The sequence below is a fragment of the Brevibacterium sediminis genome, from assembly GCF_013623905.1.
GTDB classification, from domain to species: domain Bacteria; phylum Actinomycetota; class Actinomycetes; order Actinomycetales; family Brevibacteriaceae; genus Brevibacterium; species Brevibacterium sediminis.
Genome location: NZ_JABKDD010000001.1, coordinates 401,481 through 459,151, shown reverse-complemented (window position 1 = coordinate 459,151; position 57,671 = coordinate 401,481). Strand labels below are relative to the sequence as shown.

Genomic DNA, 57,671 nt, shown 5'->3' with positions numbered 1-57,671 from the left:
ATCAAGCCGAGCCGTGTCGCTCCCTTCGTGCAGCGTCCGTAGCTCCTCAGCGCGGGCCCACACCGTCGATCAAGGCGGACAGCGTCTATCGCCCCGTCTACGGAACGACTTGCGCTGTCCGCCTTGATCGAGCGTCAGGATCACGCTTCGCGACGGCTGTCGTCCATGACTAGTCGTCGTCGCACTGACTCTCCGATCCGCAGGAAGAGGTCGGCGGAGAAGAGATCGCTCCACCGGACACGGAAGACCAACCAGCCCTCGTTGCGCAGCGCATACTCGCGGCGCCGTTCACGTTCGAAAGTCACTTGCGGATCCGCTCCGTCGAGGTGGTACTTTCCTGCACCATCGAACTCTGCGATGACCTTCGCCCGTCTATTGGCGAAATCGGTACGGCCCAAGTGTTTGCCGGCTCCATCGCGAATGTCGACCTGCGGCTCGAACCCCGGAATCGAATGCTCGACTAACCGCACCGCGCAGATCGACTCAGCGACGCTCTCGCGGCGTGCATCGACATTCTCCAATACCTTGACGATCTTCCGTGTGCCTGTGCGAACAGGATGCGCTTCACTGAAGGAACGCATCTGTTCGACGGTCACGACCGAGCTGCGCACCGCTGCATCGAGCGCCGCGACAGAGAATGCGAGCGGACAGTCCCGAGCAATGTCGAGCAGCGTCTGCAGGACCGTCGTCACCGGGATCCCATCGACGAACTCGTACCCTGCACGATCTGAGACGCGTCGCCGCACAAGCATCTTCGCCAGACGAACTCCGCTGCGCGGACTCACCGATTCGGCGAAGACATCGTCCCGCTCGACGTATGGAATCGGAAGGCCGTGAACGATGAGTGCACTGCGGTGAGAGAATACTGCGTCCGGAGGCAGGCGATCGACGTACGACCGGACGAGGATTCTCAGATCCTCCACGCGTTTGCGCAGGCCCGTCGACTCTATCGGCAGTGTGGTTGTGGGAGCCGCGGCTATCGCACTGACGAAACTGTGCGCCGGATCAGAACATTCTGCGGTGACAACATATCGCCCTCGTTCCAATCGTCGCAGACAGCATCGCTCGGCAGCTCTGATCCGATGACAGTCCCACCCGGCCTCGAGCAGTGCGGCAGTCGACAGACATCTATACATGCCTTCAAGCATGCGTGACGAGACGCGGGAGAACCAGGATGAGAAGTCGGGCTGTGGACAACCCTCGACTCTTCCACACAGACCGCATCGTCACGAGGAACGGCCGACGTGCAGGACCGCGGAACCACCGCGCAGGCCCTCGAACGGCGGTCGGCCGCAGTCGCCGTTCAAGGCGAAGCGCGAATTCCGCGCCGTTTACCTATCGACAGACGAGGGCGACCTTGAACGAGAGAGCGAACCTCGGACAGACGGGGGCCGGCTTAAACGAGCGCGACGACTACCGAAAACCGACGACCGACTTGCACGAACGAGGCAAATCCTGACTGCCAGGGTCCGCGGGGTTCGTCGAGTGAGAGAACTAGTCGAAGCTGAGGACGTCGCGCTTCTCGACGCGTTCGATGTCGACACCGAGGGCGCGAAGATTGTCGACGAAATTCTCGTAGCCGCGTTCGATGTGATCGATTCCCGATACCTCGGTGACACCCCCGGCCCGGAGGGCGGCCATGACCAAGCCCGCTCCCGCGCGAATGTCGGAGGCTTCGACTTCGGCACCGGAAAGACTCTCGCTGCCGGTCACGAGCGCATGGTTGCCATCGATGCGGACCTTCGCACCGAGGCGGGCGATCTCCTGCACGAAGCGCCAGCGCGCTTCGAACAGATTCTCAGACAGCAGACCGATACCGTCGGACACCGAGTTCAACGCGATGACGAACGGCTGCAGATCCGTCGGGAAGCCCGGGAACGGCATGGTGGCCACCCGGATGGCATGAGGACGCGAGGCGCCGAGGACGCGGAATCCCTTGCCCTGCGCTCCGTCACCGAGGATGATCTCGCCGAGGTCTTCGACCGTGGCGCCCGAATCCCGAAGCTTCATTCCGATATTGGGCATGATGTCGAGCCCGACTCCGCGTACGGTCACATCGCCCGCGCTCAATGCGGCGCCGAAGGCGAAGGTTCCGGCGACGATGCGGTCGCCGACGGTGCGGTGGGTGACCGGCTGCAGCGATTCGACACCGGTGATGGTGAGGTCAGAGGTGCCGATCCCCTCGATCTGCGCCCCCATCTCGACGAGCATCGTACAGATGTCGACGATCTCGGGTTCGCGCGCGGCGTTGGCGATGGTCGTGGTGCCGTGGGCGAGAGTCGCTGCCATAACGAGGTTTTCGGTGGCTCCCACGGAGGGGAACTCGAGGACGATCTCGGTACCGCGCAGACCCGTCGGAGCCTCTGCGACGAAATAGCCGTGGTCGAGGTGGACGACAGCGCCCAGGGCTTCGAGACCGGCCTGATGCATGTCGAGTCCCCGAGATCCGATGGCGTCACCGCCGGGAAGAGCCACATGTGCGGCTCGCATCCGTGCGGTCAGCGGGCCGAGGACGGAGATCGAAGCCCGCATTGCGCGGACGAGTTCGTAGTCGGCTTGGATGCCGACTTCGGCGGGGACGTCGATGCTCACGACGCCGTCTTCAGCGACATAGTCGACCTCGCAGCCGAGGCGGACGAGCAGCTCGACCATGATCCGCACGTCGAGGATGGCCGGGACGTTGGTGATGGTTGTGCGTCCCACGGCGAGGAGGCTCGCGGCCATCAGTTTGAGGACGCTGTTCTTGGCGCCTCTGACATCGATGGTTCCCGCCAACTGTGCGGGCCCGGTCAAGCGGAAGACATCCATTAAGTGAAACGTCCCATCGTCGGATTGAAGCCAGGAGGTGATGATTCGAGCCACGAAGCCATCGTGGACAGGGATTCGGTGTCCATTGCCAGAGACACGGAACGTGGACGACCGTCCGCCTTGCCATATGAGCAGTCGACGACGACCGCTTCGGGCAGAACCGAATACTGCTCACCGGAGGTGGGCTTGCGCCGGACGAGGATGTCGAGATCCGCGCGCGGCAATCGGAACGCGGCTCGCCGCGTCAGTGCAAAGACCGGATACCAGTCCAGTGAAGTGACCGAGAACACGGCCACGCCCAAACGCCAACGTGGGCGAGAAGAATACTCCTCGCCCACGTTGATGGAACAGTCAAAGGCACCCGAGAGCTTCGAGATCGACCTGCGTCGGATCGTGACGACCACGATCAGAGCAAGCGCGAGTCCTACCAACGAGAGCAGAACGATCAGCAGGACAGAAGGGTTCACGGTTGCCAGTGTAACCTGCGGATCAGAGAAGTTCGGCCTGATCAGCGGCAATGATCACACGGTTGTTCTCCACCGAGAGGAATCCGCCATCGGCTTTGACCCTGATGGTGTCCTCTCCCGGGGTGAGAATCCGTGCTTCGCCGTCGGCGACGACACCCAGCACGGGCTCGTGGCCCGGCAGGATGCCGATCTCGCCGTCGAGGGTACGGGCGATGACGCGTTTGGCCTCACCGACCCATACCTCGCGATCAGCGGCCACGACATTCACTTCGAGCGTCGCCATGGCTTACTTCTGCATCTCTTCGTAGTTGCGCATAACGTCGTCGAGGCCGCCGACGTTGAAGAATGCCTGCTCCGGGATGTGGTCGACTTCGCCGGAGCAGATCTTCGAGAAGCCTTCGATCGTGTCGGCCAGCGGCACAGTCGAACCGGGAACCTGAGTGAACTTCTCCGCGGTGTAGGTGTTCTGCGAGAGGAACTGTTCAATGCGACGTGCACGGTGAACGACGAGCTTGTCCTCTTCACCCAGTTCGTCGACACCGAGGATGGCGATGATGTCCTGCAGCTCCTTGTTCTTCTGCAGAATCGCCTTGACCTCGTTGGCCACGCGGTAGTGCTCGTCACCGACGATCAGCGGATCGAGGATGCGCGAGGACGATGCGAGCGGGTCGATCGCCGGGTACAGACCGCGCGAAGCGATGTCACGGCTGAGCTCCGTGGTCGCGTCGAGGTGGGCGAATGTCGTCGCAGGCGCCGGGTCGGTGTAGTCATCGGCGGGAACGTAGATCGCCTGCATCGACGTGATCGAGTGACCACGCGTCGAGGTGATGCGCTCCTGCAGCAGACCCATCTCGTCAGCCAGGTTGGGCTGGTAGCCCACGGCCGAGGGCATGCGACCCAGCAGGGTCGAGACCTCGGAACCGGCCTGGGTGAAACGGAAGATGTTGTCGATGAACAGCAGCACGTCCTGGTTCTGCACATCGCGGAAGTACTCCGCCATGGTCAGCGCCGACAGCGCCACGCGCAGACGGGTGCCTGGCGGCTCGTCCATCTGGCCGAACACCAGCGCGGTGTCCTTGAAGACTCCGGCCTCATCCATTTCCATGATGAGGTCGTTGCCCTCACGGGTACGCTCGCCCACACCCGCGAACACCGAGGTGCCCGAGTGGTTGTGCGCGATACGGAAGATCATCTCCTGGATGAGGACGGTCTTGCCGACGCCGGCGCCGCCGAACAGACCGATCTTTCCACCCTGGACATAGGGGGTCAGGAGGTCGATGCTCTTGATGCCGACTTCGAGGATCTCGGTCTTGGACTCGAGTTCGTCGAAAGCCGGAGCCTGACGGTGGATGGGCCACCGCTCGGAGATCTCCAGCTCCTCGCCGTCGGCGAGGTTGAGGCAGTCACCGGTGGTGTTCCACACGTGGTGTTTGGTCACGTCTCCGACGGGAACGGAGATCGGTGCGCCGGTGTCGACGACTTCCTGGCCGCGGACGAGTCCGTCGGTCGGCTGCAGCGACACTGCGCGGACCAGTCCGTTGCCCAGGTGAAGTGCGACCTCGAAGGTCAGCTTCCTGGTTCCCTCTGACAGGTCCACTGACGTGGTCAGTGCGTTGTAGATCTGGGGCACGGAGTCGAGCGGGAACTCGATGTCGACAACCGGGCCGATGACTCGGGAAATCCGGCCGAGGGCAGTGCCCTGTGCCGGAGAGGTTTCCGTTGCTGTGGCAGTCATGGTCTCTTTCTCTCTGCTCTCGCCGGTCAGTCGCCGGCTGCCGATGCCGCGAGGGCATCCGCCCCACCGACGATCTCGGTGAGTTCCTGGGTGATTTCCGCCTGGCGAGCCGTATTGGCCAACCGGGTGTAGGTCTTGATGAGATCATCCGCATTGTCCGTGGCCGTCTTCATCGCTGCCTGACGTGATGCCTGTTCCGAGGCCGAAGCGCTCAGGAGGGCCGACAGAATGCGCGAATCGATGTACCGCGGTAGCAGTGCGTCCAGGACGGCCTCTGCACTCGGTTCGAACTCATAGAGAGGGAACGCGGGCGCATCGGTCGGACCTGCGGACTGTCCGCCCGTCGTCGCCTCATCGGCGTCGACAACCTCCAGCGGCAGCAGTCTCCGATATTCCGGATCATGCGTGACGCTGGAGACGAACTTCGTGAACACGATGTAGATCTCATCGACACCCGAGTCCTCGGACTCCGGATCAAAGTTCTCCAACAGAGCTTCGCCGATCTCCCGGGCGACCTCAGCCGTCGGATTCTCGGAGATTCCTGTCCAGGACTTCTCGATCTTGCGATCACGGAAGGTGTAGTAGTTCTTGGCCTTGCTGCCGATCGTGAACAGGTCGACGCTCTTGCCCTCGTTGCGCAGCAGCCGAATGAGCTCCTCGGCTTCGCGCAGCAGGTTCGCCGAATAGGCACCGGCGAATCCGCGGTCGGGTCCGATCACGAGGACGGCCGCGTGCTTGACGTTGTCCGACTCCGTGGTGAGAACGTGGTCCACGTTCGACTCGCTGGCCACTGCCGACACGGCCCGGGTCAGGGCGTTCGCGTACGGGCCTGCGGCCTGCGAGCGGGCAATGGCCTTCTGAATCCGCGAAGCAGCGATGAGTTCCATCGCCTTGAAGATCTTCCTCAAGGACTGAGTCGAGCGGATCTTCTGTTTGAAGACCCTCTGCTGGGCTCCCATCAGTTCTTCCTTTCGCCGTTACGGAACAGGTTCAACGCTTCTGCCGAACGATCTGCTCCTGCTCGACCTCGTCGGAGGACGCGGCTGCGGTGTCTTCGCTGCCGGCCTTCGAACCGCTCTGGTCCGAGCTGGCGAAGTTCTGGGTGAACTCGGCCAGGACGCTCTTCAGCTCTTCGGTCGTGTCGTCGTCGAGCTTCAGCGTCTCACGGATGGTCGTGAAGATACCGGTCTTGCGCTCGATGTGATCGTGCAGTTCGGACTCGAAGCGGAGCACGTCGTCGACAGGGATCTCGTCGAGGTAGCCGTTGGTTCCGGCGAAGATCGACACGGTCTGCTTCTCGAACGGCATCGGGGCGTACTGACCCTGCTTGAGCAGTTCGGTCAGACGCGCGCCACGGGCCAGATCGCGCTTGGTCGCGTCGTCGAGATCGGATGCGAACATCGCGAAGGCTTCGAGCGAACGGTACTGGGCCAGCGAGATCTTCAGCGTGCCCGAAACTCCCTTGAGAGCCTTCGTCTGAGCGGCACCACCGACTCGAGACACGGACACACCGACGTCGACAGCGGGACGCTGACCGGCGTTGAACAGATCGGACTGCAGGAAGATCTGGCCGTCGGTGATCGAGATGACGTTGGTCGGAATGAACGCACCGACGTCATTGGCCTTCGTCTCGATGATCGGCAGACCGGTCATCGAACCGCCGCCGAGCTCATCAGAGAGCTTCGCACAGCGTTCCAGCAGACGCGAGTGCAGGTAGAAGACGTCGCCGGGGTAGGCTTCACGGCCCGGCGGACGACGCAGAAGCAGGGACACGGCGCGGTAGGCCTCAGCCTGCTTCGACAGGTCGTCGAACACGATGAGGACGTGCTTGCCGTCGTACATCCAGTGCTGGCCGATAGCGGATCCGGAGTAAGGAGCCAGGTACTTGAAGCCTGCAGGGTCCGAGGCAGGCGAAGACACGATGGTCGTGTACTCGAGCGCTCCGGCCTCTTCCAGCGAACGGCGAACGCCGGCGATGGTCGAGCCCTTCTGACCGACGGCCACGTAGATGCAGCGGACCTGCTTCTTCGGGTCTCCGGTCTCCCAGTTGGCCTTCTGGTTGATGATCGTGTCGATCGCCAGAGCGGTCTTACCGGTCTTGCGGTCACCGATGACCAGCTGACGCTGGCCACGGCCAACGGGGATCATCGCGTCGATGCTCTTGTAACCGGTCTGGAGAGGCTCACGCACTTCCTGGCGGTCCATGACGCCGGCGGCCTGGAGCTCGAGCTCACGGCGGCCGACGGTCTCGATATCGCCGAGTCCGTCGACGGGACGACCCAACGGATCGACGACACGGCCGAGGTAGCCGTCGCCGACCGGAATCGAGAGGACCTCGCCGGTGCGGTACACGTTCTGCTCTTCGGCGATTCCGGAGAACTCACCGAGGATGACGACGCCGATCTCGCGTTCGTCAAGGTTCTGTGCCAGGCCCAGCGTGCCGTCTTCGAACCGCAGGAGTTCGTTGGCCATGGTGCCGGGCAGGCCCGAAACGTGAGCGATACCGTCACCAGCGGTGACGACCTTGCCGACCTCGGTCTTTTCCGAGCTCTCCGGGTTGTACGAATCAACGAACTTCCCGAGAGCGTCCCGGATCTCTTCCGGGCGAATTGTCAGTTCCGCCATCTGGTTTCCCTGCTTCCTTTACTCAAATCTTGCGTCCGACGACCGGTGGGCCGCCGATGCCGGAGAAGCCGGCCACTAGTGTCAACCTGCGAGCTTGCGCTGCACATCGGCCAGTCGATCGGCCACGGTCGAGTTCATCATCTCGTCGCCGACCTGCACCCGGACTCCCCCGAGAACATCGGGGTCGACCTGGACATTGAGGACGAGTTCGCGACCATAGCTGGCCGACAATGCCGCCTGCAGCCTATCGGTCTGCGACTCGCTCAGAGGTCTGGCGACGGTGACGTCCGCAACCGACCGCTGCTGGCGGGCGGCGAGGATATCGCTGTACTGGTCGAGCGCCTTCGCCACGCGGAGTCCGCGCGGGTGCAGAGCTGCCTGTTCGACCAGCTTGATGGTGTCTGGCTGTGCCTTGCCGGTAAGCAGGTCGGAGACGAGAGCACGCTTGCTCTCATCGGTGGCCTGCGAGTCAAGCGCGCGGGACAGCTCGTGGTTGGATTCAAGCAGACGCGCGAAGCGGAAGATCTCCTCTTCGACCTGTCCCAGCTTCCCGTCGGCCTGTGCGGCAGCAGCGATCGCTGTCACACCGGCGACTTCGAGGCTGGTGACGAGGTCCTGGGTCCGCGCCCAACGATGACCGACGGCCTTGTCGCTGATACGCAGAACCGCATCCGTGATCCGAGTCGAGAACAGAGTCCGCAGCAGCTGCTGCTTCCTCTCGGCCGACTCGGAGGAGTCTGCCAGAGCCTTGCGCAGTCCGACATTCTCGGCGAGGACGCCGACGAGTGCCAGAGTCTCCTCACCGATCTGTCGGGGGTCTCCCCCGGAGATCTCGGAATTCGCGGTCTCGAGGACGGCCTGCAGGGACAATCTGCTCGACTGGAGCATCACGCCCCCTTGACCGGCTGCGCGGACGAGTTGGACTCGAGATCGGAGATGAAGCGATCAACCACATTGGCCGAACGCTGGTCATCGAGGAGTGATTCACCGACGATGCGCGATGCCAGGTCCGTGGCAAGAGTGCCGACCTCGGAACGCAGCTGCACCATGGCGGACTGACGTTCGGCGTCGATCTGGGTCTGTGCCTGAGCGATGATGCGATCAGCCTCGGAGTGAGCCTGGGCCTTCATGTCGGCGATGATCTGGGCGCCTTCTTCCTGAGCCTCGGCGCGCAGTCGTGCAGCTTCGGCACGACCGTCGGCGAGCTGCTTCTGATACTCGGCCAGAGCCTGATCGGCTTCGGCCTGCACCTTCTCGGCCTTCTCAATTCCACCCTGGATGCGCTCAGCGCGCTCGTCGAGGGTCTTGTTGAAGGCGGGAAGGACGTACTTCCAGACAACCAGGAAGACGATCAGCAGACAGACGGCACTCCAGACGATGTCGTACAGCGCCGGGAGAAGCGGGTTCTCCGCGGAGGCGACGATGTTTACCGGAGTCATCTTTCAGTCCTCTTCGAGATCAGGGCAGGAAGAACGGGGTGGCGATACCGATGAGGGCCAGGGCCTCGATCAGAGCGATACCGAGGAACATGTTTCCGCGCAGGGCGCCGGCCATTTCGGGCTGACGGGCGGTTCCCTCGATGGTCTTGCCGATGACGATGCCGACACCGACACCGGGGCCGATTGCGGCGAGGCCGTAGCCGATGGTGCTGAGGCTACCGGTGATCTCAACTGCAGCGAGCGTATCCATAGGATGCTTTTCCTTTCATATGGCAGCCGGGTGGTTGGCCCGGCTTTGTAACACTAGGGGGTTACAGACTGGGTGCGATCTCAGTGTTCGTCCGAGATCGCGGCATTGATGTACACACAGGACAGAAGAGCGAAGATGTAGGCCTGCAGCACGACGATGAGCATCTCGAGAATGAAGACGAACATGCCGCCGGCGAAGGTGACGATGCCGAAGAACTGGAATCCGTTGGCGGCGTCGAAGAGGAAGAAGCTCGTAGCGGAGAAGCAGAGGACGAGCAGGAGGTGGCCGACCATCATGTTCGCGAAGAGTCGGATCGCCAGAGTGAACGGCTGGGTGACGAACTTGGTGATGAACTCGATCGGGATGAGCAGGATGTGCATCACCGGCGGGACGCCGGGCAGGATGAGCGAATCCTTCAGGTAGCGGCCGAGGCCCTTCTCCGCGATGCCGGCCCAGTGGTAGGTCACATAGACCACGAGGGTCAGCACGATCGGCATACCGATGACGCCGGTTCCCGGCATATTGAGGAACGGAATGAGCTTCGTGACGTTCCAGAAGAGGATACCGAAGAAGATCGCCACAATGAGCGGCATGAACTTCTTGGCTTTCTCCTTGCCCATCGTGTCTTCGGCGATGCCGACGGTCACGAATTCCATGGCGAGCTCCATGCTCGACTGGAAGCGGGACGGGATGAGCTTCATGCGCTTGGCCCAGACGGCCAGCAGCACAACGACGGCGACGGTGGCGATGATGCGGATGAGCATCACGCGGTTCATTTCGAACGGTGTGCCCTCAAAGAGGAACGAGGCTGGAAAGAATTCAGCCATCGACGGTGCGTGGAAGCCGCCTTCTGCAGCACTGACTGTTGTGTTCGCGGCGTTGAGTGTTCCCACGTTTTTACTACTCTCCCATGGTCAAGGGCCCTGATGGCCTGGCCTTGGCCCCGCACTGAAGGCGAGGCTTGAGGTTCAGGAGCGACAAAGGGCGAAGATCCGCCCAAGCACCGGGTCTACTCTACCAACTGTAGAGAGTGACCGACAAATTCATCAGGCTTCTCTGTGCAATTTCTGTCAACGATTTTATACGACACGTCATTCGTCTTGCGCCTCGCCCTACGACGCGTCTCAAATGGGAGCGAGGATTGGTCTCCCCGACTAATTCGCCTCCGGATCGACATAGGGAACCCGTCCCTTGACCACGGTGATCGCCTCGACGAGCGAGGAGCCGATCACTGCGACGACGATCGTGAAGAAGGCGACCGTTCCGTCGAGCCAGGTGGCGTCCTTGATGCGCCAGATGACGATCATGAAGATGAAGGCCTTGAAGAGGAAACCGATGCCGAGGAACCCGGCGATCGCGGTCAGCCCCATGTTCCGTCCGACGTACATGACGACGAGGGTGATGATGATGAAGACCGCGGCCAGTCCCCCGCCGACGGCCCCGCCGACGAATCCCGTCATCCCCGAGACCAGCCAGCCGATGCCCATGCCGAGGGCCGCGACGACAAGGACGAGGATGATGCCCCGGATGAGCAGCGTCCTCCAGACGCGGGTCCAAGCTGCTTCGACTTCGGTCTCTCGGCGCGGTATCGGATCGGTCACGAGATTTCCTCTCTGGCTTTCTGACGCATGCGAAGGGGATAGAAGGTGAAGATCAGGGTGATGGCAGCGAGGCCGCCGATGACGCAGGCCGAGAACAGCCAGCCCTTGAACAGGAGCAGCACCGATCCGAAGGCGATGAGCGCCGTCCAGGTATAGAGGATGAGCACCGCACGCGCGTGTGAATGTCCCAGACGCAGCATCCGGTGGTGGAGGTGTTTGGCATCGGCGGAGAACGGAGACTGTCCGGCACGCAGCCTGCGCACCACGGCCAGTCCGAGGTCGAGCAGCGGCAGGAACATCACGGCCACAGGCAGGATGATCGGCATGAATGTGGCGAACGCTCGCTCTTGGCCGATCAGCGCCGGGTCGACCTGGCCGGTGACCCTGATCGTCGAGGCGGCGAGCAGCAGGCCGATGAGCATCGACCCGGAGTCGCCCATGAAGATCCTCGCCGGATTGAAATTGTGCGGGAGGAAACCGAGGCAGGCGCCGACGAGGATCGCGATGATGAGCGAGGCGAGGTTCGCATACGACTCCGGTGAAGCGTCACGAGCGAGCCAGTAGGAGTAGATGAAGAAGGCGCTGCCGCCGATGGCGACGACGCCCGCGGCGAGACCGTCGAGTCCGTCGACGAAGTTCACCGCGTTGATCGTCACGAGGACGACGAGGACCGTGACGATGATCGACATCCGCGGGGAGCCGATGATGACTCCGCCGAAGGGAATCGACAGCAGCGCCACTCCCTTGATCGCCATGAAGCCTGCGGCGAGAGCCTGACCGGCGAGCTTCGCCATCCAGTGGAGGTCCCAGATGTCGTCGATGACTCCGAGCAGACACAGCAGGCCGGCGGCTCCGGCGATTCCGATGATCGGGCCCAATTCGACGAAGATCCGATTGAGGAAGGGCATCTGAGAGGCGAAGATGAGGCCTGCCAGAAGCCCGCCGAACATCGCGACTCCGCCCAGCCTCGGCGTCGGAACGGAATGGACGTCGCGGTCACGCAGCGGTGAGAAGATCTTTCCTCGTTCGGCCACCCGCTTGACCATTGGAGTCAGCAGGTACGCCACGAGGGCGGAGACGACGAGGATGAAGAGGTAGGCGCGCACTCAGCCGTCCAGGTCGATGAGTTCGGGGACGATTTCGCGCAGGTCCTCGGCGGTGATCGGACCGCGGCGCAGGATGCGGGGCACGTCGCCGCTGAGGTCGATGATCGTCGAGGACAGCCCCGACTCCCGCACTCCCCCGTCGACGTAGATGTCGACATCGTCGCCGAGCATCTCCTGCGCTTCGTCGGCGGTCCTGGCGGCGGGCTGTCCGGAGATGTTCGCACTCGACACGGCCAGAGGCCCGGTGCGGCCGAGCAGGGCCAGCGCCGACTCGTCGTCGGGCATGCGCACGGCCACGGTTCCGTGGGTATCGCCGAGGTCCCAGTCGAGGGAGGGCTGAGCGTTCGCGATGATCGTCAGCGGTCCGGGCCAGAATTTCGCGGTCAGTGCCAGCACGGTCTCATCGACCCCGTCGACGAGCCCGAAGATGGTCTCCGCGCGTGGGACGAGAACCGGAGGCGGCATGTCCCGTCCCCGGCCCTTGGCCGCCAGCAGAGCCGCAACGGCCGATGCGCTGAAGGCATCGGCGGCGATCCCGTAGACCGTATCGGTGGGGATGACGAGCAGGTTGCCTGTGTCGACGACTCGCGCGCACTCGTCGAAGACGAGTTCACGGATCTCTTCTTGGCTGACGTCGAATCGTCTCGACACGAGTTCTCCGTTTCGAATGTTCGGGTTGTGGTTTCGGTACTGGGCAGTACGCGGCGGGAATTCGTCTCCGAGATCCCCTACGCCTCACGGCGCGCCACTGTATAGCGGTCGCGTCCAGTGTAGTCATGGAATGTGGCGGCATGTCTCAGACTGGCCGTGGCCTCCAGGAGTTCCCGTGCCCCTTCGCCCTGTTCCTCGCTGTGTTCCATGAGGAAGAGTCCGCCTGATCTCAGCAGCTGCTCGGCTTGACTGATGATGAGTCCCGGAATCTCCAAACCCGAATCCCCGCCGTAGAGCGCGGCCGCGGGATCGTGTTCGGCGACCTCCGGGTCCCGCGGCACGGCGGAATCGGGAACATAGGGCGGGTTCGTCACCACGATGTCGGCACGCCCGCACAGATCCGGCCGAGCCTTCGTGATCGTCGTCGCATCACCGGAGATGAACTCGACCGTCGACTCGCCGAGGCGGCACTGCTCGAGGTTCTTCAGTGACCATTCCAGGGCCGCGGATTCGCGTTCGACGCCGAGGACGTCGACGCAGTCGAATTCGGTGGCAACGGAGAGGGAGATCGCTCCCGAACCGGAGCACAGGTCGATGACGAAGGGACGCCGAGCCTTGTCGTTCTCCGTCGTCGAGTCAGTTTCGGCGAGTTCGGACAGTTCGCTCAGAACGGCTCCGGCGAGCAGCTCCGTCTCCGGTCGGGGCACGAAGACTCCGGGGCCCACCTGCAGCTGCAGATGCCGGAAGTGGGCGATGCCGGTGAGATGCTGCAGCGGCGTCCGCCGCCTCCGCTGGTCACAGAGTTCGGCGAATCGAGTGCTCACCGACTCCGGCACGGGTTCGTCGAAGAGACGGCGGCGGCTCAGCGATGCCCTGTCGATCGACCATGCGTGGGCGAGCAGTTCGAGCGCATCGGCTTCGGGACTCGCTATGCCTGCTTCGGTGAGGAGCGTGGTCGCCCCGCGAAGGAGGTCGGAGACGAGAGTCGGCCTGACAGTGTCCAGGTCAGTCCCCCAGTGCGTCGAGGCGTGCGGCCTTGTCGGCGTCTCGGCAGGATCCGATGACCGGGTCGAGATCGCCGGCGAGCACCTGATCGAGATTGTAGGCCTTGTATCCGGTGCGGTGATCGGTGATCCGGTTCTCCGGAAAATTGTAGGTGCGGATGCGTTCCGAGCGATCAACGGTGCGCACCTGCGAACGACGGATGTCGGCAGCTTCCGCTGCCGCCTCTTCGGCCTGCTTGGCCAAGATCCGAGCACGGAGCATGCGCATCGCTGCGTCTTTGTTCTGCAGCTGGGACTTCTCGTTCTGGCAGCTCGCTGTGATTCCGGTCGGCAGGTGCGTGATGCGCACAGCGGAGTCCGTGGTGTTCACGGACTGGCCGCCGGGTCCGGACGAGCGGTAGACGTCGATGCGCAGATCGTGTTCGTCCAACTGGATCTCTTCGGGTTCATCGACCTCGGGGAAGACGAGCACACCGGCCGCGGAGGTGTGGATGCGTCCCTGCGATTCGGTGACCGGCACCCTTTGGACACGGTGCACTCCGCCTTCGAACTTCACCCAGCCGTAGGCGCCGTCGTTCTTCGCCTTGACGGCCATGGTGACGTCCTTGTATCCGCCGAGATCCGAGTGGGTGGCGTCGAGGATCTGGCTCGACCAGCCGCGCGAGTCGATCCACCGCTGGTACATCCGCAGCAGGTCACCGGCGAACAGTGCGGATTCGTCCCCGCCTTCGCCGGCTTTGATCTCGATGATGGCGTCTCGGGAGTCATCCGGGTCGCTGGGTACCAGGAGATCTTTGAGCTCACCCTCGGCCGTCTCCATCTCTGCGGACAGACGCTTGGCCTCCGCAGCGAAGTCGGCGTCGTCCTCGGCCAGCTCCACGGCGGCTGCGTGGTCGGCTTCGAGTTGGGCGAAGTGCCGGGCGGCCGCGGCGACCTTGTCGAGTTCCGCGTACCGCCTGGTCAGCTTCTTGGCCCGGCCGGCGTCAACGTGGACCGCGGGGTCGGAGAGTTCCTCCTGCACCCGGGCGTGCTCATCGAGCAGTGCGCTGACGCTGGCCGTGAGGGTGTCGTCGACCATCTCAGCTGTTGTCGGTCGACGACTTCGGCAGCGGGGTCGTCTTCTGCACCTGCATGAGGAACTCGACGTTCGAGCCGGTCTCCTTGAGCTTCGACATGAGCAGCTCGACAGCCTGCTGCTGCTCGAGGCCCGAGAGCAGTCGGCGCAGCTGCCACATGACCTTCGTCTCTTCCTTGGTCATGAGCATCTCTTCGCGGCGGGTGCTCGAGGAGTTGACGTCGATGGCCGGGAAGATGCGCTTGTCGGCAAGCTGACGGCTCAGACGCAGCTCCATGTTGCCGGTGCCCTTGAACTCTTCGAAGATGACTTCGTCCATCTTGGAGCCGGTCTCGACGAGAGCCGTGGCGAGGATGGTCAGCGAGCCGCCGCCTTCGATGTTGCGTGCAGCACCGAAGAACTTCTTCGGCGGGTAGAGCGCATTGGCGTCGACACCGCCGGAGAGGATCCGACCGGATGCAGGCTGAGCGATGTTGTAGGCACGTCCCAGGCGCGTGATGTTGTCGAGCAGCACGACGACATCGGAACCCATCTCGACGAGACGCTTGGCGCGTTCGATGGCGAGTTCGGCGATCGTGGTGTGGTCGTCGGCCGGACGGTCGAAGGTCGAGGCGATGACTTCGCCCTTGACCGCACGCTGCATGTCCGTGACTTCCTCGGGACGTTCGTCGACGAGGACGACCATGAGGTGCGCTTCGGGGTTGTTCTCCGTGATCGCGTTGGCGATCTGCTGCATGATCGTCGTCTTGCCGGCCTTCGGAGGCGCAACGATGAGTCCGCGCTGGCCCTTGCCGATGGGGGTGATGAGATCGATGAGACGAGTCGAGTGCAGCTTCGAGGTGGTCTCGAGGCGCAGTCGATCCTGGGGGTAGAGCGGAGTCAGCTTCGAGAACTCGACACGGCTGCGGGCATCGTCGACGGTGAGCCCGTTGACGGAATCGAGGCGGACGAGAGCATCGAACTTCTCGCGCTTGTTGTTCCGCTGTTCGTTCTCACGCGGCTGACGGATCGCACCGGCGACAGCGTCGCCCTTGCGCAGACCGTTCTTGCGCACCATGGACGCCGAAAGGTACACGTCGTTCGGTCCCGGCAGGTAGCCGGAGGTGCGGAGGAAGGCGTAGTTGTCGTGGACGTCGAGGATGCCGCCGACAGGGATGAGCACATCGTCGTTGCGGATGTCCGGCTCGTCGTTGCCGCGGCCGCGGCGCTTCCGGTCACGACCCCGTCCGCGGCGGTTGTTGCCGCGATCGTCATCGTCGTTGCTGCGGTTGCGACGATCGTTGCGATCGTTGTTGCCGCCCCGGTCGTTGCGGTGGCCGCGATCGTTGCCGCCGTCCCGGTCGTTGTTGCCCCGGCCGTTGCCGCCGCCCCGGTCATTGCCGCCTCGGTTGTCGTCGGAACGGTCGTTGTTCCGGCTGCGACGGTCGTTGTCGCGCCCGCCGCGGTGGTCACGGTCGGAGCGGTCCTGGTCGCCGGAGCGATCCTGGCCGCCGTGGTCGGCCGCTTCCTCACCGCTGCTGTCGCGGCCCTCGGTCTGGGACTCGGAGCCCCGGGAGCGAGAACGGCTGCGGCGGGAACGCTGACGATCCTGGTCGCCGCTGTTCTCCTCGGAGGGTGCTCCTCCCGATTGATCCGCACCGGACTCGTTCGCCGTCGAAGACGACGAGGACTCGGAGTTCGGCTCGATGATGAGCGCCGGAGCGTCCTCGGACGCGGAAGCGACAGAGCGACGCGAGGAGCGACGATTCGTCGACTCCTGCTTCTTCTCGTCCTGCTTCTCCGCGGGCTTCTCGGTCTTGGCGGCCGGTTCTGCGGCGGGCTTCTTCTCGGTGGGGGCGGATTTCTTCTCAGCGGATCCGCCCGAGTGGCTGTTGATGGCGTCGATCAGTTCGCTCTTGCGAAGGCGACGGTAACCCTTGATTCCCAGCCCGGCAGCCATTTCCTGGAGCTGAGGCAGCCGCAGCGCTGTGAGGCTGCCTGTGCGCGGGGTGGAATCCTGAGTGGTGGTTTCAGACACGAAGGTCCTTCTCCCTCTTTCGGCCGTGCGGCATGTGCCGTTTGCTCACGGCGACGGAAACACCATTGACGGTGCGTTGTGAAAGAAAACCTGCTAAAGAATGAGCAGGAGATGTTCCAGAATGTATGACATCGGCGACGGACCTGTGAAGAACAGCGGGAAGCCGTGCCCTGTCGGAACACCCACAGTCTACTTGTTCGGAGACGATCTGGCGAATCGTTTCCTCAGATTTCTCGGCTCACCCGGTAACCACCCAGGTCAATCGCGGTGCGCTGAGCGACGAAGCCTTCCGGCACGAGGGCGTCGGGAACCGCCTCGGCGAGGACGAGCACCGTCGGTCCGGCGCCGGAGACGACGGCCGGGAGACCCTCGGCGCGCAGTGCGTCGACCAGCGCCATCGACTCCGGATAGGCGCCGCGACGGAATTCCTGATGGAGCTGGTCGCGGGTGGCTTCGAAGAGCACCTGGGAGTCATTGCTCATCCCGTGGACGAGCAGGCCCGCCCGAGCCGAATTATCGGCCGCGATCGCGTGATCGATGCCGGCGGGAATGAGTCCACGGGCGACCTCGGTGTCAAGGCGGAACGAGGGCACGAGCACGGTGACCGCCTCGACGGTGCGCACCGGCACCTGCCACGACTTCACTGGCTCCGACAGAGAGACGGTGAGTCCGCCGAAGATCGCGGGGGCGGCGTTGTCCGGATGCCCCTCGACGGCGGTGGCGATCTCGAGGATCCGGTCCCGGCTCAGCTCGACTCCGGTCGACCAGGCTCCGAGCTCCGCTGCGAGGGCGATGCCGGCCACGACGGCCGCGGCCGAGGAGCCCAATCCACGCGAATGAGGGATCCGGTTGTCGCACTCCAGCGACAGACGCTGCCTCAACTCCGCCGCGACGGCGGGAAACTCCGAGTCGAGCACCTCACCGATGATGCGCATGATCAGGTGCGAGCCGTCCCGGGGCAGCACCTCGGCGCCCTCCCCCGTGACCTCGACGCATCGGTGAGGATCGACCGCTGCGTCGTGGACGGTGACGATGAGGGTGTCGACGATGTCGAGGGCCAGCCCGTACGAGTCGTAGCCGGGCCCCAGATTCGCCGAGGTGGCCGGGACCTCGAGTCGGACGCGCACCCTCAGCTGTCCTCGAGTCCCAGGGCGCGTGCGGCGCTGACGGCGTCGACGGAGACCCGCTTGGTCTCGATATCGGACCCGTCGGCGGTGTGCAGGGCCCAGCTGGGGTCCTTGAGTCCGTGACCGGTCACGGTGACCGCGATCGTCGCATCGGCAGGGACCCGACCGGCGTCGGCCATCTTCAGCAGACCCGCCACCGAGGCGGCCGAACCGGGTTCGACGAAGATGCCCTCTTCGCTGGACAGGATCTTATGGGCGGCGAGGATCTCGTCGTCGGTGACCGAATCGATGAGACCGCCCGAGTCGTCACGCGCCGCTTCGGCCTGCGTCCAGCTGGCGGGGTTGCCGATGCGGATGGCGGTCGCCACCGTGTCCGGTTCGTCGACGGGGTGGCCGAGCACCAGCGGTGCGGCACCGGCGGCCTGGAAGCCCCACATCTGCGGCAGCTGCTTGGAGATCCCGTGTTCGCGGTATTCGTTGTAGCCCTTCCAGTACGCCGTGATGTTGCCGGCGTTGCCGACGGGCAGAACATGGATGTCGGGAGCGTCGCCGAGGACGTCGACGACTTCGAAAGCCGCGGTCTTCTGACCTTCGATGCGATCGGGATTGACCGAGTTGACGAGGTGGACCGGGTAGGACTCCGAGAGCTTACGGCACAACGTCAGGCAGTCGTCGAAGTTTCCGTCGACTTCGAGCAGGGTCGCTCCGTGGGCGATGGCCTGGCTCATCTTCCCCGGCGCGATCTTGCCGGTGGGCACGAGCACAGCGCAGGTCAGTCCGGCCTTCGTGGCATAGGCGGCGGCAGAGGCCGAGGTGTTGCCCGTCGAGGCGCAGATGACGGCCTTGGCACCGTGGGCCACAGCCTTGGTGATCGCCATTGTCATACCGCGGTCTTTGAACGACGCAGTCGGATTGAGGCCCTCGTACTTCACCCACACCTGGGCACCGGTGCGTGCGCTGAGCTTCTCCGCCCTGATCAGCGGGGTCCCGCCCTCACCGAGTGTGACGGCAGGAGTGTCAGCGGAGATGTCGAGGAGGCTGCGGTATTCCTCGACGACGCCCTGCCACTGGTGTCTGGGGTAGTTCATAGTCACTGTCCTTCTACGCGGATCACGGATTTGACGGTGTGGACGACAGGCAGATCGACGAGTCGATCGACCGTCTTCTGCAGAGTCGAGTCGGTGTTCGAGTGGGTGGCCAGCACGAGCTTCGCGTGCTGGACGCCGTTGTCGTCGATGTCCCCGATCGTCTGTCGCATCAGTTCGATGGATGCCCCTTCATCGGCAAAGACCTCGGAGACCGCGGCGAGCACACCGGGACGGTCGACCACGTCGAGGGTGATGTGGTACCTGGTCGTGATCGCCGAGATCGGCAGGATCGGGTAGTCCTCGTGGAAGGGGCGTTCGTACTGTCCGCGTCCGCCGAGCACCTTGCGCCTGGCCACGGACACGAGGTCGCCGAGCACGGCGGATGCGGTCGGTGCTCCCCCGGCCCCCTGTCCGTAGAACATCAGCTCGCCGGCGGCTTCGGCCTCGATGAACACGGCGTTGAAGGCACCGCGAACGGATGCCAGTGCGTGTCCTTGGTCGAGAAGCGCCGGATAGACGCGCGCCGAGAGTCCGGCGCCCGCCGGTGATGAGGCCACACGTTCGCACACGGCGAGGAGTTTGATGACGAAGCCCTGGTCCCGGGCGGTCTCGACCATCTCGGCGGTGACGTCTTCGATGCCTTCGACGTGGACGTCGTCGATCGACACGGGTGCGTGGAATGCCAGAGATGACAGGATCGCAGCCTTCGCCGCCGCATCGTGTCCGCCGATGTCAGCGGTCGGATCGGCCTCTGCGTATCCGAGCCCTTGGGCGGCGGTGAGCGCCTGGTCGAAATCCCAGCCCTCGGAGTCCATCTGGTCGAGGATGTAGTTCGTCGTGCCGTTGACGATGCCCATGATGCGTTCGATCCGGTCGCCGGCCAGCGAATCGCCGACGGGTCGGATGATCGGGATGGCCCCTGCCACCGCTGCTTCGTGCTCGAGGCGCACACCAGCGGCGTCGGCAGCGGACATGAGCTCGCCGTAGCTGGCGGCCAGCAGAGCCTTGTTCGCGGTCACGACCGATGAACCCTGGCGCAGCGCTGCGGTGATGAGCGAGCGGGCGGGTTCGATTCCGCCCATCAGCTCGACGACGATATCGGCTCCGGCGATGGCCGCCTCGGCGTCGGTCGTCAGCAGCTTCTCGTCAATTCCCGGGCGGGCCTTCGAGGCATCGCGGACGACGATGGCGCTCAGCTCCAACGGAGCGCCGATGCGCTCGGCCAGGCCCTCCGCCCGATTCTGGATTCGGGCGGCGACCTCCGTGCCGACGACTCCGCATCCGAGCATGGCAACCTTCAGTGCCTGCATTTCCTCACCTTTTCCGCTCTTGTCTCTCACACTCATCAGTTCGACGCCTCTCCCCCGGCCATTCCCGGGTCGGTGGCGAACATCTGCGTGTGGTCTTCGGGGGTCACGATCCACTCAACTCTATCGGCCTCGACGGCCAGCACGCCCGGCCGGGGCAGATGGTTGTAGTTGTTGGCCAGCGAGCGACAGTACGCCCCGGTGGTCGGGACCGCGACGAGATCGCCTGCGGTGACGTCTGCACCCATGTATTCGTCGCGGACGATGATGTCACCGGATTCGCAGTGCTTGCCGACGACCCGCACGATCGCAGGCTCGGCGTTCGAGTTCCGGTTGGCCAGGGTGCACGAATAGTCCGCGTCGTAGAGTGCCGTGCGGATGTTGTCGCTCATTCCCCCGTTGACGGCGACATATGTGCGAGTGCCGCTGTCCGTGCTCACCTGTTTGACGGTGCCGACCTCGTAGAGAGTGAACACCGCCGGGGAGACGATGGCGCGACCGGGTTCGATGGAGATCCTGGGGACGCTCGTGCCCAGGCCCCGGCATTCCTTGGCCACGACGGCAGCGAGCTCTGCGGCCATCTCCGCGACTGGGATCGGCGTGTCCTGGGAGGTGTAGCGGATGCCGAAGCCGCCGCCGAGGTCGACATCGGGCAGGTCGATGCCGTGTTCGCCCATGATCTCGGCTCGGAAGGCGAGTACGCGGGAGGCGGCGACCTGGAATCCGGAGATGTCGAAGATCTGCGAACCGATGTGGGAGTGGAGACCGTCGAGACGCAGATGTTCGGATTCGGCGACCAGACGAGCGGCCCGGGCGGCGATACCGTCGGCGAGGGAGAGCCCGAACTTCTGGTCTTCGTGAGCCGTGGCGATGAAGTCGTGGGTGTGCGCTTCGACGCCGACCGTGACTCGCAGCATGACCGGGGCGACCGTTCCTCTGGCCGCAGCGATGGATTCCAGACGTGCGACCTCATCGAGGCTGTCGACGAAGATCCTGGCCACGCCGTAGTCGAGGGCGTATTCGAGCTCCGCCGCCGATTTGTTGTTTCCGTGCAGCCCGACGCGGTCGCCGGGGACACCGGCGGCGCGGGCGATCATCATCTCGCCCAGGGAGCAGGTGTCGAGGCCGAGCCCGGCCTCATGCACCCAGCGGGCTACAGCTGTGCACAAGAATGCCTTCCCGGCGTAGAACACATCGGCGCCGGCCAGTCCCTTCTCCACGGAGAAGGCGTTGGAGAATGTGCTCAGGTAGGCCTCGGCACGGCTGCGGAAGTCAGCGACGTCCATGACGAGAGTAGGGGTCCCGTATCGTTCGGCCAGGTCCGTCACGGAATGACCGGCGATCGTGAGCACCCCGTCGTCGGTCTTCGTGACGTTGTCCGACCACAGACTCGGCAACAGGGCATTGACGTCATCGGGATAGGGCAGCCACACCGGGGCCGGTGTCGCGTGCAGAGTCCCTGCGATATGTGCGGGCATCAGATCCTCTCCGGGGCCGAAGCGCCCAATTGTCGTAGTCCTGCGGCGAGGACGATGATGACGGCTCTCAGAGCGAAGAGCCGGGAGGCATGGGTGACGGTGATGTCCTCATCGACCGTCGGAGTGACCGGACAGCGGCGGATCCAGTCCTCGACGGCATCGCCGAGGTCGATAAGAGCGTTGACGAACAGATCGTTCTCGCCGAGGCGGCGCGAGCGTTCCAGCGCTGACGGCAGTCCCGCCACGGCATTGAGCATTCGCGTCTCGCTCGGATCCTCGAGTCCCGCCGCGTCGACGGCCTCGGACGGGATTCCCGCCCGGTGCGCCCGCCGCTGCTCCCGGCAGGCGGCGGCATGGCCGCGCTGCAGGCTGTTCACCGCGACCGGGTCGACGTCACGGTCGTGGTCGCCGGTGACAGGCGCCTGTGCCGATTCCCGGTCCGCAGCGACGAGCAGCGTGCGCAGCGGCGACCCGTCCTGTTCCGCTCCCTCGATCGAATCGGTCTCCCCCGCTGCAGTGATGATGTCGCTGAGCACATGTGCTCGGCCAGCGGGAGTGAGGGTCACGTTGACGAAGCCGGGCCCGGCGATGACGGCATCCGCCACCCCGGTCAGGACACGCAGTTCGGTGCACAGATGTGCGGCGAGCTCGGTCCGCTGCTCGGGTGCAGCGGCGGCGCGCAGCGCCACGGGCGTCGTCCAGTCACCGAGTTCGGAACGGTTCGGAGCCAGGACGTCGATCTGCATGGCGAACCCCGGTGCGACGAGGCCTGCCTCGGCCGTCGCCAAGGCGCGCGCGAGTGCAGTCTGCAAGTCTTCCGGGGTCACTCGAACAGAGTACTCGGGCCCGGACGGCGAGGACGAATCCGATGTCGTCTTCGCTCTCATGACGAGACGGAAGCCCGCCAGGCCTCAGATGGCGCCGGGTCGGCAGGCGGCGTGGCTGACGAAGAATTTGACGGCCACCGAGGCGAGCACCACGACGAATGCCGGCCACATGCTGTCGAAGCTCTGGAGGAGAAAGGCGAAGATCAACGGGCCGGTGGCCGCGAGGAGATACCCGCCGCCCTGGACGAAGCCGGACAGGGAAGCCGCCGCCTCGGCGTTTCGCGCCCGGAGGGTGATGAGTGTCAGAGCGAGTGGGAACGTGGAGATGCCGATGCCCAGCAGCACTGTCCACAGCACGGGAGCCGCTGTCGGCAGCAGCCACAGACCCAGGTACCCCACGGCCAGGCTGAGGCAGAAGCCGACGACGATGGGATAGGCCGAGGTCATCTTCTGAGCCAGGGTCGGCAGGACGAATCCGAGGACGAGAGGGATGGCGGTGACCAGCGCGAGCATCGCCCCGCCGAAGGCAGCATCGAACCCGGAGCGGGTGAGCAGACCCGGCAGCCAGGTGAAGAGGATGAAGTTGTTGAACGACGTCAGACCCGTCATCGTCATCAGCGCCCAGGCCCGAGGGCTGCGCAGAAGGCGAGAGAGCTCACTGCCGCCGACGACGGCGACGGCCACCTCGGCGGCGGGTGCGGGCATGACGATGCGGATGGCGATCCACACGACCGCACCCAGAGCCGCGAAACCGGCCCAGACGAGCAGTGAGCCTCTCCAACCGACACCGGAGGCGAGGGGAACCGCCACGAGCGGCGGAATGAACGTCCCGAACTGGAGGAGCCCGACGTGCACGGTCGACATGAGGGCCACCCTGTCGGGGAAATACGATTTCACCAGGGGCGGGAGGATGACGTTGCCGATGCCCATTCCCAGCAGGGCCAGCACGCTCAGCGCCAGGAACAGCGATGGCGAATCGATGACCGCGCGGACACCCAGTCCGATCATGACCATCACCATGGCGGCCAAGGTCAGGCCGAGTCCGGAGAAGCGGGCATAGAGCCGCGGGGTGATGAAGCCGCTGATGCCGTAGAGCAGCGGCGGCAGCATGCCGATGACGGCCAGGAACACCGCGCTCAGTTCGATCTCTTCGCCCATGGTGTCGAGCAGAGGCGAGAGCCCGGTGACTCCGGGGCGCAGATTGAAGGCAGCGAAGACGATTCCGAGGACGATCAGAATGCGGATGCGCGCGGAGTTCATGAGCTCTTTCCTATCAGACACCGACGTCCGGTTCGGTGGCCGGGGCCCATCAGAAGTCGAGTTTGAGACCTTCGACCGGTGAGAGTCGGGACGCTCGCCTGGCCGGTGCCAGAGCGGAGAGGATGCCGGCGACGACCGCCACGCCGAGGATGCCGAGGAAGGACGGGGCAGAGAAGTCGACGATGAGGTCGGTGGAGTAGTCGTGGGTGACCAACCGTGTGCCGACGATGCCCAGGGCACCGCCGAGCACGAGTCCCAGCAGTGCGGCCACCGATGAGATGAGCACCGCCTCGAGCGCCAGCAGAGTCCGCAGCTGCGCAAGGCTCAGCCCCAGCGCCCGCATCAGCGCGTTCTCCCGGCGGCGCTCGATGACGGAGAGGCTGACCGTGTTCGAGACGCCGATGAGCGCGATGACCACGGAGACGAAGAGCAGAGCCACGGCCCCGGCGAGCATGACATCAATGAGTTCGGAATAGGCGCCCCGGGCGACGGCCGAGCCGCCGACCTCGTCGCTGGAGACGTCGAGCGTCTCGGCCACGGACTGTCGGATGCGGGTGATCTCGTCGACGTCGACATCCTCGTCGAGGCGGACGAGCACGGCCGTCGTCGTCGCCGAGATGCCGAGATCGTTGCCGACGTCGGGGGTGGTGAAGAAGGCGAGACTGGAGAGGCCGTCCCTGTGCACGGGCACGCTCATCTCGTTGAGCCCTTTCACCCGCACTGTCGGTGAAGGATAGTCTTCGGGGACTGTGACCCGTCCGGACACGATGTTCGCGGCCGCGTCTCCGAGTACGGTCTCGGCGCTGTCCGGGTCGATGACGAAGATCTCGGGACGGGAGCCTTTGAAGTCTTCGACCGCCTCGGCGCGGTGGGCGATGACCGCGGTGGACACGCCGGGGATCTCGCGCACATCGTCGAGTTGGTCATCATCGACGAGGCCCGACAGCGGCACGGAGATGTCAACGGGATAACGCTGGTCGAGGCCGTGGCTGAGCGTCGCTTTCGTCGACATGCCGCCCACGAGGATCGTCGCCACCAAGGTCACGCCGATGATGAGCGCCGTGGCTGTGGCCGCGGTGCGACGCGGATTGCGCAATGTGTTCAGGGTCGCCAGCTGACCGGGAACGCCCCAAGGGCTGAACAGCACCTCCCCCGTCCATGCGACGACGGGCGGGATGATCTTCGCCGCGCTGATGACCAGCCCCGTGACCACGAGTCCCCCACCCAGCGCTCCGCCGAGGATCCAGAGCTGCGAAGCCGACACCGCATAGACCGAGACGATGACGAGAACCACACCCAGCCCGATGCAGCCGAAACCCACGAGGTGGCGCGGACGAGCGCGGGTGCTCGGCGAGATGGATGCGTCGAAGGGCTGGAGTGCTTCGAGCGGTGTCACAGCGATGGCACTGCGAGCCGGTCGGATGGTGGCCACAATCGTCAGCAGGGCACCGACGACGACACCGCTGACCAGGGCGGAGACGGGAACGGTGAGAGTGTCGTAGGGGAACTCCTGCGGCCAGTAGCGCACCGCTACAGCCATCAGTCCGCGACTGCCGACGACCCCGGTGAGCACACCGAAGATCGACCCGAGCAATCCGACGAAGAGCCCTTCGGCCACGACCGAGCCGTACATCTGCAGGCGGGTGGCGCCGAGGCAGCGCAGCAGAGCGAATTCCCGACGGCGTCCGGCGACGATGACGGAGAAGGTGTTGGAGACGACGAGGATGGCGACGATGACGGAGATTCCGGCGAAGACGAGCAGGAGACCGGTCACGACAGCGTTGCCGCCGGAGAGGCGGTCGGTCTTCGCTTTCACGGCATCGTCCACGGAGAGCGCTTCGAGGCTGCCGCTCAGTTCCGAACCGTCGATGACCCTCTGCAGCTGTGTACGCACAGCCTCTGGGTCCGCGCCGCTCTCGAGGGCGATCTGAATGGCGATGACATCGCCCTGCTGGGCGAAATACTCCTGATAGCCCGATGCTGTCGTCAGCGCTCGAGTGGCGCCGGGCAGGGCCGGATCCTGCCCCATTTCGGCGATGCCCACGACGGAGAAGGTGACGCTGCTCTGACTCGGACCCCGGTAGATCGGCATGTCATCGTTTCCGCTCTCCACTGGCACAGCATCGACGGTGAAGCGAATCTCATCGCCGACTCCGACGTTGAGATCGCTGGCCGTGCGAGTGTCGAGCACGAGGTCCGTCGTCGCTTCCGGTCGCTGACCGGAGACCATATCGAACGTGTCGAGCCGTTCATCGGCGGGCACCGGAGACAGCGCAAAAGAGCATTCGGAGAATGCGGCACCTCGGCCCGTGGTCACTGTGCGGGCCGACAACGACGCGGTAGCCACCCCGTCGACTTCGGCCAAGGGGCGCAGCAGCGGAGAGGCCTCGTCTCCCCCGACGAAGACGTCTCTGTCCGGGACGACGGTGAGGTCGGCTTTCTCGAAAGAACGGCCGACGGCGTGTTCGAGGCTGTCCTGCAGCGAGGAATTGATGATCAGGGTGGTTGCGACGAATCCGGAAGCCAATGCGATGCCGAGGCCGATTGCGAGGAATCGGGCCCAGTGGATCCGAATCTGCGCGAGGGCGACTGCGATCACAGAGAGCTCAGTTCACTCAGCGCCGTGACCACGCTCTCGCGCGTCGGCTGACGAACTTCACCCGTGGCTCGTCCGTCCTTGAGCAGAACGACCCGGCCGGCGTGCGATGCCGCGACGGGGTCGTGGGTGACCATGATGATCGTCTGCCCGTACAGGGTCGTGGCCCGACCGAGCAGGGACAGGACCTCCGCTCCGGCATGGGAGTCGAGGTTTCCCGTGGGCTCATCGGCGAAGATGACATCCGGTCGCGTCAGCAGAGCCCGGGCCACGGCGACTCTCTGCTGCTGACCGCCGGAGAGCTCGTGCGGACGATGCTGCAGCCGATCGCCGAGTTCGAGGCGTTCGACCACTTCGGCCTTCCACTCGCGATCGATCTTCTTCCGGGCCAGCGAGACCGGCAGTTCGATGTTCTGTTCAGCGCTCAGCGTCGGGACGAGGTTGAAGGCCTGGAAGATGAAGCCGACGCGGTCACGCCGCAGCTGAGTCAGCTGCCGGTCGTTGAGACGGGTGATGTCCTGGCCGCGCATGATGATCGAACCCGAATCGACACGGTCGAGCCCGGCAAGCACATGCATGAACGTCGATTTTCCGGACCCGGAGGGTCCCATGATGGCGGTGAAGCGTCCCGATTCGAAGTCGACGCTGATGTCGTCGAGAGCGTCGACTGCCGTATCACCGCGGCCGAAGCTCTTGCGCAGACCCTGCGCTCGGAGGACGATCTCATCGTCCCCCGCGCCGGTCTGGACGGGCTCTTCAGCAGATTCCGACATCGTATGCCTCACATCGCGGTCCGGGTCTCGTCTCCGACTACCTTAGATCCTGTCTGCACCATCGACCACTCGGACCGCGAATGCAGAACCGCCCACCTCAGAAGTTGAGATGGGCGGTGTCGTGGTGCCCGCGACAGGATTCGAACCTACGACCTTCTGCTCCGGAGGCAGACGCTCTATCCACTGAGCTACGCGGGCAACGGATGCAACTCTATCACCGTTGGGCACCACCTCCCAAAACGGCACCGCGGGCAGTCCTCGAGGACTGCCCGCGGTGCCGTAGGGCTGTGATCAGCGATGTTCGAGCAGATCAGGCACCCTTCATAGCCTTGCGGCCGGGCACGTATTCCCAGTGCCAGAGCTCATAGGAATTGCGCTTGGCCCAGTCCGGATTCTCCCACCCGAACTTCTCGGCGTTGGCGACGAGCCATTCGTACTGCTGGCCGGTTCCGTTCTGCGTTCCCGCGCCGAGGTCCAGTGCCAGGCCCCAACCGTGGTTGGAGGTTCCGGGACGAGCCGCGAAGCCGGGTTTGCGTGCGGCGACGGAGACCTGTGATTCCAGCGAACGGTAGGAGTCGGTGACTGCGAGGTCTTTGCCGGTGTCCTTCTTGAAGGCAGCGTTCATCTTCGCGAACGACACGGCCGCATCGGAGCGCAGCTTGTGATTGCCCACGCCGATCTCGCACAGCCATCCGTCGGGCAGCTCGCCGTTGCTCGCCTCACCCTTCGGGGCTGCTTCGTCACAGCCGGGCAGAACGGTCTTCGTGATCGCGCGAGACGCCGCGTCGACCTTGGTCTGCTTGGCGCTCGGGGCGCCGATGGTCATCGAGGTCTTGTCATCGTCGTCGACCTTGATGTCGGCGGAGACCGATTCGGCGTTGATCGCACGCGGCTGGGACTGTGCAGCCGTGTCGTCGACCTTGACTTCCTGGTTGCCGCTCATGTTGCCGGCGACCATCACGGCAGCGATGGCGGTACCGGTGACCGAGACGGTGGCCAGAGCGGAGAAGGTGGTGACTTGACGGCGGCGGACCGAGCGCAGCAGCGAACCGTCGGAACCGCGGTTGCCGAGCTGAGCCGCGGCCAGCGTCGACGTATGACCCGCAGGGGTCATCGGTCGAGAAGCCTCTTTGGCCATCGCTGCCCGTCGCGGTGAGCCCACTGCTGCGCGGGCCTCGGCGGCCATCGCCGCGCGACGAGGTGAGAGGGCTGCGGATGCGCTGTTCCGCGACTGCGATGTCACGGGATGCGAAGAGTTGATCGTCGAAACCTGCGAAGAGGCGTTCTGCTTCCGCAGATCACGTCGGCGGACCGGCGGCGCCTCGACGGTCGAGAGCTCACTCGACATAGTGCTCCATACTGTTGGTGAAGATTGTGCGGTGGAAGCCCTCTGCCGGGCGCCCGAAAGCTTATGTCACAACACTATAACGACATCGTTACAGAATGTCACCTTCAGTTCATACACAGCGTGTGACCTGGTCATTTCCTGACGATGCATGGTCACAGATCACTACAGGCGCCCTACTCCAGCTGTCCTGAATCACTGTTTCGTTACGAACCGTTACACAGTCGGTCACGTCTGGGACTCCGCGCCGAACGGCACTTCCCACGAGCACAGGCATGGGCTCACGGCCGAACACATGGCCCCGCGCACCGGCACAGCGCCGGGAGCGGACGCGACGCCTCGACGGCGGCCTCCCCGCAATCAGGAGGCCGCCGTCTAGGCGAATGGGTGAGCCGGGCGGATCGGCCGGCGCAGAACGCTCAGCGGCGGAAGTCGAATCGTCCCCGCTGCATCGCGTCCTGGACTTCGCCGACGAGCTCTTCGAGCACGTCTTCGAGGAACAGCAGGCCGAGGACCTGCGCCTGAGAGTCGATGACGCGGGCGACATGGATTCCCGCCTTCTGCATCTGCGCCAGCGCCTCTTCGACCTCGTCATCGGCGGTGACCGTGAACAGGGGGCGGAAGCGCTTGCTCTGCACTGGAGCGTCGAAGGCCTCTTCGGTGTCCGCGTAGAGGACATCCTTGATGTGGAGGTAGTCCTGCGGATACCCGTCGTCACCGACGACGAAGTATCGGGAGAAGCCTGTCTTGCCGACCAAGGTCACAAGCTCGTTCGGGGTCACCTTGTCCGAGATCGTGATGAGTTCGGACATCGGGACCATGATGTCGGACGCAGTCTTGTCGCTGAACTCGATGGCGCCCTTGAGCAGCCCAGTATCATCACTGAGCAGTCCCTCGCGCTTCGACTCGGCCACGATCGATTCGACCTGCTCGATCGTATAGGCCTCATTGACCTCGTCACGGGCCTCGATCTTGAACAGGTGGAGGACCCCATTGGCCAGGCCGTTGAGGGGGCGGATGACGAAACCGAAGACCCGCGCCAGGAACACCAGCGGTGTCGCCAGCAGCATCACGGCCTGGCCGGAGGCGGCAAGCGCCAGGTTCTTCGGCACCATCTCACCGATGACCACGTGCAGGTAGGTGACGACGCCGAGCGCCAGGACGAAGGAGATCGTCGAGGACAGTCCGGCGGGAATGCCCAGGCCCTCGAGGGGACCGGCGAGCAGGTGGTGGATGGCCGGTTCGGCCACATTGCCCAAAAGCAGGGAGCACACGGTGATGCCGAGCTGGCAGATCGCCAGCATCAGTGATACGTGCTCCATCGCATAGAGAGCGGTCTTGGCCGCCGCGGAGCCTTCGGCCGCTCGCGGTTCGATCTGTGATCGCTTGGCAGCGACAATCGCGAATTCGGCGGCGACGAAGAAGGAGTTGCCCAGCAGGAGAACGACCAGCCAGACCAGTCCGAACCAATCGGCGCTCATCGAGTCTCACCTCCGGTTTCGAAAGCCCCTGCGTCGGCGGCGCGCAGCACCACCCGGAGGCGTTCGATGCGTCGTCCGTGCATCCGTTCGACCACGATGCGGGCATCGTCCATCCGGACCTCGTCACCCGGTTCGGGAATCCGCCCGAGCTCCTTGAGGACGAATCCGGCCAGAGTCTCGTAGTCCGAGTCCTCCGGGATCGTGACCCCTATCGTCGACGAGATCTCATCGGGCCGCAGCTGACCGGGCACGATCCAGGAGCCGTCGCGAGCCGGTCGTGCCGCGACGCGCATCCGATCGTGCTCATCGGCGACCTCGCCCACGAGCTCCTCGACGACATCCTCGAGCGTGACCACTCCAGCTGTGCCGCCGAACTCATCGACGACCACAGCCATCTGCAGACCGGTGGCGCGCAGCTCCAAGAGCAGCGGGTCGAGGCGCTGCGTCTCCGGGATCTCACGGACCTCGGTCATCAGCCCTCCTGCGTAGGCGTCGTCGCGGTTGCTCGGAGGCACGGCGAAGGCCTGTTTGACGTGAACGACTCCGACGATGTGGTCCTTGTCCTCGTCAGCCACGGGGAACCGGGAGAATCCGGTGTCCCGAGCCTGTTCGATGATCTGTCGAGCCGTGGTGTCCTTGTCCACCGTGGACATGCGCGTGCGCGGAGTCATCACGTCTTCCGCGGTGCGCTCGGAGAAGCTCAGAGTCCTCTCCAGCAGACCTGCTGTCTGCTCATCGAGCACGCCCTCTTCGGCGGAGTGCCGCACGAGTGAGGTCAGCTCCTCCGGGGAACGCCCCACCGAGCCTTCTTCCTGCGGCTCGATGCCCATCGACATGAGGATCTTGTTCGCCGTACCGTTGAGGACGGCGATGACGGGCTTGAAGACGATCGAGAAGACGTACTGCATCGGTGCGGCGATGCGACCGGTCGCCAGCGGAACAGCGATGGCGAGGTTCTTCGGCACTAGCTCTCCGAAGATCATCGATCCCACGGTGGAGACGATGAGGGCGATGGTCAGCGCCAGCGGGGCCGCGAGGCCGGGGCCGACGCCCCAGGCCTCGAACAGCGGCGCCAGCAGCCTGCCCAAGGACGGTTCCATGAGGTAACCGGTGAGCAGAGTGGTGATCGTGATGCCCACCTGCGCTGCCGAGAGCTGGGTGGACAGGTGGGTCATCGAACGCCGCAGCGTCTTCGCGCCGACGACACCTTCTTCAACCGCTTTATCGGCTGTATGGCGGTCGAGCGTCAGCAGCGAAAATTCGGCTGCGACGAAGACTCCGGTGCCGAGGATGAGCAGCAGCGCGAGGGCGAGGAGTATCCATTCCATCAGTGACTGTCCCCGCCGATCGCTATCTGCTCAGCAGAGCAGTTGAGGTGTGAGACCCTCGCGGGGTGAGGGTCGTCATCTGGGGCGCCGGCTTCCCGCCGGCCGGGACTGTCACTGTGCATGAGGAGATCTTACCAACTTCCCGACAGCGGTCGGCCCTCTTCGTAGCCGGCGGCGCTCTGAACACCGACCGCGGCCATACGCGCGAATTCTCCGAGATCACCGGCCCCGGCATAGGTGCAGGAGCTGCGGACGCCCGAAGTGATGCCGTCGAGCAGGTCCTCGACCCCAGGAGATTCAGGGTCGATGTACATAGTTGACGAAGAGATGCCCTCTTCGAACAGTCCCTTCCGAGCGCGCGCAAAGGCCGATTCCGCTCTGGTCCGGTTGGCCACGGCCCGAGCCGAAGCCATGCCGAAGCTCTCCTTGTACTTCCGACCCTCTCCGTCGACGAGCAGGTCGCCGGGCGATTCGTGGGTCCCGGCGAACCAGGATCCGACCATCACCTGAGAGGCCCCGGCCGCCAGGGCCAGAGCGACATCGCGGGGGTAGCGGACTCCGCCGTCGGCCCACACGTGGGCACCCAGCTCGCGAGCCGCCTCGGCGCATTCGAGCACTGCGGAGAACTGGGGACGACCGACCGCGGTCATCATCCTGGTCGTGCACATGGCTCCCGGGCCGACTCCGACCTTGACGATGTCGGCGCCGGCAGCGACGAGGTCGCGGACCCCTTCGGCCGTGACGACGTTTCCGGCCACGATCGGCACCCCGAGCTCGGCATCCGCGATCGCCGACAGTGTGTCGAGCATCTTCACCTGGTGGCCATGGGCGGTGTCGACGACGAGGACGTCCGCGCCGGCTTCGACCAACGCAGCGGCACGTTCGACCGCGGCACCGTTGACGCCGATGGCCACGGCGATCTTCAGCCGTCCTCGATCGTCGACATTGGGCGTGTAGATGGACGAGCGCAGCAGCGACTTCGGAGTCAGGCTGCCGAGCACCGTGTTCTCATCGTCGACGACAGCGGCGAACTCGGCTCGCGACTCCGTCATCGACTCGAAGAGGGACTCCAGCTGTGCAGCGTCCTCCCAGTCTACCTCGGAAGCGCGGATGACATGCGGTGAGGAGTCCAACAGCTCCGCCACCGAGGTGAAGCGATCGACTCCGCGCAGATCTGCAGCATTGATGATGCCTTCGAGCCTTCCCCCGTCGTCGACGACGACGCCGAAGCCGTGCGAACGCTTGGCCAGCACGTGCAGAGCGTTGAGCACTGTGTCATCAGGCGAGAAGCGCAGCGCGGATTCGAAGATCCGGTCGCGGCTCTTGACCCAGGCGATGGTCTCCTGCGCGGCGGTCAGCGGAATGTCCTGGGGCAGCACCGCCAGTCCCCCGCGACGTGCCATCGTCTCCGCCATCCGTCGACCGGACACAGCAGTCATATTCGCTGCGACGAGCGGCGTCGTCGACCCGGTCGGATCGGTCGCCGTGAGGTCGACTTCGAAGCGCGAAGTCAGTGCCGACGAGTTCGGCACGAGGAAGACATCGGAGTAGGTGAGATCGGTGTTCGGGTCATTTGAGATGAAACGCATAACACTATTGTCCCTTAACTGCACATTCGATGGCACATCACGTTAGGCTTGGAGATGTCGTTAAGCAGCAAGTCTTGAATCAGGAAGTAGGCGATCAACGCCGTGTCCGTCAATACTCCGAACCGCACCGTTGAAGACTTCGGGTCGAATGAGTGGCTGGTCGAGGAATTGTATGAGCAGTACAAGTCAGATAAGAATTCGGTCGACCAGTCCTGGTGGCCCTTCTTCGACAAGTACGAGAAGAACGGCGGAGGCGCTCAGTCCGCTGCCGAGCCCGCCGCCAAGCAGGAGGCGAAGCCGGCCGCGAATAAGTCGGATGCCAAGGCCCCTGCTTCAGCTGCAGCCCCGGCGACCTCCCGTGAGACCTCTCGCGGCGTCTCCCCGTCTTCGGCTGAGTCCGAGACGCTGAAGGCAGAGACCAAGTCCGTGCCGAAGGTCACCGCGAAGGAAGCCGCACCGAAGCCCGCACCGGAGGAGACGATCACTCCCCTGCGCGGCCCCGCGAAGCTCATCGCCAAGAACATGGATGAGTCGCTCGAAGTCCCGACCGCCACCTCGGTCCGGGCCCTGCCTGCCAAGGCGCTCATCGACAACCGGATCGTCATCAACTCGCACCTCAAGCGCACCCGAGGCGGGAAGGTCTCCTTCACCCACCTCATCGGATTCGCCGTGATCCGCGCCCTGCAGAACTTCCCCTCGCAGAACGTCTCCTACGACGTCCGCGACGGCAAGCCCGTGATGGTCTCCCCCGCCCACATCAACTTCGGCCTCGCCATCGACGTGCCGAAGAAGGACGGATCACGCACCCTGCTGGTGCCCAACGTCAAGAAGGCCGAGACGCTGACCTTCCGCCAGTTCGTCGACGCCTACGACGGCCTCGTCGACAAGGCACGGCAGGGCAAGCTCACCGCCGACGACTTCGCCGGCACCACGGTCTCGCTGACGAACCCCGGCGGAATCGGCACGGTCCACTCCGTTCCGCGTCTGACCAAGGGCCAAGGCTGCATCATCGGTGTCGGCGCGCTCGACTACCCCGCCGAGTTCCAGGGTGCCAGCCAGCAGACCATCAACTCTCTGGCCGTGTCCAAGGTGCTGACCCTGACCTCGACCTACGATCACCGCGTGATCCAGGGAGCCGGTTCGGGCGAGTTCCTCAAGCTCGTCCACAGCTACCTGCTCGGCGAAGACGGCTTCTACGACGATGTCTTCGAATCCCTGCGCCTGCCCTACGAGCCGGTGCGCTGGGTTCCCGACGTCTCGGCCGAAGACCAGGACGACGTCAACAAGACCGCACGCGTCATCGAACTCATCGATGCCTACCGCACGCGCGGTCACCTCATGGCCAATATCGATCCTCTCGTCTATCGTCAGCGGTCCCACCCGGATCTCGACATCAATCAGCACGGTCTGACCCTGTGGGATCTCGAACGCGAGTTCCCCACCGGCGGGTTCGGATCGAAGCCGATGATGCCCTTCCGCAACATCCTCGGACTGCTGCGTGAGAGCTACTGCCGGACCACCGGCTTCGAATACATGCACATCGCCGACCCGGTCCAGCGCCGTTGGTTCCAGTCGAAGATCGAGGTCCCGCATCAGGAACTCACCCGTTCGGAGCAGGGACACATCCTCGGTCGTCTCAACGCCGCCGAGGCCTTCGAGACCTTCCTCCAGACGAAGTACATCGGACAGAAGCGCTTCAGCCTCGAAGGCGGAGAATCTGCGATCGTCCTGCTCGACGAGATCCTCAACCAGTCCGCCGACACCGGCCTCGACGAGGTCGCCATCGGCATGGCCCACCGTGGTCGCCTCAACGTGCTGACGAACATCGCCGGCAAGTCCTATGCGCAGATCTTCCGTGAGTTCGACGGAACCATGTCCCCGGACAGCGTCCAGGGCTCCGGCGATGTGAAGTACCACCTGGGCACCAAGGGTTCGTTCACCTCGCCGGCAGGCAACACCACCGGCGTCTACGTCGCGGCCAACCCCAGCCACCTCGAGACCGTCGATCCGGTCCTCGAGGGCATCGTGCGCGCCAAGCAGGATCTCGTCGACCAGGGCGAGTCCGGCTTCACCGTACTGCCGGTCCTCGTCCACGGCGATGCCGCATTCGCCGGACAGGGTGTGGTCACCGAGACGCTCAACCTCTCCGAGCTGCGCGGCTACCGCACCGGCGGAACGGTCCACGTCATCATCAACAACCAGGTCGGGTTCACCACTCCCCCCGCCTCGGCGCGGTCCTCGTTCTACTGCACGGACGTCGCCAAGTCGATCAACGCCCCGATCTTCCACGTCAACGGCGATGACCCCGAAGCCGTCGTCCGGGCGGCCCGCCTGGCCTTCGAATACCGCCAGGAATTCAACCGGGACGTCGTCATCGACCTCGTGTGCTACCGCCGCCGCGGCCACAACGAGGGCGACGATCCGTCGATGACCCAGCCGACGATGTACTCCCTCATCGAGAAGAAGGGCTCGGTGCGCAAGCTCTACACCGAATCCCTCGTCGGCAGGAAGTGCATCACCGACGAAGAGGCCGCCGAGGCGCTCAAGGACTACCAGTCCAAGCTGGAATCGGCTTTCGCCGAGACCAAGGAAGCCGAGACCGGCTCCTACGACGGAGAAGCGTTCAACGCTCCCTACGAGCCCAGCGACATCGAGACCTTCAACGATGCCGAGACGGCCATCAGTCCCGAGACGCTGCAGCGCATCGGCGAGGCCTTCACCGAGATCCCCGAGGGCTTCACGGTTCACAAGAAGCTGCGGGCGCTGCTCGAGAAGCGCAAGGAGATGTCGCTGTCGGGCGGAATCGACTGGGGCTTCGCCGAGCTGCTGGCCTTCGGTTCGCTGCTCATGGACGGCGTGCCGGTGCGGCTGGCAGGTCAGGACTCCCGTCGCGGGACCTTCGTCCAGCGCCACTCGGTGCTCATCGACTCGGTCAACGGCAACGAATGGACGCCGCTGCAGAACCTCACCGAGGAGCAGGCTCGATTCTGGGTCTACGACTCCCTGCTCAGCGAGTACGCCGCTGTCGGCTTCGAATACGGCTACTCCGTCGAACGCAAGGACGCCCTCGTGGCGTGGGAGGCTCAGTTCGGTGACTTCGCACAGGGTGCGCAGACCGTCATCGACGAGTTCATCTCCTCCTCCGAGCAGAAGTGGCAGCAGAACTCCGGTGTCGTCATGCTCCTGCCCCACGGCTATGAGGGACAGGGACCCGACCATTCCTCGGGTCGCATCGAGCGTTACCTCCAGCTGTGCGCGGAGAACAATATGACGGTGGCCTACCCGTCCTCGGGCGCCTCGTACTTCCACCTGCTGCGTCGCCACGCCTCGACGACGAACAAGCGTCCGCTCATCGTCTTCACCCCGAAGTCGATGCTGCGCCTCAAGGCTGCCGCGAACTCGCCGGAGGACTTCACCTCGGGCAGGTTCCAGGCCGTCATCGACGATACGGACGTCGATGCCTCGCAGGTCGAGCGCGTCGTCCTCGTCTCCGGCAAGCTCTACTGGGAGCTCAAAGCCAAGCGGGAGAAGGACAACGACACGAAGATGGCGCTCGTCCGCCTCGAGCAGCTCTACCCGCTCGACGAGGCGGCCATCACCGCTGTGCTCGACCGCTTCCCGGCCGATGCCGAGATCGTCTGGGCCCAGGAAGAGCCGGAGAACCAGGGTGCATGGCCGTTCATGGCACTGCACCTGCCCGAGCTCCTCGGCGGCCGTGAGGTCAAGGTCATCTCCCGTGCCGCTTCTGCCGCCACCTCGACCGGGCTCAAGCACTTCCACGAAGCTCAGCAGAAGGAACTCGTCGACCGGATCTTCAGCCGGTGAGCAGCGACGTCACCACAACCATCGCCGTGGTCGGAGGCCCTTTGGTCGCCGGCCACGGCGATGGCCGTGGCCTCGGGTGGGTCGGTCGGGTGACGGCGAGGACTCTGCCGAGTCTGCCTGAACTCAAGGTGTATCCCCTGGCCGTGCCGGCCGAGGATTCCGCTGGTCTTCACGGTCGGACCATCGCCGAGGCGTCCCTGCGGTTCACTCGGGAAGGGGACAATCGTCTGGTGCTGGCTCTGGGGTCCGGGGATCTCGATTCGGGGCGTTCGGTGGCCAGGGCCCGGCTCGATGTGGCCAACATCCTCGACGAGGCGTTGGCTCGGAAGGTCTCGACGTTCGTGCTGGGCCCTCCGCCTGAACACGACGGTGACCGCAACCGTCGCATCGCCGAGCTCAATGCCAGCTTCTCCGATGTGGCCAAGCGGCGCGGCATCACCTATGTCGACACCTTCACGCCCCTCCTCGGCCATCCCGTGTGGCAGCGCGAGGTCGCATCGTCGCGGGACCATCTGCCGGCGCAGGAAGGATACGGTCTGTTGGCCTGGCTGGTTCTCCATCGCGGCTGGTTCAACTGGCTGGGAGTCCAGGACGTCCTCGGCGACAGCTGAGCCGTCGATGAGGTGCCCGACCGAAGATCTCTGCGGGTGCCCGGCCGACGAAGAGCTCAGCCGTGACAGTCGCATCATCTATCTTGTCAGACGAATTCGGCAAGGCGGGTGACCTGGTCCGACTTTGCTCTGCTCGGGTGATCATGAGACAATTGAGCGTCTATCAAAGGAGGGCACAATGAGCAAGCGTGGCCGTAAGCGTCGCGATCGCCGCCGTAAGAAAGCAAACCACGGCAAGCGTCCAAACGCATGATTCGCTGATACGTTCGGTGAATGACGAAGGCGGGAAGAGATTCGAATCTCTTCCCGCCTTCGTTGTGTCCGTGGACTCCCCTGTGCCTGGGCGCCGGTCAGGAGTTCTGTTCGAGCGCGATCCGCTGCCGGATCTTCTCTCGCAGTCCCATCGGGGCACGGTCGTGGCTGCACGAACGACGCACGAGCTCTTTGAGCAGCGCTTCGATCTCGTACTCGTCATGACACGACGGGCACTGTTCGAGGTGGATCGAGATCTCGCGGATCTCCGTCGTCGTCAGTTCTCCGTCCAGGTAGTGGTAGATGCGCATCAGTGACTCGGTCCTGACGCTTTCGCAGCATCCTTCGTCGCTCATTTCGCACCTCCCTCTGGACTCACGAAACCGCGCTCGGCGGCATAGTCGGCCAGCATCTCTCGCAGCTGTCGGCGACCGCGGTGCAGTCGGGACATCACAGTGCCGATCGGCGTCTCCATGATCTCGGCGATCTCCTTGTACGGCAGTCCTTCGACATCGGCATAGTAGACGACCATGCGGAAGTCTTCGGGCAGTGCCGAGAGTGCTTCCTTGACGTCGGAGTCGGGAAGGTGGTCGAGGGCTTCGAGTTCGGCGGAACGACCGCCGGAGGACGAGTGGCTGTTCGCCTGTGCGATCTGCCAGTCCTCGATGTCTTCGCTGCCGTGTTCCTGCGGCTGACGCTGCTTCTTGCGGTAGTTGTTGATGAAGGTGTTCGTCAGGATCCGGTACAGCCAGGCTTTGAGGTTGGTTCCGGGCTTGTACTGGTGGAAGGCGGCATACGCCTTCGCGTAGGCTTCCTGGACGAGGTCTTCGGCGTCGGCCGGATTCCGGGTCATACGCAGAGCAGCTGCGTAGAGCTGATTGACATATTCCAGAGCATCCCGTTCGAAACGCGCCGACCTCTCGGCGTCGGTTTCGGGGGCTTCTTTGACTGATTCGGTCATCGCAGTCAATGGTACGCCCGTTCTCTCCAGGACGGCAGTGGCGCTCATAGACTTCTCCTTCTGCCTGTCGACTTCCCGACGGGTGCACCCGTCGAATGGCTTCACCCCGTACAACATCGGACCGACGTCCCACTATTCCCACCTCAGCAGTTATGCTTGCCAGTGAGATGACCGCCACGTAGGAAGGACCACTGTGTCTCCCATTCGTCTTATCGCACGGCCCATGCTGGCCGCCGGCTACATCCTCAACGGCGTCGAACGACTGCGCAAGCCGGAGGCAGCGGCCGCATCGGTCGGCCCGCTCCTCAACCAGGCTCGCAAGCAGGTCGACGTCCCCGTCGACGCAGTGACTCTCGCCCGAGCCACCGGTGTTGCACAGGTCGCTGCCGGTTCGATGCTCGCCATCGGACGCTTCCCCCGCCTCAGCGCATCGATCCTCGTCGGCACCTACCTGCTCGACACCGTCGGTGAACGTCTGTCTGCTGACAAGACGACGTCGAAGGAGGAGAAGAAGGCTCGCAACGAACGCACTCTTCTGCGGACCTCGATGCTCGGCGGTGCCCTGCTCGCCGCCGTCGACACTGCTGGACGCCCCGGCCTGTGGTGGCGGACCCAGCACGCGGCCGAAGACCTGTGGTCGAGCGTGGAAGACACCTCGAAGCAGGCTCTGAGCGCACTCGGAGTTGACTGACATCTCCACGCACACTCCCCCGGCGACCGGCGACTGGCAGCCGCCGGTCGCCGGTTCCGCCGTCTCTGCCACTGTGACCGTTCCCGGTTCCAAGTCTCTGACGAACCGCTATCTCATCCTTGCGGCTCTCGCCCGTTCCGGATCCGATCTCAGGGGATGGCTTCGCAGCCGCGACACCCTGCTCATGGTCGACGCCCTGCGTCGTCTCGGCGCCGTGATCGACGAAGACGGCGATGAGCTCCACATCGAGCCGATCCCCTTCCCGGACGGACACGTACCCACAGACGCAGCTGCACAGGACTCCGCACCGATCACCATCGACTGCGGTCTCGCCGGAACCGTGATGCGCTTCATCCCCCCACTTGCCGCGCTCACCGGTCGTGAGGTCGTCCTCGACGGCGACGAACAGGCCCGCGTGCGGCCGATGTCGGTGACGATCGAGTCGCTGCGGGAGCTCGGTGCGTCGATCACCTCCGCCGCGAGCACATTGCCGATGACGATCCACGCCGACTCTCAGCTGCGCGGAGGCCACCTCGGCATCGATGCCAGCGCCTCCAGCCAATTCGTCTCTGGTCTGCTCCTCGCCGCTCCCGTCATGCCTTTGGGACTCGAACTCACCAACACTGCGGACTCGGTGCCCAGCCGAACGCATGTGGATATGACGATCGAAGTCCTCCGCGACGCGGGCGTCGACATCAGCGAGCCCGAACCCGAGCGCTGGATCGTCGAACCAGGACTTCCGCGCGGTCTCGACGTGCAGGTCGAACCCGACCTGTCCAATGCCGCAGCCTTCGCAGCGGCGGCCGTGGCCACCGCCGGATCCGTGACCATCGCCGACTGGCCCGTGCACACCACCCAGGCAGGTGACGGCTTCCGCGAGATCGCCGAGGCGTTCGGAGCCACGGTGCGCCTCGATAGGGAAGGACTGCACGTGCAGGGCCCGGACCGGCTCACCGCTGTCGATCTCGACCTGTCGGCCGTCGGCGAGCTCACCCCAGTGGTCTCGGCTCTCGCAGCTATGGCAGAAGGAACGTCGCAGCTGCGCGGAATCGGGCATCTGCGTGGGCACGAGACCGACCGTCTGGCGGCTCTGACCAGAGAGTACGGTGCCATCGGCGTCGATGTCGTCGAGCACGCCGAGGCACTGACGATCACCGGCACCACGCACCTGCGCCCGGCGCTGTGGCATACCTACCACGACCACCGCATGGTCATGGCCGGTGCCGTCCTCGCCCTGCGCAATGACGGAATGGTCATCGAGAACGCCGGCACCGTGGCCAAGACTCTGCCTGCCTTCACTCAGCTGTGGGAAGCCATGCTCACCCCCGGAGCCTGATATGGCGAAGATCTTTCGCGATGAGGACTACCGACCCCGGCCGAACCGACGCGGTTCACGACCGCGGACGAAGAACCGCCCTGACCACAAGGACGCTGTATCGGGCCTGGTCACCGCGGTCGATCGGGGCCGGTACCGGGTCATCCTCGCTGACGACGACGGGAACTTCCCGTCGAGTCCCCCGATTCGGAAGAAGGGGAAGCGGTCACGGGGGGCCACCTCGGTGACGGCGGTGCGCGCCTCGCACCTGCGCAAGCAGGCGATCGTTCCCGGAGACGTCGTCCGCCTCGTCGGCGACACCTCGGGGGCCGAGGGCACCCTGGCCAGGCTCGTGGAGATCACCGAACGGCAGACCCTGCTGCGCCGCAGCGCCGATGACACCGACCCGACCGAGCGCGTACTCGTCGCCAACATCGACGTCATGGGAATCGTCACGGCCACCGTGGACCCGGATCCCTCTTTCGGTCTCATCGATCGCGCACTCGTCGCGGCCTTCGATGCCGGGATCACTCCCCTGCTCATCGTGACGAAGACCGATCTGCGCCCGGCGACGGAGCTGAAGGAACGCTTCTCCGCGTCCGGGATCGACATCGTCGAATCCTCCATCGATCCCGACGCCGAGCCGACCGATACGACAATCGCCGCGAACGATGCGGCCCGCGACGAGACAGAACCTCACGCCGAGGTGGCCGAGCGTCTCCGTGGACGCATCAGCGTCCTCGTCGGCCATTCCGGGGTGGGCAAATCCACGCTGACCAACGTTCTCGTTCCCGCCGCCGAGCGCGCGACGGGCCATGTCAACGACGTGACCGGACGCGGACGTCACACCTCGTCCTCGGCCGTGTGCCTGCCGTTGGAACGCGGCGGATGGCTCATCGACACCCCGGGAGTGCGTAGCTTCGGCCTGGCCCATGTGGACCGGGAGACCCTGCTCTCCGCCTTCCCCGAACTCGTCGAGGCCACGGCCGATTGCCCCCGCGGATGCACTCACCTCGCGGACTCTCCCGGCTGCCGACTCGATGAATGGGTGGCCGACGGCAAGGCCGGACCGGGAGGAGTCTCACGGCTGGAGTCCCTGCGCCGGCTGCTGCCCTCGACTGGATAGGCTGGAGGCATGAACGACCTCGACTTGGCGATCGAACTCGCCGATCTCGCCGATGCCATCAGCCACCCGCACTTCCGGGCACAGGACTTCGCCGTCGAAACCAAACCCGATCTCACCCCGGTCACCGAATGCGACCGTGCGGTGGAGAAGGCGATCATGGATCGCCTCACAGAGGTTCGACCCGATGACAGCGTGCTCGGTGAGGAATTCGGTGCACACGGGCAGTCATCGCGACGGTGGATCATCGATCCCATCGACGGAACGAAGAACTTCGTGCGCGGGGTGCCGGTGTGGGCGACGCTGATCTCCCTCTACGACGGTGACCAGCCGCTGCTGGGAGTCGTCTCCGCTCCCGCGCTCGGTCGCCGATGGTGGGCAGTAACGGGCCAGGGCGCCTACGCGACCGAGCTCGGGTCCCCGGCCGAACGCATCGCTGTGTCATCCGTCGATTCTCTCGCCGATGCGTCCCTGTCGTATTCGTCGCTGTCGGGCTGGAAGGAACTCGGCATCCTCGATGAGTTCCTCGATCTCTGCGATTCGCTGTGGCGCACTCGCGGATACGGCGACTTCTACTCCTATATGCTGCTCGCCGAGGGTGCTGTCGACCTCGCCTGCGAGCCCGAGCTCGCGCTCTACGATATGGGAGCGCTCGTACCCATCGTCCTCGAAGCCGGAGGCACCTTCACGAACACGGCCGGACTTCCGGGGCCCTTCGGCGGCAATGCCCTGGCCAGCAATTCTCGCCTCCATGAAGCCGCACTCGACCGACTCGGTCGGGTCGCTCCCGCGGAGGTCTCCTGATGCCGGACATCATGGGAGCCCCGCTGTGGCATGAGATGGCCGAGGCCGCAGGGCTCACGAATCCGGACGGGTCGATCGGTGAGACGATCTACGGGCAGATGACGAAGTTCGCCGCCGAGGTCGGAGCCGTCAACCTCGGACAGGGCGCTCCGGGCACGGAGCCTCCGGACGAGCTCATCGCCGCAACGGAAGAGGCGATGCGGGCCGGTTTCAATCAGTACGCCCCCGGTCAGGGATACCCGCAGCTGCTCGAAGCTGTGGGCGCTCAACGCGGACGCGATTTCGGACAGCACGTCGATCCGGACGAGGTGCTCTACACTGCGGGCGCCACGGAGGGCCTGACCGCCGCGATCCTCGCACTGCTGCCGCCGGGCGGCTCTCTCGTCGCCTTCGAACCGTTCTACGACTCCTATCCGGCGGCGATCGCCGCCGCCGGCGGAACACTGCACACGGTGCCGATCCTGCCCGATGGCCGTGGTGACTTCGCCCCGGACTGGGAGACTTTCGACCGAGTGATCGCCGAGGTCGATCCGGCGATCATCCTCGTCAACACTCCGCACAATCCCACCGGGTTCATCTTCTCTGCCGCTGATCTCGCCCGCATCGGACGAGCCGCCGAGGCGGTCGACGCCTGGGTACTCTCCGATGAAGTCTACGAGCAGCTCGTCCTCACTGATCTGGGGCATGTGCCTCCCGCAGTTGCCATCGAGGATTCTGCACGCGTCGTCACGGTCTCCTCGGCGGGCAAATCATGGAACACGACAGGATGGAAGATCGGCTGGGTCATCGCCTCTCCCGAGGTTCGCCAGGCCATTCAGACCGTCAAGCAGTTCCTGTCGTTCACGGCCGGCGGTCCGATGCAGATCGGAATGGCCGATATGCTGGACGGCGATTCGCAGTTCGTCGCCGAGAACCGAGCTTCGCTGCGGGCACGCGCCGAGGTCCTCGTGCCCGCCTGTCGCTCGGTGCCGGGCGCTGAAGTGTCCACTCCGCGCGCCGGCTATTTCACAGTGGTTGACTTCTCTGCGCTGACGGATCGCGATGCCTTCGAGCTCAATGAGCTGCTGGCCAGAGAATTCTCCTTGGTCGGAATTCCCGTACCCGCTCTGTGCAGGCAGGGCAGCCCGGCGTACGAGGCCTATAGGTCCTCGATCCGATATTCGTTCTGTAAGTCCGTTGCCGATGTCGACAAGGGCGCACAGTTGTTCAACGCACTCGGAGGGCACCTGCGGGAGCACCCGGACGCGCTGCGTCGGAGGAACTGAGTATCGCTGGCTTTCGTGGTCGAGGCAGATTGAGTTCCTGATACGAGGGACGGTACGGGAATCGCCGCGCCGAGGGACAGGAGTCGCGGCGCCCAAAGACGCCAGAAGGGGCGAACCGCATAGACGGTTCGCCCCTTCTGTCTCGGGCAGCGACGCTGCCCGCTGAGTCTGGCTCCGTGTCGGCGCACGCGCCGATCAGCAGCCCAGCTCAGGGCATATCAGGCTTTGACGAGCTCCAGTTCGAGTTCGATCTTGATCTTGTCGGAGACGAGAAGCTCTCCTCCGCCGAGGACGGCTTCGAAGGACATTCCGAAGTCCTTGCGGTTGACCGTGGCGGTGGCCGAGAGGCCGGCGACCTGGTTGCCGTTCGGATCGGTGGCAACTCCTGCGAATTCGGTGGCGAAGGCGACTTCCTTGGTCACCCCGCGCATCGTCAGTTCACCGACGGTCTCGAACTCATCGGCGCCGTCGGCCTTGATCGCGGTCGATTTGAAGCTCAGCTTCGGGTGTTCCTCCGCGAGGAAGAAGTCACCGCTCTTGAGGTGACCGTCGCGCTGTTCGTTGCGGGTGTTGATCGAGTTCGCTGAGGCCTCGGCGGACACGGCGCTGTCTTCGAGGGTCTCACCGACGTTCACGCTGCCGGCGATCTCTTCGAAGTGGCCGCGGACCTTCGAGACGCCCGCGTGGCGAGCGGTGAAGGTGAACTCCGAGTGGATGGGATCGATGTTCCAGGTTCCGGCGGTGAGTCCCTGAGGCAGAGCAGTCATGATTTCTCCTTTTGGTTGAAATTTGAAGTACAAGAATGACTATAGTTCAACTTTCAACCAGATGCAACCGCTGCAGATGAACGGCAAGTGACCATGTGGCGGAGGTCACCTGTATTCGGTTTGGCCGCCAGGTGACCCCTCGTGTAAAGTTAAGAACACGCCGCGGGGTGGAGCAGTTCGGTAGCTCGCCGGGCTCATAACCCGGAGGTCGGGGGTTCAAATCCCTCCCCCGCCACGATAGCGGCAGAACCCCCAGTCAGTTCTCTGACTGGGGGTTCTTCTCATTCACACTCCTTGCCGACCGACTTTGCAGAGTCGATTCCCTGCCGGCCGCTCGACTCAGCGTCGACCGCTCGCCGCATAACTCGATACAGTGACGGCAACTCGAGCGCTCGGCACGTCGAACGCCATCAAGCACCCAGGCAGATGTCGATCTGCAGAGCGCACGGCCCTGTTTCACCGCACAGCCTTCATCTCGCATCAAGCCGATGCCGAATCTCGGACTGACGCAGCGCCACAGACAGGTGCGTTGCCCTCAGCTGACGCAGCACCTCAGACAGATACCGCGCACCTAGGCTGACGCAGTGCTGCGAGTGCGTCCAGAGAAGCGAGCGACGCCGGTCTCACCTCCGGCGAATCCATTGCGAACGACGAACGCCCCTGGGATGTCCCAGGGGCGTTCGTCGCGGAAAGTCCGAACTCGGTCGGCACGGCCTCTCAGCGCCGTACCGGTTCGCCTCCGACTCAGTTGCCCGAGTCGCCGCCTTCGTCAGCCGGCTCCGAGGCGGGAGCGGAGGATTCCCTGCCCGCCGCATCCTTGGCCAGCGACGGGTCAGCGGCGACGGCATCCTCAAGTGCCTTCTTCAAGCGATCCTGAGCCTTTCCGTACTCCGCGAAATCGCCGTCCTTCAGCGCGGCATCGGAGTCCTCCATGGCCTTCTTCGCCTCCTGCAGAGCATCGTTGAGAGCCTTGTCCGGCGAGCCGGACTTCGAATCCGCGTCCTCTCCGCCGGAGGTCGATCCCGACTCGCCGTCTCCGCTGTCCTCGGTTCCGGCATCGCCAGCCGAGGCTCCGGAGTCTCCGCCGAACACCTGGTCGAGCGCCTCGTCGAGGGTCGGAGCGAACCCGATGTCCTCACCGAACGCCACGAGCACGTGCTGCAGCAGCGGATAGGAGGTCTCACCGGCGGACCGGACATAGACCGGCTGGACGTAGAGCAGACCCCCGCCGATCGGCAGAGTCAGCAGGTTGCCGTTCTCGACTTCGGACTCACCCTGACGCAGCAGGTTCAGACTGCGCTGCACATCGGGCGCGGTGTTGAAGTTGTTCTGAGCCTGACCAGGTCCGGGCACAGTGGTGTTGCGCGGAAGCTGCAGCAGCCGCAGCTTGCCGTAGCCCTCGGCTGTCTCGCCCTTCTTACTGCCGGCATCGGCATCGGCAGAGAGGAACCCGGTGAGGTTGTTTCTCGACTGCCCCTCGGACGATCGAGCCGGGATATACGAGCTCGTCAGCGAGAACGACGGCGACTGCTGGCCCGGCATCTGCAGGGTCATGTAAAACGGCGGCTGCGTCAGTCCGCTGCTCGCCTTCGTCGTCGGATCGGTCGGCAGGGTCCAGAAGTCCTGACCGGAGTAGAACTCACTGGCGGAGGTGACATGGTACTTCGTGAGCAGGTCGCGCTGGACCTTGAACATGTCTTCCGGGTACCGGACGTGGCTCATCAGATCGCCGGACATCTCCGAGGACGACTTGATGAGTCCGGGGAACACCTTCATCCAGGTCTTCAGGACCGGATCGTCCTTGTCCCACTGGTACATGTCGACGGAACCGTCGTAGGCATCGACGGTGATCTTCACCGAGTTCCTGATGTAGTTGACCTCATCGTCCGGCAGAGTCGCCACCGAATTCGGAGCCGACGCCGTGGTCGAATCCTCGGTGGCCTGCTGGAGCGGCTGCGGTGTCGAGTACGGGTAGTCCTCGGCAGTGGTGTAGCCGTCGAGGATCCACTTGATCTTCCCGTCCACGACGGCCGGGTACGGATCTCCGTCGACCTTGAGGAAGGGTGCGAGCTTCTCCACACGCTCGCGCGGGTGACGATCGTAGAGGATCTGGGACTCTTCGTTCAGCGCGTCCGAGAGAAGGATCTGCTCGTCCTGGAACTTCAGGGCGTAGGCGAGGCGGTTGAACACATTGCCCACCGACGGTCCGCCGTCACCGGAGAAGGTGCTGTTGACCTGGCCGGAGCCGCTCTTCTCATCGGAGGGGTAGTCGAGCTCACGCGGAGTCGCGCCCTTCGGGGCGCCCACGATCGAGTAGTCCGGAGATGACTCTCCGAAGTACACACGCGGCTCGTAGTCGGGGAACTCGCCCTTCGGCGGAATATCCGACTCCATGAACAGCGGCTCGCCGTCCGGGTTGCGCTGGTTGCCGTTGGCTGCGACCACACCGAATCCGTGGGTGTAGACGATCGCCCGGTTGAACCAGCTCTGGTTGTTCACCGAACTCGGGGCGAGTTCGCGCACCGAGATGACGGTGTCGCGCATGTCTCCGTCGATGTTGTAGCGGTCGACGTCGAGCTTCTGCGGGAACGAGTAGTACGGTCGCACCTGCTGCAGCTGCCGGAAGGTGTCCGAGACGAGGTTCGGGTCCAGCAGACGGATCGACGCCGCGGTCTCGGCGTCCTTGCGCAGGTCGCCCTTCTTGCCAGTGGTGCTCGGCGAGTACGGAGTCACTTCGATGTCATCGAAGTCGAACGCATCGCGCGTGGCATCGATGTTGTGCTGGATGTAGTCAGATTCCTTGCTCTGCTGCGACGGATTGACCTGGAACTGCTGAAGCAGGGCCGGGTACGCGATGATCGAAACGCCGCCGAGCACGATAAGGGTGAGCGTGGCGATGATCGAGATCCGCCAGTTGCCCTTCCACGCGGTGTAGACGAACAGCAGTGCGACCAGGACGGCGGCGATGGCAACGATCGCCATGGCCGGCAGGGCGGCATGATCATCGACGTAGGTGACGCCGGGGACGATCCCGCCGGCAGCGGTCATCCGGTCGTAGCGGGAGAGCCACAGCCGACCGGCCTGAACTATGACGAGAACCGCCACGGTGATGCCCAGCTGCCACTGGGCAGCCTTCGTCAGGATGACGCCCTTCTGCTCCCCCGGACGGATTCCGCCGAAGAGGTAATGGGCGACGAGGGCGGCGATGAGCGCCAAGAGCAGCGCCATGCCAAGCTGGTTGCCGATGAGGCGCAGGCCAGGAAGGACGAAGACGAAGAACGACTTGTCGAGACCGAACTGAGGATCCTTCGAGCCGAAGGACGTCGAGTTGATCCATTCGAGGATCGTGTTCCAATGCGCCGAGGCGGTGATGCCGGCGAGGACACCCATGACCGCGGGAATCGCGATCGTCGCGACCCGACGCAGAGGCTCGATGGCCTCACGATAACGGTCGAGGTTCTCCTGTCGCGGGGTCGTCGGCGCGTAGACCGGACGATGGCGGTAGGCCAGATGAAGACTCAGCCAGACCGGGACGGCCATGAGGATGAATCCGCCGAGGAATGTCAGCCCGCGGGTGAGCCACATGGTTCGGAAGACGTTCGCCGCGTCGATCTGGCGGAACCACAGCACCTCGGTGTAGACCTGGGTGAAGGCGATGAAGGCGATCAGCAGGATCGCCACAGACACGAGGGTGAGCAGCAGCGGCGAACGTCTTGGCCGATTCGCCGGCATGCGTGCGGAGGTGGGTGAGGACGAGGTGCTCACTACTGCCCTTTCTCATTGTTGTCGGCACCATCGGCGGGACATTTCGGCAGGTCCGAAGTGTTGCCGGCGGCGTACTGCTCCACGGTGGTCTGCGCGTCATCGAGCGTGTCGATGCGCGCCACCGTGATCTTGGATTGGTCCGCGGCGGCCATGACCTCCGCGCAGTTGTCGGCGGGCGAGAGGAACAGCGTCGCTCCCTTCTCGGTGGCGGCGGCCACCTTCTGGCGAGCACCGCCGATCGGGCCGACCGTTCCGTCAGGGGTGATCTCTCCCGTGCCAGCCACATGCTTGCCGCCTGTCATCGCACCGGGAGTGAGTTCATCGATGATGGCCAGCGCGAACATCGTCCCGGCTGAGGGACCGCCGACGCCGTCGACGTTGAACTTCACGTCGACGGGGAACTCGAAGTCCTGCTTCATCGTGATGCCGATCGCCTTGCGGTCGTCGACCTTCGCGGGAGTCAGGGAGATCGTCTTCGATTTCCCGTCGCGTTCGATGCCGAGCTCGACGGAGTCCGTCCCCTGCACTGTCCTGCTCATGATCTGCGCGGCCTGGGGATCGGAATCGAGCTTCTTGCCGTTGACCGACATGAGTCGGTCTCCCTTGCGCAGCTTGCCCTGAGCCGGAGCATCGGCGACGACGTCATCGACCGACAGATGCACGGAGTACGACTTGTCCATCTGGCCCATGGCGGCGGCGATGGCGACATCCTGGCTCGAGGACATCTCGACCGCATTCGATTCGGTCACGTCCTCGCGAGTGGTGTCCAGCGGGTAGTACGCCTCCGTGGGGACGACGGTCTGTTCGCCGTTGATGAGTGCGCCGAGTGCCTGAGAGGCAAAGATGTCGCGACCGGGTCCGCCGCTGACGGCGACGGTGAGCATGTCGATGCGGCCTGCAGTCGGATAGGTCTTGGCTCCGGAGACGCTGATCATGGGGTCGCCCTGGTAGTCGCCGAGGGTGTTGAAAACCGGTCCCGGCAGCTGAAGCATGTACGGAACCGGCAGAAGCACGGCCAGCGCGATGAAGACGTAGGTGAGGACGCCCGAGGTCGTGGCCAGACGTGGAGTCCGTCGTCGTTTGGTGCCGCGTGTCGGTGCCGGTGACGCCGGCACGGCCCGAGGGGCGTTCTCTGTCATGTAATCCTTTCGCTGCACCGCCCCACCAGTCTAGTTGAAACCTCAGCGTCCGTTTCACAGACTCCTTTCGCCCGGTGCGAACATCCTGCGAAACCTCCCGGAATTGGGAAGCTTCGCACATTCGGAACCGTTAACGTTGATGTCAAACCGATTCTTGGGGGCTGTAGAACAATGACCGATGACAACAACAACGAACAGAATCCGTTCGAGCAGATCTTCGGAATGCTCTTCGGCGCCAATGGTCCCGGATCCGGTCAGGGAGATGACAAGAACAGTTCGGGCATGCCGCAGGGCTTCTCGATCGATCCGGCGATGATGTCCACGATCATGAATCAGATGCAGGGGCTCTTCGGGCAGGGTGCCGATTCGCAGGCCCAGGCAGTGTCGATCGCTCAGAAGGCGGTTCCGACTCCCGACCCCTCTGTATCCGAGGACGCTGAGCGGGCGACGACCGATGCGTTCCGTCTGGCCGAGCTCTGGCTCGCCGAGGCCACCGACTTCTCCGTCGCCAACCGCTCCGCCCGTCCGCTGCGCCGAGCCGACTGGGTCAAGGAGACGATGCCCGGTTGGCAGAAGTTCGTGCTGCCCATCAAGGAGAACATGTCCTCGGCCCTGACGGACACGCTCGAGTCCCAGGTCCCGGCCGAGATGAAGGGCATCCTCGCAGGCGCATCGTCGATGTTCGGATCGATGAGCGATTCGATGTTCGCCATGCAGATCGGACAGGCCGTCGGCGCGCTGTCCGAAAGCGTCCTCACCGGCACCGAGGTGGGACTCCCGCTGCTGCCCCACGACACTGCCGTGGTCATCGAGAAGAACGTCGAGACGTTCGCTTCCGAGATCGACGTCGACGTCTCCGAGGTCCGCATCTACCTCGCGGCTCAGGAGCTCGCCCACCTCGCTCTGTTCGAGCGCGCCCCGTGGCTGAGCGCCCAGGTCGAGACCGCTCTGACTCGTTATGCGCAGGGACTGAAGGTCGACACCTCGCAGATCGAGGACATGGCGTCGAACATCGATCCGTCGAACATCTCCGACCTCAGCGACAATATTCGCCAGGGACTGTTCAACCCGCCGACGACAGACGATCAGAGGAAGGCGCTGACGTCTTTGGAGAACCTCCTCGCCGTCATCGCCGGGTGGGTCGACGTTGTCGTCTATGAGGCGTGCAAGCATCTGCCAGGTCGCGATCAGATCCGCGAAGCGCTGCGCCGTCGGCGGGCAACCGCGGGACCGGCGGAGAAGACCTTCTCAACCCTTGTGGGTCTCGAGTTCAACCCCCGTCGCCTCCGCGATGCCGCCGCGCTCTTCGCGTATCTCGAGACGCAGGGCGGCGCCGAAGCCCGCGATCGCGTGTTCTCCCATCCGGATCTGCTGCCGACCACGCAGGATCTGGACGACCCGCTGGGCTATTCCGAGCGACGTCAGGCCGAATGGACCAACGAATCGAGCATCGATGAGGCCCTGTCCCGCATTCTCGCCGAGGGACTTGAGGGAGCCGGCGGCAGCGATGCGAAAACAGAGTCCGAAGAGACGGATCGCAACGACTCTGCGCCGACCGATGACAGCAGCTCCGACGACGACAGCTCCGACGATCGCGACGATCGCTGAATGATCGATCTCGATACCGCCCGGCAGGAAGTCGAGCGCGGACCGCGGAACTCATTCTCCGCGTCCTTCGCGGAGCTATTCGACCGGCAGGGTGCCGATGCCCTGCACCGCTCCGGCGGTGAGCACCATCTCACAGCCAGCTGTCTGGTCATCGATCCGGTCACCGAGGCGGTTCTGCTCAACCACCACCGGAAGGCCGGGCTGTGGGGTCAGTTCGGAGGACACCTCGAATCTGTCGACACCTCGCTGCATGATGCCGCTCGCAGAGAGGCCGAAGAGGAAAGCGGTCTGCGCCCGCTCGCACGAGTCACTGCCGATCCCATCGACGTGCATGTGCATGACCTCTCGGCCGCGTTCGGGACCTGCACCCGACACTTCGACGTCGTCTTCGCAGCCCAGGCTTCGACTGACGATTCGCCGAATGTGTCGGAGGAGTCCTTCGACGTCGCCTGGTTCACTCTGGACCGACTGCCCGCTGACCTCATGCCCGACCTGCCGGACCGGCTGCCGGGCCTCTTCCGCTCCGCTGTGTCAGCGCTCAGCTCCCACGCCTGAAACGCTCCCCATCGCTGAATCCTTCGAGATAGATCTTTGCGTCGGTCTGCCGCGGATGGCGATCGGCCAATGCATGGAATTCCTTCGAGTGGGGACCGATCTGGAGATGGACGAGTTCATGGACGACGACCGTCTCCAGCACCCAGCGCGGCACGGCCTGCAGGCGATGGGAGACGCGGATGTCACCCGTCGACGTCGTCGTTGACGCCCATCTGCTGACATTCTGATTCGTCACCCAGCGGATCGACGTCGGTCGCAGCCTGCCGCCGAAGAAACGACGGCTCATCTCCTCAGCCAGCTCGGCGAGGTCGGCATCCGACGAGTGATCACGGGCGGAGAGGCGATTGAACAGATCCGTCAGCGAACGGATGTTGCGCTCCACGCTGTAGCGCTCAGGAGTGCGCAGCACGTAGGTCTCGACCTCCTTCGAGACGGCGACGGTCTTCTTCCGCCGTACCGATCGACGCACTTCGATCTCACCCCGGGCGATCGCCCGCAGCACCTCTTCTTCACTCCACCGCTGTGCTCTGCTCACCGGACCATCATAGGAAACCGCACTGACACGGTGACAGTGCCACCGGCACCGTGGCGGCGTCTCTGCAGCGGTTCTGAAGACGAACAGCCTTCGGAGTTTGTGAGTTTCCTGAGTCTGCCGAAAAGTTGAGGTCGAATCCCCCGTCCACAGCCGCCTCCGAGAACGCAGTCCCCGCAGAACGGGAGCTGATCCGACCCGGGAGCGTGTTTATCAACAGTCATATCGACACTCAAGGCGCCTTTCCTCCACAGACTCCACGGCGATTCCCACAGGTTATCCACAGGCTGTTGACGTGTCTGTGCATGACGGTGCATTGACGCGGAGGCTTTTGCGGAATAAGTTCTATGCTTGACCCCGGAAAACCCGAGGATGCGTGCGGAAGGGGAAGCCGCACGAGTCCTCGCGAGCGCCTGGGGCACTATGCGGCTGAGGGCATGCCGGGACGCGCTTCCCGGCCTGTCCTCAGCCGTTTTTCCACAGGATTATCCACAACTTCTCTCCTGCCGTGGCCATTCCGGCTCTCGTTCACTACTGTGGAAGTCTCCACGATGGCGAGGCGAAGGGGCCGAGATGTTCAGAATCTTTCCGAGTGTTCCCATCACATGGCGTTCGTCCTCGTGCATCCAGTTCGGCGCAGATGATCCTGTGCTCATCGATGGGCTGCTGCTCGGTGACGCCAGTCTCATCGAAGATCTCCGTCTCGGCATCGGCTCGGCTCAGTTCTATTCACGCGCTCAGGAACTCGGGGTCGACCTCAGCAGGGCGAGCTCCCTCATCACCCTCCTCGGCGAGGCAGGTGTCCTCATCCCGGCCGACGCGGACGGCGGCGCCGTACCGAAGGGGTCCCCGGTCTTCGCCGCGGCGCGCATATTCAATCTGTCGCCGGATCGGGTCTCCCAGGTCCTCAGGTCCCGGCCCGTGCTGGTCACGGGTCCATTGCGCTCCCATGTCGAAGGGCAGCTGGCGGCTCTCGGATTCGCCGTCGCCGCGGCTCGCCGTGTCGAGGAGCTCGATCTCATGGCTTCACCGGTGGTGGTCACGAGTTCTCACCTGGTTCCGGACCTCAATTCCGCCATGTGGCTCAGTGATCGCGAAGTCGACCACTGTCAGGTCGTCCTCGGTGAGCAGTCTGTGGAGATCACGGGACTCATCCGGCCCGGTTCGACACCGTGCTCTGTGTGTTCCTGCCTGCACCGGAAGGACAGCGATGCCGGTTGGCTCGATCAGCATCCGCGTCTGCGTGCCCTGCCGGAGCGTGAGAGCCTCAGCGATCCCGCCGCACGCATCCTCGGTTCGGCGCATGTTGTTCAGATGCTTCGTCAGGCGCTGCTGCGCCCCGAAACAGCACCGATCCGACGCGTGGTCACCTTGGATGCCGGCGAGGTCACGGATAGTGGAATGACCTTCCACGATCGCTGCCAGTGTCGCACGCCGGTCCCGGATTTCGGGTCAGTCGCCGAGCAGACCCAGTAGGTGAGTTCCGTAGAGTTCGAGCTTCGTCGCACCGATGCCGGGGACCCGCGCAAGTTCGTCGAGGGTGCGGGGACGGACCTCCGCGATGACTGACAGCGAGGTGTCCGTGAGAACGAGGTACGGCGGCAGTCCCTGCTCCATTCCGATGCGCACCCGCCAGCGTCGCAGACGGTCCAGCAGCTCGAGATCGATGTCGGCAGGACAGTCCGCACATCGTCCGAGTGCACGGTCGAGGTGCGAGACCAATGCCCTCCCGCAGCCGCGGCAGCGGTTGAGCGCCGCAGAGTTCGACGCTGTGCGGCCATCTCCCATCGTCGGTCCCGACTGCCCGAGTTCGGCGAGGAAGCGTGATGACCTCCGCGGTCTCTGTTTGGAGTCGAACCGGGCCAGCGACCAGCTCATCCGCAGGTCTGTGCCTGCACGCGTCAGCGCCACGTAGAACAGGCGACGTTCCTCAGCGATGGCTCGAGGCGTCTGGGCATAGCTGATGGGCAGCAGACCTTCGCTGAGACCCACCAGGTGCACACTGTCCCATTCCAGGCCCTTCGCCGCGTGGAAGGAAGCCAGAGTGACGCCTTCGATGTCCGGGGCGAACTGGTGCTCGGCACGATCCGACAGGTCGCTGAGGAAGACCTCCATCGGCACAGGGAGTTCCTGACCGTGCTGATGCTCCTCGGCGAGGTCGACGAGGGCTTTGAGCGATTCCCAACGCTGTCTGCCGGCTCCGGCGGCCGGCGGCTCTCGGGTGAATCCGAGAGAGCCGAGAACCTCTGTCACGGCTTCGGTCAGACGCTGTCCGCTCGAGGTCGCGCGTGCGGCCTTGAGCATGAGAACGGCCTCCTTGACCTCTTTGCGCGCGAAGAAGCGCTCTCCGCCGCGCAGCACATAGGGAATCCCGGCTGCGGCCAGAGCCTGTTCGTAGGAGGGACTCTGTCCGTTCGTGCGGAAGAGGACTGCGATGTTGCGCGGACGACGTCCGGCCTGGATCTCTGCCGAGATAGCCTGGACGACCCCGGTGGCCTCGGCCTCGTCGGTCGGATACTCCACCATGCGCGGCAGGCGGCCCATCGGGTTGTCGGTCCGCAAGGTCAGCGCGGTCCGAGAGGTGTGTCGCAGCAGATTGTTCGCGGTGGACACGATGGCCTGGGACGACCGGTAGTTGCGCACCAGGCGGATCGTTCTGGCCTCGGGCATCGACGTGCTGAGCGAACCGAGCAGGCTCGCATCGGCTCCCGCGAAGGTATAGATGGTCTGAGCGGGATCGCCGACGACGCAGAGATTGTCACGGGGGCCCAGCCACCGGGAGAGAACATCGTATTGGAGCGGCGAGACGTCTTGGAACTCGTCGACGACGAAGTGCCTGTACTGTTCGCGGATCTCGGCTGCGATCGCCGGATACTCGGCCAGAACTCCCGAGAGCACGAGGAGCACATCATCGAAATCGAGCAGCCGTCCCCGTGTCTTCGCCTCCCCGTAGGCTTCGAAGATCCGCACCATATCGTCGACGCTCAGCTGACCGGGGAGGTCCCAGGCCGCTGCCTTCGTCGCATAGTCGTCGACGCCGAGCAGGGACGAGGCCGCGAACTCGATCTCCGACGCGACGTCTCTGGTCAGTTCCCGACTGGTCTCCAACCCGAGGCTCTGCATGACCGAGCCGATGATGCCCGCCTTGTTCTCGATGATCCGCGGAAAGTCTCCTTCGGCGAACCGGTCCCAGAAGAACCGCAGCTGACGCAGCGCTGCGGAGTGGAACGTACGGGCTTGGACCGCGGGGACTCCGAGTCCGCGCAGGCGTGAGCGCATCTCCCCCGCCGCCTTGGCGGTGAATGTCAGCGCGAGGACATGGTTGGCAGGGAACACATCCGACGCAATTCCAAAGGCGATCCGGTGCGTCATGGCGCGGGTCTTACCGGTGCCGGCACCCGCGAGGACGATCACCGGTGAGTCGAAATGGGTGGCGACGGCGCGCTGTTCCTCGTCCAAGGCCTCGAGCAGGGCCGTGGCCGAAGCATTCATGCGTTGTCCAACCAGCTGTACAGGAGCTGACCGGCGATGGAGATCGTCGATGGAGCGCGCACCTCGCCGTTCGCAATGGCAGCGCGCAGCTCCGCCCGGGTGAACCAGCGCAGCGAGGCGATCTCAGCCTCGTCGGCGGCGAAGTCTCGGCTGGGAGCGACGGCCGAGAAGCCGAGCATGAGCGAACAGGGAAACGGCCACGGCTGAGAGCCCAGATACCGAGGTTCGGTGACTTCGAGATGAGCTTCTTCCCAGATCTCGCGGATCACCGCGTGTTCGAGTGTCTCACCCGGTTCGACGAATCCGGCCAGGAGCGAATACCGGTCGGATTCCCAGGCGGCGTTGTTGCCCAACAGGACACGTTCGACTCCGTCGTCATCGGTGTTGACGATGACGACGATGACTGCCGGATCGGTGCGGGGAAAGTGTTCGCTTCCGGTCACCGGATCGCGGCGGACCCATCCGCCCATGATCGGAGTGGTAGGTGCGCCGGTGCGCGGGGAGAACAGGTGTGCACGATGCCAGTTTCCCAAACCGACGATCTCGCAGGCCAGGGATACCTGCACATCGTCAAGGGCTTCGGCGAGATGACGCAGGGTCAGCCAGACGGGTTCGGAACTGTCGATCCCCTCTCCCGGAGCGGTCAGCAGATCGGTGGCGTCCCGGGCGCGAGAGGCGTCCAATCGGGAATCGACGTGGCTGCGACCGTCGTCGTCCAAGGACACTCCGATATAGCGGGTGCCCTGTGGGTCTCGGCCGAGGTAGACCTCCGTCTGGCCCTCCGGCACAGCTTCGCGGTCGGTCAGGAAGAGCCCGCCGCCGGCGACGAGCAGCGATCCGCGATGTTCGAGGACGGCGAGGGCCCCTGAGGCCCAGATCTCGCTGAGGTCTCCGTCGTGGCCCCGAGTCAGATGGTCCCGATCGATTCCGTGTCGGGCGAGGCTGATCGGCTGCACTGGAGGCAATGGCTTCATGCCCTCCACGATATCTCAGCGTCCTGACACTCAGACCGTGGCCGTGAATGCCTGACCGGACCCGAATGTCCCCTCGGCAGACACGCTCGACGGCGAGTCCCGTGTCTCAGTCGAACCCAGACGGTAGATTGGGGAAGGTGGATACCAAGGCGCTCAAGTTGACTGCGATCGCGGCGACGATGCTCGACGGCTTCGTCCCGACGACATGGACACCCCTGCCGCCGCTGGATGCCGGAGTCAGAGTCCTGCTCGGCGATGACGATCAGCAGCTCGTCGCAACGGCTCAGACCCAGCTCGATCGGACCGCGGACATCGGCTCAGCAGCCGAGGCGGGACGAATCTACGAGTCCATGTATCCACACGCTGACTTCGTATGGCCGCGCCTGCGGGCCATCACCGAGGTGGACGCCGACTACTTCGACACGTCGTCCCCGACGACTGTGACACTAGCCGATCCGCTGCCGGGTGCGCCGCTGGGCGATGTGCCCATCTCCGACACTGCGCGGGCCAGTTCGCTGGCCCAGGCTCTGGCGACTCTGCATTCGGCTGCGCCCGAGCCCGTCGCCGATGCCGGTTTCCCGGTGGAGGATCCCTCTCGATCACAGTTCCTCATCCTTGAGCGCCTCGACCAGGCGGCGAGCACCGGACGAGTCCCGTCGTCTCTGCTGCAGCATTGGGAGGAGGAATTCGAGAAGGTGGCGCTCTGGCATTTCCTTGCCACGCCCATCCACGGTTCTCTCGATGAGACGAGCGTCTATACCGATCAGGAGCGAGTGCTCGCACTCGCCGAGATCGGTCGTCTGCGCGTCGCCGATCCGGCCATCGATCTGGCGGCGGCCTCCGCGCTGATCGATCCTGCCGCCCTGCCGACCTTCTACGAGGAGTACCGCAATTCCCGGCCCCGCGCCGACGAGCATGTCATTGCCCGCGCCGAGCTGTTGGCCGAATTCGCAGTGCTCGACTGGCTGCTCGAGGCGGTCGACTCCGGGGATGAAACCGCCGTCGAGGATGCCGC

49 protein-coding genes and 2 tRNA genes (1 of these 51 only partly in view) are annotated in these 57,671 nt (G+C 64.4%); 13 read left to right on the top strand and 38 right to left on the bottom strand.

The features are described 5' to 3' along the window. Positions 1–140: 140 nt before the first annotated feature. From HK108_RS02110 to guaB1, 30 genes are all read right to left on the bottom strand, one after another. Entirely contained in the window at positions 141–923 is a 783-nt protein-coding gene (locus HK108_RS02110; protein ID WP_139466989.1) for a hypothetical protein, read from the bottom strand. A 571-nt stretch (positions 924–1,494) separates the two neighbouring features. Beyond that, complete coding sequence (murA, locus tag HK108_RS02105) at positions 1,495–2,808, bottom strand: UDP-N-acetylglucosamine 1-carboxyvinyltransferase (RefSeq protein WP_139907928.1); 1,314 nt, start codon at positions 2,806–2,808, stop codon at positions 1,495–1,497. After that, positions 2,808–3,275: a DUF2550 domain-containing protein gene (locus tag HK108_RS02100; RefSeq protein ID WP_025776910.1), complete on the bottom strand. Its 468-nt coding sequence runs from the start codon at positions 3,273–3,275 to the stop codon at positions 2,808–2,810. Before HK108_RS02100 ends, murA begins: the two co-directional genes overlap by 1 nt. A gap of 22 nt (positions 3,276–3,297) precedes the next feature. Then, positions 3,298–3,558 (bottom strand): F0F1 ATP synthase subunit epsilon, encoded by a 261-nt coding sequence (locus tag HK108_RS02095; protein ID WP_101545515.1) that lies wholly within the window; start codon positions 3,556–3,558, stop codon positions 3,298–3,300. 3 nt (positions 3,559–3,561) lie between these two features. Continuing rightward, complete coding sequence (gene atpD, locus HK108_RS02090) at positions 3,562–5,010, bottom strand: F0F1 ATP synthase subunit beta (RefSeq protein ID WP_039210687.1); 1,449 nt, start codon at positions 5,008–5,010, stop codon at positions 3,562–3,564. Between the two features lie 26 nt (positions 5,011–5,036). After that, positions 5,037–5,969, bottom strand: coding sequence for a F0F1 ATP synthase subunit gamma (locus HK108_RS02085; RefSeq protein WP_139907926.1), 933 nt, complete (start codon positions 5,967–5,969; stop codon positions 5,037–5,039). Positions 5,970–6,000: 31 nt separating this feature from the next. Continuing rightward, a complete protein-coding gene (gene atpA / locus HK108_RS02080) occupies positions 6,001–7,635 on the bottom strand; it encodes a F0F1 ATP synthase subunit alpha (RefSeq protein WP_139907924.1) in 1,635 nt (544 codons plus the stop codon). An 81-nt stretch (positions 7,636–7,716) separates the two neighbouring features. Further along, positions 7,717–8,523, bottom strand: a complete 807-nt coding sequence (locus HK108_RS02075; protein ID WP_139907922.1) for a F0F1 ATP synthase subunit delta — start codon at positions 8,521–8,523, stop codon at positions 7,717–7,719. Beyond that, the gene (locus tag HK108_RS02070) at positions 8,523–9,074 is read right to left on the bottom strand and encodes a F0F1 ATP synthase subunit B (protein ID WP_181270445.1); all 552 of its coding nucleotides are present in this window, start codon (positions 9,072–9,074) and stop codon (positions 8,523–8,525) included. Before HK108_RS02070 ends, HK108_RS02075 begins: the two co-directional genes overlap by 1 nt. A 19-nt stretch (positions 9,075–9,093) precedes the next feature. Next, the gene (gene atpE / locus HK108_RS02065) at positions 9,094–9,324 is read right to left on the bottom strand and encodes a F0F1 ATP synthase subunit C (RefSeq protein ID WP_139907920.1); all 231 of its coding nucleotides are present in this window, start codon (positions 9,322–9,324) and stop codon (positions 9,094–9,096) included. A gap of 80 nt (positions 9,325–9,404) precedes the next feature. Then, positions 9,405–10,151: a F0F1 ATP synthase subunit A gene (atpB, locus tag HK108_RS02060; RefSeq protein WP_181270444.1), complete on the bottom strand. Its 747-nt coding sequence runs from the start codon at positions 10,149–10,151 to the stop codon at positions 9,405–9,407. Between the two features lie 327 nt (positions 10,152–10,478). Next, complete coding sequence (locus HK108_RS02055) at positions 10,479–10,925, bottom strand: Cg1360 family ATP-synthase-associated protein (protein ID WP_181270443.1); 447 nt, start codon at positions 10,923–10,925, stop codon at positions 10,479–10,481. Continuing rightward, entirely contained in the window at positions 10,922–12,031 is a 1,110-nt protein-coding gene (locus tag HK108_RS02050; protein ID WP_181270442.1) for an MraY family glycosyltransferase, read from the bottom strand. Before HK108_RS02050 ends, HK108_RS02055 begins: the two co-directional genes overlap by 4 nt. Further along, entirely contained in the window at positions 12,032–12,682 is a 651-nt protein-coding gene (locus tag HK108_RS02045) for an L-threonylcarbamoyladenylate synthase (RefSeq protein WP_139466979.1), read from the bottom strand. Positions 12,683–12,759: 77 nt separating this feature from the next. Further along, entirely contained in the window at positions 12,760–13,686 is a 927-nt protein-coding gene (gene prmC / locus HK108_RS02040) for a peptide chain release factor N(5)-glutamine methyltransferase (RefSeq protein ID WP_139909757.1), read from the bottom strand. Position 13,687: 1 nt separating this feature from the next. Next, positions 13,688–14,764: a peptide chain release factor 1 gene (gene prfA, locus HK108_RS02035; RefSeq protein WP_181270441.1), complete on the bottom strand. Its 1,077-nt coding sequence runs from the start codon at positions 14,762–14,764 to the stop codon at positions 13,688–13,690. A gap of 1 nt (position 14,765) precedes the next feature. Further along, a complete protein-coding gene (gene rho, locus HK108_RS02030; RefSeq protein WP_139907912.1) occupies positions 14,766–16,778 on the bottom strand; it encodes a transcription termination factor Rho in 2,013 nt (670 codons plus the stop codon). A 224-nt stretch (positions 16,779–17,002) separates the two neighbouring features. Beyond that, entirely contained in the window at positions 17,003–17,905 is a 903-nt protein-coding gene (thrB, locus tag HK108_RS02025) for a homoserine kinase (protein ID WP_139907909.1), read from the bottom strand. Positions 17,906–17,907: 2 nt separating this feature from the next. Further along, on the bottom strand, positions 17,908–18,993 hold the full coding sequence (gene thrC, locus HK108_RS02020; RefSeq protein ID WP_139907907.1) for a threonine synthase: 1,086 nt from the start codon (positions 18,991–18,993) through the stop codon (positions 17,908–17,910). A gap of 2 nt (positions 18,994–18,995) precedes the next feature. Next, positions 18,996–20,303: a homoserine dehydrogenase gene (locus HK108_RS02015; protein ID WP_139907905.1), complete on the bottom strand. Its 1,308-nt coding sequence runs from the start codon at positions 20,301–20,303 to the stop codon at positions 18,996–18,998. A gap of 35 nt (positions 20,304–20,338) precedes the next feature. Continuing rightward, positions 20,339–21,778 carry a diaminopimelate decarboxylase gene (gene lysA, locus HK108_RS02010; RefSeq protein WP_139907903.1) on the bottom strand — a complete coding sequence of 480 codons (1,440 nt, stop codon included), beginning with the start codon at positions 21,776–21,778 and terminating at the stop codon, positions 20,339–20,341. Further along, positions 21,778–22,605 carry a DALR anticodon-binding domain-containing protein gene (locus HK108_RS02005; protein ID WP_180987859.1) on the bottom strand — a complete coding sequence of 276 codons (828 nt, stop codon included), beginning with the start codon at positions 22,603–22,605 and terminating at the stop codon, positions 21,778–21,780. The genes lysA and HK108_RS02005 overlap by 1 nt, the downstream gene beginning before the upstream one ends. Positions 22,606–22,689: 84 nt before the next feature. Then, a complete protein-coding gene (locus HK108_RS02000; protein ID WP_139907898.1) occupies positions 22,690–23,865 on the bottom strand; it encodes an MFS transporter in 1,176 nt (391 codons plus the stop codon). Positions 23,866–23,914: 49 nt separating this feature from the next. Then, positions 23,915–26,464, bottom strand: coding sequence for an ABC transporter permease (locus tag HK108_RS01995; protein WP_181270440.1), 2,550 nt, complete (start codon positions 26,462–26,464; stop codon positions 23,915–23,917). Then, positions 26,461–27,234 (bottom strand): ABC transporter ATP-binding protein, encoded by a 774-nt coding sequence (locus HK108_RS01990; RefSeq protein WP_139466969.1) that lies wholly within the window; start codon positions 27,232–27,234, stop codon positions 26,461–26,463. The genes HK108_RS01995 and HK108_RS01990 overlap by 4 nt, the downstream gene beginning before the upstream one ends. Before the next feature lie 122 nt (positions 27,235–27,356). Next, positions 27,357–27,432 (bottom strand) — tRNA-Arg (locus tag HK108_RS01985). 112 nt (positions 27,433–27,544) lie between these two features. Continuing rightward, on the bottom strand, positions 27,545–28,582 hold the full coding sequence (locus tag HK108_RS01980; protein WP_139466968.1) for a M15 family metallopeptidase: 1,038 nt from the start codon (positions 28,580–28,582) through the stop codon (positions 27,545–27,547). A 416-nt stretch (positions 28,583–28,998) separates the two neighbouring features. Then, positions 28,999–30,060, bottom strand: coding sequence for a hemolysin family protein (locus HK108_RS01975; RefSeq protein WP_101545483.1), 1,062 nt, complete (start codon positions 30,058–30,060; stop codon positions 28,999–29,001). After that, positions 30,057–31,388 carry a hemolysin family protein gene (locus HK108_RS01970; RefSeq protein WP_139466966.1) on the bottom strand — a complete coding sequence of 444 codons (1,332 nt, stop codon included), beginning with the start codon at positions 31,386–31,388 and terminating at the stop codon, positions 30,057–30,059. The genes HK108_RS01975 and HK108_RS01970 overlap by 4 nt, the downstream gene beginning before the upstream one ends. A gap of 131 nt (positions 31,389–31,519) precedes the next feature. After that, on the bottom strand, positions 31,520–32,977 hold the full coding sequence (gene guaB1, locus HK108_RS01965) for a GMP reductase (RefSeq protein WP_139907896.1): 1,458 nt from the start codon (positions 32,975–32,977) through the stop codon (positions 31,520–31,522). 102 nt (positions 32,978–33,079) lie between these two features. Between guaB1 and HK108_RS01960 the strand changes: the two genes are divergently transcribed. The 3 genes from HK108_RS01960 (at position 33,080) to HK108_RS19175 (ending at position 37,666) form a co-directional block, all read left to right on the top strand. Next, complete coding sequence (locus tag HK108_RS01960) at positions 33,080–36,802, top strand: multifunctional oxoglutarate decarboxylase/oxoglutarate dehydrogenase thiamine pyrophosphate-binding subunit/dihydrolipoyllysine-residue succinyltransferase subunit (protein ID WP_139466964.1); 3,723 nt, start codon at positions 33,080–33,082, stop codon at positions 36,800–36,802. Then, the gene (locus HK108_RS01955) at positions 36,799–37,413 is read left to right on the top strand and encodes a GDSL-type esterase/lipase family protein (protein WP_139466963.1); all 615 of its coding nucleotides are present in this window, start codon (positions 36,799–36,801) and stop codon (positions 37,411–37,413) included. The genes HK108_RS01960 and HK108_RS01955 overlap by 4 nt, the downstream gene beginning before the upstream one ends. Before the next feature lie 178 nt (positions 37,414–37,591). Then, on the top strand, positions 37,592–37,666 hold the full coding sequence (locus HK108_RS19175) for a 50S ribosomal protein bL37 (protein WP_098731028.1): 75 nt from the start codon (positions 37,592–37,594) through the stop codon (positions 37,664–37,666). Between the two features lie 97 nt (positions 37,667–37,763). Here the strand turns inward: HK108_RS19175 and rsrA are convergent, their stop codons facing one another. Next, a complete protein-coding gene (gene rsrA, locus HK108_RS01950; protein WP_039210641.1) occupies positions 37,764–38,021 on the bottom strand; it encodes a mycothiol system anti-sigma-R factor in 258 nt (85 codons plus the stop codon). Next, positions 38,018–38,674 (bottom strand): sigma-70 family RNA polymerase sigma factor, encoded by a 657-nt coding sequence (locus HK108_RS01945; RefSeq protein WP_373284066.1) that lies wholly within the window; start codon positions 38,672–38,674, stop codon positions 38,018–38,020. Before HK108_RS01945 ends, rsrA begins: the two co-directional genes overlap by 4 nt. Before the next feature lie 145 nt (positions 38,675–38,819). Here HK108_RS01945 and HK108_RS01940 point away from each other — a divergent pair, with 145 nt between their 5' ends. The 5 genes from HK108_RS01940 to HK108_RS01920 are packed head-to-tail and all read left to right on the top strand — an operon-like array spanning position 38,820 to position 43,824. Then, positions 38,820–39,317, top strand: coding sequence for a DoxX family protein (locus HK108_RS01940; protein WP_139907894.1), 498 nt, complete (start codon positions 38,820–38,822; stop codon positions 39,315–39,317). Beyond that, positions 39,310–40,653, top strand: a complete 1,344-nt coding sequence (aroA, locus tag HK108_RS01935; RefSeq protein ID WP_219922131.1) for a 3-phosphoshikimate 1-carboxyvinyltransferase — start codon at positions 39,310–39,312, stop codon at positions 40,651–40,653. Before HK108_RS01940 ends, aroA begins: the two co-directional genes overlap by 8 nt. 1 nt (position 40,654) lies before the next feature. Continuing rightward, positions 40,655–41,758 (top strand): ribosome small subunit-dependent GTPase A, encoded by a 1,104-nt coding sequence (rsgA, locus tag HK108_RS01930; RefSeq protein WP_181270439.1) that lies wholly within the window; start codon positions 40,655–40,657, stop codon positions 41,756–41,758. Positions 41,759–41,767: 9 nt separating this feature from the next. Continuing rightward, entirely contained in the window at positions 41,768–42,559 is a 792-nt protein-coding gene (gene hisN / locus HK108_RS01925; RefSeq protein ID WP_139466959.1) for a histidinol-phosphatase, read from the top strand. Next, positions 42,559–43,824, top strand: coding sequence for an aminotransferase class I/II-fold pyridoxal phosphate-dependent enzyme (locus HK108_RS01920; RefSeq protein ID WP_181270438.1), 1,266 nt, complete (start codon positions 42,559–42,561; stop codon positions 43,822–43,824). Before hisN ends, HK108_RS01920 begins: the two co-directional genes overlap by 1 nt. A 218-nt stretch (positions 43,825–44,042) precedes the next feature. Here HK108_RS01920 and HK108_RS01915 read toward each other — a convergent pair whose 3' ends face one another. Next, positions 44,043–44,591: a YceI family protein gene (locus HK108_RS01915; RefSeq protein WP_139466957.1), complete on the bottom strand. Its 549-nt coding sequence runs from the start codon at positions 44,589–44,591 to the stop codon at positions 44,043–44,045. 161 nt (positions 44,592–44,752) lie between these two features. Between HK108_RS01915 and HK108_RS01910 the strand changes: the two genes are divergently transcribed. After that, positions 44,753–44,826 (top strand) — tRNA-Met (locus HK108_RS01910). 509 nt (positions 44,827–45,335) lie between these two features. Here HK108_RS01910 and HK108_RS01905 read toward each other — a convergent pair. Next, positions 45,336–48,356 (bottom strand): UPF0182 family membrane protein, encoded by a 3,021-nt coding sequence (locus tag HK108_RS01905; RefSeq protein ID WP_229663905.1) that lies wholly within the window; start codon positions 48,354–48,356, stop codon positions 45,336–45,338. Next, the gene (locus tag HK108_RS01900) at positions 48,356–49,495 is read right to left on the bottom strand and encodes a YlbL family protein (protein WP_139466955.1); all 1,140 of its coding nucleotides are present in this window, start codon (positions 49,493–49,495) and stop codon (positions 48,356–48,358) included. Before HK108_RS01900 ends, HK108_RS01905 begins: the two co-directional genes overlap by 1 nt. Positions 49,496–49,666: 171 nt before the next feature. On the opposite strand from HK108_RS01900, the gene HK108_RS01895 reads away from it, so the two are divergent. Next, positions 49,667–51,103, top strand: a complete 1,437-nt coding sequence (locus tag HK108_RS01895) for a zinc-dependent metalloprotease (RefSeq protein WP_139466954.1) — start codon at positions 49,667–49,669, stop codon at positions 51,101–51,103. After that, on the top strand, positions 51,104–51,658 hold the full coding sequence (locus HK108_RS01890; protein WP_139907689.1) for an NUDIX hydrolase: 555 nt from the start codon (positions 51,104–51,106) through the stop codon (positions 51,656–51,658). Here the strand turns inward: HK108_RS01890 and HK108_RS01885 are convergent. Then, a complete protein-coding gene (locus HK108_RS01885; RefSeq protein ID WP_139466952.1) occupies positions 51,642–52,193 on the bottom strand; it encodes a M48 metallopeptidase family protein in 552 nt (183 codons plus the stop codon). The genes HK108_RS01890 and HK108_RS01885 overlap by 17 nt on opposite strands. Before the next feature lie 570 nt (positions 52,194–52,763). Between HK108_RS01885 and HK108_RS01880 the strand changes: the two genes are divergently transcribed. Continuing rightward, positions 52,764–53,666, top strand: a complete 903-nt coding sequence (locus tag HK108_RS01880; protein WP_139466951.1) for a hypothetical protein — start codon at positions 52,764–52,766, stop codon at positions 53,664–53,666. Here the strand turns inward: HK108_RS01880 and HK108_RS01875 are convergent. Together HK108_RS01875 and nudC are read right to left on the bottom strand one after the other, a co-directional pair. After that, the gene (locus tag HK108_RS01875) at positions 53,643–55,682 is read right to left on the bottom strand and encodes an ATP-dependent DNA helicase UvrD2 (RefSeq protein ID WP_181270437.1); all 2,040 of its coding nucleotides are present in this window, start codon (positions 55,680–55,682) and stop codon (positions 53,643–53,645) included. The two genes, HK108_RS01880 and HK108_RS01875, sit on opposite strands and share 24 nt — an antisense overlap. Beyond that, on the bottom strand, positions 55,679–56,656 hold the full coding sequence (gene nudC, locus HK108_RS01870; RefSeq protein ID WP_139466949.1) for an NAD(+) diphosphatase: 978 nt from the start codon (positions 56,654–56,656) through the stop codon (positions 55,679–55,681). The genes HK108_RS01875 and nudC overlap by 4 nt, the downstream gene beginning before the upstream one ends. Positions 56,657–56,793: 137 nt before the next feature. Between nudC and HK108_RS01865 the strand changes: the two genes are divergently transcribed. Beyond that, positions 56,794–57,671, top strand: partial view of a protein kinase family protein gene (locus tag HK108_RS01865; RefSeq protein ID WP_229663904.1) — the 5' portion only. Its footprint extends 349 nt past the window's final position; only the first 878 of its 1,227 coding nucleotides appear in the window; it begins with the start codon at positions 56,794–56,796; its stop codon lies off the right edge, out of view.

Excerpts from the sequence above, each read along its gene's own strand:
- HK108_RS01945 (WP_373284066.1), bottom strand. The coding sequence starts at position 38,674 with ATGAGCGCCACTGCCGTCCTGGAGAGAACGGGCGTACCATTGACTGCG.
- HK108_RS01980 (WP_139466968.1), bottom strand. The coding sequence starts at position 28,582 with ATGTCGAGTGAGCTCTCGACCGTCGAGGCGCCGCCGGTCCGCCGACGT.
- HK108_RS02085 (WP_139907926.1), bottom strand. The coding sequence starts at position 5,969 with ATGGGAGCCCAGCAGAGGGTCTTCAAACAGAAGATCCGCTCGACTCAG.
- HK108_RS02095 (WP_101545515.1), bottom strand. The coding sequence starts at position 3,558 with ATGGCGACGCTCGAAGTGAATGTCGTGGCCGCTGATCGCGAGGTATGG.
- atpD (WP_039210687.1), bottom strand. The coding sequence starts at position 5,010 with ATGACTGCCACAGCAACGGAAACCTCTCCGGCACAGGGCACTGCCCTC.
- HK108_RS01895 (WP_139466954.1), top strand. The coding sequence starts at position 49,667 with ATGACCGATGACAACAACAACGAACAGAATCCGTTCGAGCAGATCTTC.
- HK108_RS02070 (WP_181270445.1), bottom strand. The coding sequence starts at position 9,074 with ATGACTCCGGTAAACATCGTCGCCTCCGCGGAGAACCCGCTTCTCCCG.
- HK108_RS01970 (WP_139466966.1), bottom strand. The coding sequence starts at position 31,388 with ATGGAATGGATACTCCTCGCCCTCGCGCTGCTGCTCATCCTCGGCACC.
- prfA (WP_181270441.1), bottom strand. The coding sequence starts at position 14,764 with ATGGTCGACGACACCCTCACGGCCAGCGTCAGCGCACTGCTCGATGAG.
- lysA (WP_139907903.1), bottom strand. The coding sequence starts at position 21,778 with ATGCCCGCACATATCGCAGGGACTCTGCACGCGACACCGGCCCCGGTG.
- HK108_RS01875 (WP_181270437.1), bottom strand. The coding sequence starts at position 55,682 with ATGAATGCTTCGGCCACGGCCCTGCTCGAGGCCTTGGACGAGGAACAG.
- HK108_RS01890 (WP_139907689.1), top strand. The coding sequence starts at position 51,104 with ATGATCGATCTCGATACCGCCCGGCAGGAAGTCGAGCGCGGACCGCGG.
- rsrA (WP_039210641.1), bottom strand. The coding sequence starts at position 38,021 with ATGAGCGACGAAGGATGCTGCGAAAGCGTCAGGACCGAGTCACTGATG.
- atpE (WP_139907920.1), bottom strand. The coding sequence starts at position 9,324 with ATGGATACGCTCGCTGCAGTTGAGATCACCGGTAGCCTCAGCACCATC.
- HK108_RS01880 (WP_139466951.1), top strand. The coding sequence starts at position 52,764 with ATGTTCAGAATCTTTCCGAGTGTTCCCATCACATGGCGTTCGTCCTCG.
- nudC (WP_139466949.1), bottom strand. The coding sequence starts at position 56,656 with ATGAAGCCATTGCCTCCAGTGCAGCCGATCAGCCTCGCCCGACACGGA.
- guaB1 (WP_139907896.1), bottom strand. The coding sequence starts at position 32,977 with ATGCGTTTCATCTCAAATGACCCGAACACCGATCTCACCTACTCCGAT.
- HK108_RS02000 (WP_139907898.1), bottom strand. The coding sequence starts at position 23,865 with ATGAACTCCGCGCGCATCCGCATTCTGATCGTCCTCGGAATCGTCTTC.
- thrC (WP_139907907.1), bottom strand. The coding sequence starts at position 18,993 with ATGAACTACCCCAGACACCAGTGGCAGGGCGTCGTCGAGGAATACCGC.
- rsgA (WP_181270439.1), top strand. The coding sequence starts at position 40,655 with ATGGCGAAGATCTTTCGCGATGAGGACTACCGACCCCGGCCGAACCGA.
- hisN (WP_139466959.1), top strand. The coding sequence starts at position 41,768 with ATGAACGACCTCGACTTGGCGATCGAACTCGCCGATCTCGCCGATGCC.
- HK108_RS01990 (WP_139466969.1), bottom strand. The coding sequence starts at position 27,234 with ATGTCGGAATCTGCTGAAGAGCCCGTCCAGACCGGCGCGGGGGACGAT.
- HK108_RS01915 (WP_139466957.1), bottom strand. The coding sequence starts at position 44,591 with ATGACTGCTCTGCCTCAGGGACTCACCGCCGGAACCTGGAACATCGAT.
- HK108_RS02075 (WP_139907922.1), bottom strand. The coding sequence starts at position 8,523 with ATGCTCCAGTCGAGCAGATTGTCCCTGCAGGCCGTCCTCGAGACCGCG.
- HK108_RS01975 (WP_101545483.1), bottom strand. The coding sequence starts at position 30,060 with ATGAGCGCCGATTGGTTCGGACTGGTCTGGCTGGTCGTTCTCCTGCTG.
- HK108_RS01920 (WP_181270438.1), top strand. The coding sequence starts at position 42,559 with ATGCCGGACATCATGGGAGCCCCGCTGTGGCATGAGATGGCCGAGGCC.
- HK108_RS02015 (WP_139907905.1), bottom strand. The coding sequence starts at position 20,303 with ATGCAGGCACTGAAGGTTGCCATGCTCGGATGCGGAGTCGTCGGCACG.
- murA (WP_139907928.1), bottom strand. The coding sequence starts at position 2,808 with ATGGATGTCTTCCGCTTGACCGGGCCCGCACAGTTGGCGGGAACCATC.
- atpA (WP_139907924.1), bottom strand. The coding sequence starts at position 7,635 with ATGGCGGAACTGACAATTCGCCCGGAAGAGATCCGGGACGCTCTCGGG.
- atpB (WP_181270444.1), bottom strand. The coding sequence starts at position 10,151 with ATGGCTGAATTCTTTCCAGCCTCGTTCCTCTTTGAGGGCACACCGTTC.
- HK108_RS01900 (WP_139466955.1), bottom strand. The coding sequence starts at position 49,495 with ATGACAGAGAACGCCCCTCGGGCCGTGCCGGCGTCACCGGCACCGACA.